This window comes from Streptomyces ziwulingensis (assembly GCF_039542605.1).
In the GTDB taxonomy this organism is placed as follows: Bacteria; Actinomycetota; Actinomycetes; order Streptomycetales; family Streptomycetaceae; genus Streptomyces; species Streptomyces ziwulingensis.
The window spans coordinates 1-57671 of the sequence record NZ_BAABIG010000024.1 but is presented as its reverse complement, the minus strand read 5'-3'; the positions used below and the strand labels follow the sequence as shown (position 1 = coordinate 57671).

45 protein-coding genes and 4 pseudogenes (1 of these 49 running past the window's edge) are annotated in these 57671 nt (G+C 70.9%); 16 read left to right on the top strand and 33 right to left on the bottom strand.

Annotated features, from left to right (window positions below):
* Positions 1-3984, top strand: a pseudogene (locus ABEB00_RS14015) (amino acid adenylation domain-containing protein); it begins 15187 nt to the left of the window's first position.
* 66 nt (positions 3985-4050) lie between these two features.
* On the opposite strand, the gene ABEB00_RS14010 reads toward ABEB00_RS14015, so the two are convergent.
* From ABEB00_RS14010 to ABEB00_RS14000, 3 genes are all read right to left on the bottom strand, one after another.
* A complete protein-coding gene (locus ABEB00_RS14010) occupies positions 4051-5127 on the bottom strand; it encodes an iron-siderophore ABC transporter substrate-binding protein (protein WP_345619875.1) in 1077 nt (358 codons plus the stop codon).
* A gap of 94 nt (positions 5128-5221) precedes the next feature.
* The gene (locus tag ABEB00_RS14005; protein ID WP_345619874.1) at positions 5222-7045 is read right to left on the bottom strand and encodes an ABC transporter ATP-binding protein; all 1824 of its coding nucleotides are present in this window, start codon (positions 7043-7045) and stop codon (positions 5222-5224) included.
* Complete coding sequence (locus ABEB00_RS14000; protein ID WP_345619873.1) at positions 7042-8742, bottom strand: ABC transporter ATP-binding protein; 1701 nt, start codon at positions 8740-8742, stop codon at positions 7042-7044. The genes ABEB00_RS14005 and ABEB00_RS14000 overlap by 4 nt, the downstream gene beginning before the upstream one ends.
* 157 nt (positions 8743-8899) lie before the next feature.
* Here ABEB00_RS14000 and ABEB00_RS13995 point away from each other — a divergent pair, with 157 nt between their 5' ends.
* The 3 genes from ABEB00_RS13995 to ABEB00_RS13985 all read left to right on the top strand — a co-directional run bounded on the left by ABEB00_RS13995 (position 8900) and on the right by ABEB00_RS13985 (position 11344).
* A complete protein-coding gene (locus ABEB00_RS13995) occupies positions 8900-9175 on the top strand; it encodes a hypothetical protein (RefSeq protein WP_345619872.1) in 276 nt (91 codons plus the stop codon).
* Positions 9176-9328: 153 nt separating this feature from the next.
* Positions 9329-9493 carry a 50S ribosomal protein L33 gene (rpmG, locus tag ABEB00_RS13990; protein WP_345619871.1) on the top strand — a complete coding sequence of 55 codons (165 nt, stop codon included), beginning with the start codon at positions 9329-9331 and terminating at the stop codon, positions 9491-9493.
* A 288-nt stretch (positions 9494-9781) separates the two neighbouring features.
* Entirely contained in the window at positions 9782-11344 is a 1563-nt protein-coding gene (locus ABEB00_RS13985) for an APC family permease (protein ID WP_345619870.1), read from the top strand.
* A gap of 137 nt (positions 11345-11481) precedes the next feature.
* Here the strand turns inward: ABEB00_RS13985 and ABEB00_RS13980 are convergent, their stop codons facing one another.
* A complete protein-coding gene (locus tag ABEB00_RS13980; RefSeq protein ID WP_345619869.1) occupies positions 11482-11832 on the bottom strand; it encodes a hypothetical protein in 351 nt (116 codons plus the stop codon).
* A gap of 255 nt (positions 11833-12087) precedes the next feature.
* Between ABEB00_RS13980 and ABEB00_RS13975 the strand changes: the two are divergent.
* A pseudogene (locus ABEB00_RS13975) lies at positions 12088-12275 on the top strand (glutamate--cysteine ligase); the annotation flags it as partial.
* A 136-nt stretch (positions 12276-12411) separates the two neighbouring features.
* Here the strand turns inward: ABEB00_RS13975 and ABEB00_RS13970 are convergent.
* On the bottom strand, positions 12412-12807 hold the full coding sequence (locus ABEB00_RS13970; protein ID WP_425586489.1) for a MerR family transcriptional regulator: 396 nt from the start codon (positions 12805-12807) through the stop codon (positions 12412-12414).
* Positions 12808-13149: 342 nt separating this feature from the next.
* Between ABEB00_RS13970 and ABEB00_RS13965 the strand changes: the two genes are divergently transcribed.
* Entirely contained in the window at positions 13150-14661 is a 1512-nt protein-coding gene (locus ABEB00_RS13965; RefSeq protein ID WP_345619867.1) for a SulP family inorganic anion transporter, read from the top strand.
* A gap of 433 nt (positions 14662-15094) precedes the next feature.
* Here ABEB00_RS13965 and ABEB00_RS13960 read toward each other — a convergent pair whose 3' ends face one another.
* Positions 15095-15703 carry a TetR/AcrR family transcriptional regulator gene (locus tag ABEB00_RS13960; RefSeq protein ID WP_345619866.1) on the bottom strand — a complete coding sequence of 203 codons (609 nt, stop codon included), beginning with the start codon at positions 15701-15703 and terminating at the stop codon, positions 15095-15097.
* Positions 15704-16072: 369 nt separating this feature from the next.
* Entirely contained in the window at positions 16073-16312 is a 240-nt protein-coding gene (locus tag ABEB00_RS13955; protein ID WP_345619865.1) for a hypothetical protein, read from the bottom strand.
* On the opposite strand from ABEB00_RS13955, the gene ABEB00_RS13950 reads away from it, so the two are divergent.
* Positions 16305-16901 (top strand): NADPH-dependent F420 reductase, encoded by a 597-nt coding sequence (locus ABEB00_RS13950; protein WP_345619864.1) that lies wholly within the window; start codon positions 16305-16307, stop codon positions 16899-16901. The genes ABEB00_RS13955 and ABEB00_RS13950 overlap by 8 nt on opposite strands.
* Positions 16902-17113: 212 nt before the next feature.
* Here the strand turns inward: ABEB00_RS13950 and ABEB00_RS13945 are convergent, their stop codons facing one another.
* A complete protein-coding gene (locus tag ABEB00_RS13945) occupies positions 17114-17650 on the bottom strand; it encodes a carboxymuconolactone decarboxylase family protein (RefSeq protein WP_345619863.1) in 537 nt (178 codons plus the stop codon).
* Between the two features lie 94 nt (positions 17651-17744).
* Here ABEB00_RS13945 and ABEB00_RS13940 point away from each other — a divergent pair, with 94 nt between their 5' ends.
* Together ABEB00_RS13940 and ABEB00_RS13935 are read left to right on the top strand one after the other, a co-directional pair.
* Positions 17745-18755 carry a pirin family protein gene (locus tag ABEB00_RS13940; RefSeq protein WP_345619862.1) on the top strand — a complete coding sequence of 337 codons (1011 nt, stop codon included), beginning with the start codon at positions 17745-17747 and terminating at the stop codon, positions 18753-18755.
* Positions 18756-19466: 711 nt separating this feature from the next.
* Positions 19467-19906, top strand: a pseudogene (locus ABEB00_RS13935) (transposase); the annotation flags it as partial.
* Between the two features lie 94 nt (positions 19907-20000).
* Here ABEB00_RS13935 and ABEB00_RS13930 read toward each other — a convergent pair.
* The 6 genes from ABEB00_RS13930 to ABEB00_RS13905 all read right to left on the bottom strand — a co-directional run bounded on the left by ABEB00_RS13930 (position 20001) and on the right by ABEB00_RS13905 (position 26829).
* On the bottom strand, positions 20001-20981 hold the full coding sequence (locus ABEB00_RS13930; RefSeq protein ID WP_345619861.1) for an aldo/keto reductase: 981 nt from the start codon (positions 20979-20981) through the stop codon (positions 20001-20003).
* A 657-nt stretch (positions 20982-21638) separates the two neighbouring features.
* Positions 21639-23012: a metallophosphoesterase gene (locus ABEB00_RS13925; protein WP_345619859.1), complete on the bottom strand. Its 1374-nt coding sequence runs from the start codon at positions 23010-23012 to the stop codon at positions 21639-21641.
* A gap of 102 nt (positions 23013-23114) precedes the next feature.
* Positions 23115-23591, bottom strand: coding sequence for a hypothetical protein (locus ABEB00_RS13920; RefSeq protein WP_345619858.1), 477 nt, complete (start codon positions 23589-23591; stop codon positions 23115-23117).
* Positions 23592-23639: 48 nt separating this feature from the next.
* Positions 23640-24593: an FAD:protein FMN transferase gene (locus tag ABEB00_RS13915; RefSeq protein WP_345619857.1), complete on the bottom strand. Its 954-nt coding sequence runs from the start codon at positions 24591-24593 to the stop codon at positions 23640-23642.
* Between the two features lie 186 nt (positions 24594-24779).
* Entirely contained in the window at positions 24780-25502 is a 723-nt protein-coding gene (locus ABEB00_RS13910) for a flavodoxin (RefSeq protein WP_345619856.1), read from the bottom strand.
* 52 nt (positions 25503-25554) lie between these two features.
* Positions 25555-26829, bottom strand: a complete 1275-nt coding sequence (locus ABEB00_RS13905; RefSeq protein WP_345619854.1) for an FAD-binding oxidoreductase — start codon at positions 26827-26829, stop codon at positions 25555-25557.
* Between the two features lie 406 nt (positions 26830-27235).
* On the opposite strand from ABEB00_RS13905, the gene ABEB00_RS13900 reads away from it, so the two are divergent.
* On the top strand, positions 27236-27361 hold the full coding sequence (locus ABEB00_RS13900) for a hypothetical protein (protein ID WP_345619853.1): 126 nt from the start codon (positions 27236-27238) through the stop codon (positions 27359-27361).
* Here the strand turns inward: ABEB00_RS13900 and ABEB00_RS13895 are convergent.
* Positions 27343-27759 carry a hypothetical protein gene (locus tag ABEB00_RS13895; protein WP_345619852.1) on the bottom strand — a complete coding sequence of 139 codons (417 nt, stop codon included), beginning with the start codon at positions 27757-27759 and terminating at the stop codon, positions 27343-27345. The two genes, ABEB00_RS13900 and ABEB00_RS13895, sit on opposite strands and share 19 nt — an antisense overlap.
* A 425-nt stretch (positions 27760-28184) precedes the next feature.
* Here ABEB00_RS13895 and ABEB00_RS13890 point away from each other — a divergent pair, with 425 nt between their 5' ends.
* Positions 28185-28649, top strand: coding sequence for a hypothetical protein (locus ABEB00_RS13890; RefSeq protein WP_345619851.1), 465 nt, complete (start codon positions 28185-28187; stop codon positions 28647-28649).
* 349 nt (positions 28650-28998) lie between these two features.
* Here ABEB00_RS13890 and ABEB00_RS13885 read toward each other — a convergent pair whose 3' ends face one another.
* Complete coding sequence (locus ABEB00_RS13885; RefSeq protein ID WP_345619850.1) at positions 28999-29406, bottom strand: (R)-mandelonitrile lyase; 408 nt, start codon at positions 29404-29406, stop codon at positions 28999-29001.
* Between the two features lie 257 nt (positions 29407-29663).
* Between ABEB00_RS13885 and ABEB00_RS13880 the strand changes: the two genes are divergently transcribed.
* Positions 29664-30530 carry a helix-turn-helix transcriptional regulator gene (locus ABEB00_RS13880; protein WP_345619849.1) on the top strand — a complete coding sequence of 289 codons (867 nt, stop codon included), beginning with the start codon at positions 29664-29666 and terminating at the stop codon, positions 30528-30530.
* On the opposite strand, the pseudogene ABEB00_RS13875 reads toward ABEB00_RS13880, so the two are convergent.
* The 8 genes and pseudogenes from ABEB00_RS13875 to ABEB00_RS13840 form a co-directional block, all read right to left on the bottom strand.
* Positions 30485-31436, bottom strand: a pseudogene (locus ABEB00_RS13875) (XdhC family protein). The gene ABEB00_RS13880 and the pseudogene ABEB00_RS13875 overlap by 46 nt on opposite strands.
* Positions 31437-31517: 81 nt before the next feature.
* Complete coding sequence (locus ABEB00_RS13870; RefSeq protein WP_345619848.1) at positions 31518-33722, bottom strand: xanthine dehydrogenase family protein molybdopterin-binding subunit; 2205 nt, start codon at positions 33720-33722, stop codon at positions 31518-31520.
* The gene (locus tag ABEB00_RS13865) at positions 33719-34699 is read right to left on the bottom strand and encodes an FAD binding domain-containing protein (protein ID WP_345620045.1); all 981 of its coding nucleotides are present in this window, start codon (positions 34697-34699) and stop codon (positions 33719-33721) included. The genes ABEB00_RS13870 and ABEB00_RS13865 overlap by 4 nt, the downstream gene beginning before the upstream one ends.
* A gap of 6 nt (positions 34700-34705) precedes the next feature.
* Positions 34706-35347 (bottom strand): (2Fe-2S)-binding protein, encoded by a 642-nt coding sequence (locus ABEB00_RS13860; RefSeq protein ID WP_345619847.1) that lies wholly within the window; start codon positions 35345-35347, stop codon positions 34706-34708.
* A 229-nt stretch (positions 35348-35576) separates the two neighbouring features.
* Positions 35577-36203 carry a flavodoxin gene (locus ABEB00_RS13855; protein WP_345619846.1) on the bottom strand — a complete coding sequence of 209 codons (627 nt, stop codon included), beginning with the start codon at positions 36201-36203 and terminating at the stop codon, positions 35577-35579.
* A 92-nt stretch (positions 36204-36295) separates the two neighbouring features.
* Positions 36296-37075, bottom strand: coding sequence for an SDR family oxidoreductase (locus ABEB00_RS13850; RefSeq protein ID WP_345619845.1), 780 nt, complete (start codon positions 37073-37075; stop codon positions 36296-36298).
* A 39-nt stretch (positions 37076-37114) separates the two neighbouring features.
* Positions 37115-37966: an aldo/keto reductase gene (locus ABEB00_RS13845; protein WP_345619844.1), complete on the bottom strand. Its 852-nt coding sequence runs from the start codon at positions 37964-37966 to the stop codon at positions 37115-37117.
* A gap of 10 nt (positions 37967-37976) precedes the next feature.
* Positions 37977-39482, bottom strand: coding sequence for an MFS transporter (locus tag ABEB00_RS13840; RefSeq protein WP_345619843.1), 1506 nt, complete (start codon positions 39480-39482; stop codon positions 37977-37979).
* A 189-nt stretch (positions 39483-39671) separates the two neighbouring features.
* Here ABEB00_RS13840 and ABEB00_RS13835 point away from each other — a divergent pair, with 189 nt between their 5' ends.
* The gene (locus ABEB00_RS13835) at positions 39672-40589 is read left to right on the top strand and encodes a helix-turn-helix transcriptional regulator (RefSeq protein WP_345619841.1); all 918 of its coding nucleotides are present in this window, start codon (positions 39672-39674) and stop codon (positions 40587-40589) included.
* A 57-nt stretch (positions 40590-40646) separates the two neighbouring features.
* Here ABEB00_RS13835 and ABEB00_RS13830 read toward each other — a convergent pair whose 3' ends face one another.
* Positions 40647-41558 (bottom strand): helix-turn-helix transcriptional regulator, encoded by a 912-nt coding sequence (locus tag ABEB00_RS13830; RefSeq protein ID WP_345619839.1) that lies wholly within the window; start codon positions 41556-41558, stop codon positions 40647-40649.
* A 461-nt stretch (positions 41559-42019) separates the two neighbouring features.
* On the opposite strand from ABEB00_RS13830, the gene ABEB00_RS13825 reads away from it, so the two are divergent.
* Positions 42020-42907, top strand: coding sequence for an aldo/keto reductase (locus ABEB00_RS13825; RefSeq protein WP_345619838.1), 888 nt, complete (start codon positions 42020-42022; stop codon positions 42905-42907).
* A gap of 64 nt (positions 42908-42971) precedes the next feature.
* Entirely contained in the window at positions 42972-43802 is an 831-nt protein-coding gene (locus ABEB00_RS13820; RefSeq protein WP_345619837.1) for an oxidoreductase, read from the top strand.
* A 159-nt stretch (positions 43803-43961) separates the two neighbouring features.
* Here the strand turns inward: ABEB00_RS13820 and ABEB00_RS13815 are convergent, their stop codons facing one another.
* The 4 genes from ABEB00_RS13815 to ABEB00_RS13800 all read right to left on the bottom strand — a co-directional run bounded on the left by ABEB00_RS13815 (position 43962) and on the right by ABEB00_RS13800 (position 48044).
* A complete protein-coding gene (locus tag ABEB00_RS13815) occupies positions 43962-44360 on the bottom strand; it encodes a carbohydrate ABC transporter permease (RefSeq protein WP_345620044.1) in 399 nt (132 codons plus the stop codon).
* Positions 44361-44494: 134 nt separating this feature from the next.
* Positions 44495-45724, bottom strand: a complete 1230-nt coding sequence (locus tag ABEB00_RS13810) for a cytochrome P450 (RefSeq protein WP_345619836.1) — start codon at positions 45722-45724, stop codon at positions 44495-44497.
* 3 nt (positions 45725-45727) lie between these two features.
* Positions 45728-47257: an FAD-binding oxidoreductase gene (locus ABEB00_RS13805; protein ID WP_345619835.1), complete on the bottom strand. Its 1530-nt coding sequence runs from the start codon at positions 47255-47257 to the stop codon at positions 45728-45730.
* Between the two features lie 118 nt (positions 47258-47375).
* Complete coding sequence (locus ABEB00_RS13800) at positions 47376-48044, bottom strand: SDR family oxidoreductase (RefSeq protein ID WP_345619834.1); 669 nt, start codon at positions 48042-48044, stop codon at positions 47376-47378.
* Between the two features lie 195 nt (positions 48045-48239).
* On the opposite strand from ABEB00_RS13800, the gene ABEB00_RS13795 reads away from it, so the two are divergent.
* Complete coding sequence (locus ABEB00_RS13795) at positions 48240-48914, top strand: TetR/AcrR family transcriptional regulator (protein ID WP_345619833.1); 675 nt, start codon at positions 48240-48242, stop codon at positions 48912-48914.
* A gap of 67 nt (positions 48915-48981) precedes the next feature.
* Here the strand turns inward: ABEB00_RS13795 and ABEB00_RS13790 are convergent, their stop codons facing one another.
* The 4 genes from ABEB00_RS13790 to ABEB00_RS13775 all read right to left on the bottom strand — a co-directional run.
* Complete coding sequence (locus ABEB00_RS13790) at positions 48982-49338, bottom strand: nuclear transport factor 2 family protein (RefSeq protein ID WP_345619832.1); 357 nt, start codon at positions 49336-49338, stop codon at positions 48982-48984.
* 257 nt (positions 49339-49595) lie between these two features.
* Entirely contained in the window at positions 49596-50846 is a 1251-nt protein-coding gene (locus ABEB00_RS13785) for a cytochrome P450 family protein (protein ID WP_345619831.1), read from the bottom strand.
* The gene (locus tag ABEB00_RS13780) at positions 50840-55069 is read right to left on the bottom strand and encodes a type I polyketide synthase (RefSeq protein WP_345619830.1); all 4230 of its coding nucleotides are present in this window, start codon (positions 55067-55069) and stop codon (positions 50840-50842) included. The genes ABEB00_RS13785 and ABEB00_RS13780 overlap by 7 nt, the downstream gene beginning before the upstream one ends.
* A 27-nt stretch (positions 55070-55096) precedes the next feature.
* Positions 55097-57671, bottom strand: a 2575-nt coding sequence (locus ABEB00_RS13775) for a type I polyketide synthase (protein ID WP_345619828.1), incomplete at its 5' end; no start/stop codon positions are given.

The window sequence follows — 57671 nt, the reverse complement described above, 5'->3', positions numbered from 1 at the left end:
CCCGAGGAACTGGCGCTGCCCGTCGACCGGCCCCGCCCGCTGGAGGCCACCTACCGGGGCGGCGCCGCCGGCCTCCACCTCGACGCCGCCCTCACCACCGCCCTGCACCGCCTCGCCCGCGACCACGGCGTCAGCGTCTTCATGGTGCTCCAGGCCGCCGTCGCCACCCTGCTGACCCGACTGGGTGCCGGGCACGACATCCCCCTCGGCAGCCCCATCTCCGGCCGCACCGACGCCGCCCTGGACGACCTGGTCGGCTTCTTCCTCAACACCCTGGTGCTGCGCACCGACACCTCCGGCGAGCCCACCTTCGGCGAACTGCTCGGCCGGGTGCGCGAGACCGACCTCGCCGCCTTCGACCACCAGGACGTGCCCTTCGAACGGGTCGTGGAGGTGCTCAACCCGGCCCGCTCCCTCGCCCGGCACCCGCTCTTCCAGGTGATGGTGGTCCACCTGAGCGCCGACGACGACGAACCCGGCCTGCCCGGCCTGCGGGTGAGCCGGGACGACGTGGCCACCACCACCGCCAAGTTCGATCTCTCCTTCGACTTCGTGGAACGCGCCGACGGCAGTGGCACCGACGGCGTCCTGGAGTACAGCGCCGACCTGTTCGACCCGGCCACCGCCCAGTCCTTCGCCGACCGGCTGCGCCGCGTCCTGCGGGCCGTCACCGCCGACCCCGGGCTGCGCCTCGGACACATCGACATCCTCGGCCCGGACGAGCGGCGGCACCTGACCGCCGGCTGGCACGCCACCCCCCTCACCGCCGCCCCGACCACGGTGCCGGCGCTCTTCGACGAGCAGGTCCGCGCCTGCCCGGACCGGCCCGCCGCGGCCGGTGACGGCATCGAGCTGACCTTCGCCGCCCTCGACGCGGCGGCCAACCGGCTGGCCCGTCTCCTCGTCGCCCACGGCGCCGGCCCCGAACGGTACGTCGCCCTGTCCCTGCCCCGCACCCCCCGCTTCCTGGTCGCCGTGCTCGCCGTGCACAAGGCCGGCGCCGCCTACCTCCCCCTCGACCCCGAGGCGCCGGCCGACCGCACCGCCGGCATCCTCGCCGACGCCCGCCCCGTCCTCACCCTCACCACCACCGCCCTCACCACCGCCCTGCCGCCCGGCACCCGCACCCTCGTCCTGGACGCCCCGCGGACCGCCGCCGAGGTCGCCGGCCTGGACCCGGGCCCGCTCACCGACGCCGACCGCGACGCCCCGCTGACGCCGCGCCACCCGGCGTACGTCATCTACACCTCCGGCTCGACCGGCCGGCCCAAGGGCGTCGTCGTCACCCACGAGTCCCTCTGCCACCTCTTCCACAGCCACCGCGAGACCCTCTACGCCCCCGCCAAGGAAGCCACCGGCCGACGGCACCTGCGGGCCGGGCACGCCTGGTCGTTCTTCTTCGACGCCTCCTGGCAGCCCCAGCTCTGGCTCCTCGACGGGCACTGCGTGCACGTCGTGGGCGACGAGGTGCGGCGCGACCCCGAACTGCTCGCCGCCGCCGTCGTACGCCACCGCTTCGACTTCCTTGAGGTCACCCCCTCGCTGCTGACGCAGATGGCCGACAGCGGGCTGCCGCTCGGCGAGGACTGCCCCCTCGCCGCCGTCGGCGTCGGCGGCGAGGCCGTACCCCTCGCGCTGTGGCGGCGCCTGGCCGCACTGCCCGCCACCGCGGCGTACAACCTCTACGGGCCCACCGAGTCCACCGTGGACGCGCTGGTGGCACGAGTACCGGACAGTGCGCGCCCGCTCGTGGGACGGCCGGTGGCCGGTACCCGCGCCTACGTCCTGGACGGCCTGCTCCAGCCCGTGCCGCCCGGCGTCACGGGCGAGCTGTACCTGGCCGGCGGCGGCCTCGCCCGCGGCTACCTCGGCGCCCCCGCACTGACCGCCGAACGGTTCGTCGCCGACCCGTTCGGCGCCCCGGGCACCCGCCTGTACCGCACCGGCGACCTGGCCCGCTGGACGGCCGACGGGCGACTGGACTTCCTCGGCCGCGCCGACGACCAGGTCAAGATCCGCGGCTTCCGCGTCGAACCCGCCGAGATCGAGTCCGTGCTCACCCAGCACCCGGCGGTCGCCCAGGCACTGGTGACGGTACGTCAGGAGGGTCCGCGCAAGCTGCTGGTCGCCCACGCCGTCCCCGTCCCCGGTGCCGTCGTCGACCCGGGAGAGCTGCGCGGGCACGTCGCGGCCCACCTCCCGGACCACATGGTCCCCGCGGCCGTCGTCCCGCTGGAGCGGTTCCCGCAGCTCGCCAACGGCAAGCTGGACCGGGCCGCGCTGCCCGCACCCGACTTCTCCGCCCTGTCGAGCGGACGCGCACCCGACACCGAGCAGGAGAAGGCGCTGTGCGCGGTCTTCGCCGCCGTCCTCGGACTCGAACAGGCCGGTGTGGACGACGACTTCTTCGCGCTGGGCGGCGACAGCATCGTGGCCATGCAACTCGTCGGCAAGGCCCGCGCGGCAGGCGTACGGATCACCCCCCGGCTGGTCTTCCGCCACCGCACCCCGGCCGCGCTGGCCGCGGTCGCCGAGCCCGTCGGCGGGGGGCGGCCGCGCCCGCAGGACGACGGCACCGGAACCGTGCCGCTCACCCCGGTCATGCACTGGCTGCGCGAACTGGGCGGCCCGATCGCCACCTACCACCAGTCGGCGCTGGTCCGCACCCCCGCCGCACTGGACCTGCCCGGCCTGACCGCCGTCCTCCAGGCGCTGGCCGACCGCCACGACCTGCTGCGGGCCACCCTGGTACGCCCCGCCCGCGACGCCGTCGAGGACTGGACGCTGCACGTCCCGCCGGCCGGGGCTGTCGACGCCGCCCGCTGGATCGACCGGGTGGACGTCACCGGCCTCGACGCCCCCGCACTCGCCGCGACGGTACGCGCCCACGCCCACACCGCACGGGCCCGGCTGGACCCGGACGCGGGCGCCATGGTCCGGGCCGTGTGGTTCGACGCGGGCGGCGCCCCGGGACGGCTGCTGCTGATGGCCCACCACCTGGTGGTGGACGGCGTCTCCTGGCGGATCCTGCTGCCGGACCTCGCGGCGGCCTGGACCGAACTGCGCGCGGGCCGCCCGGCGCGCCTGGACCCGGTGGAGACCTCGTTCGCCCGCTGGTCCCGGCGGCTCGCCGAACTCGCCGCCGACCCCGCCCGCGAGGCGGAACTGCCGGTGTGGACGGCCGTCCTGGACGGCGGCACCGAACCGTTCCCGCTCACCCGGGACCCCGACCCCGCGCGGGACACGGCCGGCACCCGGCGCGAGGTCGTCCTGCGGCTGCCCGCCGACCGCACCGGACCCCTGCTGTCGACCGTCCCCGCCGCGTTCGGCGCCGGCGTCGACGACGTGCTGCTGGCCGGGCTCGCCCTCGCCTTCGCCGACTGGCGCCGCCGCCGGGGCGGCAGCGACCCCTCCGTCCTGGTCGACCTGGAGGGCCACGGCCGCGCCGAGGAACTGGCCGGCGACGACGCCGACCTGTCCCGGACGGTGGGCTGGTTCACCAGCGTCCACCCGGTCCGTCTCGACGCCGGACCGGCCGACCCCGCCGACGCGTTCGCCGGCGGACCGGCGGCCGCGGCCGCCGTCCGCCGGGTCCGCGAGCAGCTCGCCGCGGCCCCCGCGGGCGGTATCGGTTACGGCCTGCTCCGCCACCTCGGCCCCCGCACCCGCGACGTCCTCGCGGCCCGGGAACCGGCCCGGGTCGAGTTCAACTACCTCGGCAGGTTCGGCATCCCGCAGGACACGGACTGGTCGTACGCGCCGGAGGAGGACGTGGCCGACATCGGCCCGGAGCCGGCCATGCGGGAGGGACACGCCCTGGAGATCAACGTGGTGACCGAGGACCGCGCGGACGGACCGGTGCTCTCCGCCCACTGGTCCTACCTGGAGGGGCTGCTGCGGCGCGAGGACGTCGAGGACCTGGCCGCCACCTGGTTCCGGGCCCTGGACGGACTGCTGACCCGAGCCCAGGACGACACCGCCTAGGACGGCCGGGGATGAGGGTGGGGGACGGCGCCCGTACGGACGCCGCCCCCACCCCCCGGCGCGGCGTCAGGAGGCGGGCTGCTCCACCTTGGTGGCGGTCCTGCCGTCCACGGCCGCCGCGAGCTGCGGCACCAGCCGCTCGATCACGTACGGCAGGCTCAGCGCGGAGACGAAGGAGGTGGCGTTGCCGTAGTCGCCCGACTCGTTCACGAAGACCTCCCGCCCCTCCTTCACCACACCCAGGTCCTTGTACGAGGCGTCCTTGTGCAGCTTGGCGCTGTCCTTGGCGACATCGCCCGCGATCCACACCACGGCGTCCTGGTCGAGCAGGTCGGTGCGCTCCTTGCTGATGTTCGCCCCGAACCGGTCCCCGATCGCCTTGTCCAGACCGGCCGGCAGCTTGAAGCCCAGGTCGGTCAGGATGCGCGAGCGCGCGTCCTGGCTGCCGAAGACGAACATGCCCTCGTACGGTGTGGCCATCACGGCACTGGCACCGGCGAACTCGGGATGCTCCTTCGCCGCGGCGTCGATGGCGTCCTCGGTGGCGCCGACGACCTTCGCGGCCTGCTCCGGCTCGCCCAGCGCCCGGCCGACCGTCTCGGTCAGCTCCTGCCAGGGGACGCCGTAGTCGTTGTACTCCTCGGGCTGGGCGATCACCGGCGCGAACGCGGACAGGGACTCGTACTGCTCCTTGGTGAGCCCGCCGTACACGGCGAGGATCAGGTCCGGCTTGAGGGCGGCGATCCGCTCCACCTGGGGTCCGGTGCCGGTGTCCTTGAGCACGGTCGGCGGCTCGGCGCCGCCCAGCTTGTCCGCGGCCCAGGGGCCGATGGCGCCCTGGTAGCCGCCCAGCCATTCGGTGGTGCCGACCGGGACCTTGCCGAGCGCCAGGACGGCGTCCTGGTCGGTGAGCCCGACCGTGACGATCCGCTTCGGCTCGGACTCGACCGTGGTCGAGCCGTACTTGTGGGCGACGGTGACCGGGAACGCGGAGTTCTCGGAGGCACTCGACTGGGTGCCGGACCCCGAGCCGTCGGAGCCCGAGTCGGAGTCGCCCGAGCCGCAGGCGGTGGCGGCCGTGAGCAGCAGCAGGGCGGAGGTGAGCGTGGCGGCGAGCCGCGGAGCTCTGCGGGAGCGGAACATCGGTGGTCCTTCGCTTCGGTGTCCTGTGGAGCGGGGCGGTGCGGGGGGTGGCGGGACTTGCGGGGGGTTCGGGAGGCGGGACGGGCCCGCCCGGCTAGGCGCGGGGGGGCCGGGTGTCGCGGGTGTCGCGGTTGTCGGACCAGGCGGCCCAGAGCGCCGCGTAGCCGCCCCCGGCGGCGCGGAGTTCGTCGTGCGTGCCGCTCTCCACGATCCGCCCGGCGTCCATGACGACGACGCGGTCGGCGGTCGCGGCCTGGCTCAGGCGGTGGGCGACGATCAGCGCCGTGCGGCCGTCCACGGCCCGGGCGACCGCCTTCTCCAGGGCCCGCGCACCGGCGCTGCCCGCCTCGGCGGTGGCCTCGTCCAGGACCACCACGGGCGGGTCGGCGAGGATCAGCCGGGCCAGCGCCAGCGCCTGCGTCCGGCCCCCGGTGAGCCGGTGGCCGCCGGCGCCGACCACCGTCGCCAGTCCGTCGGGGAGGGCCTCGGCCCAGCCGAGGGCGTCGACCCGGTCGAGGGCCGCGCGCAGCTCGTCGTCGGTGGCGTCGGGCCTGGCCAGCCGCAGGTCGTCGGAGAGCGGGCCCGCGAAGACATGGGTCTCCTGGGTGAGCAGGGCGACCGTGCGGCGGGCGGCGGCCGGGTCCAGCTCCGCCGGGGCGACCCCGCCGACCAGCACGGTGCCCGACGTCGGCGGCTGGATGCCCGCCACCAGCCGGGCCAGGGTCGTCTTGCCGGCCCCGCTGGCGCCGACCAGCGCCACCCGCTCGCCGTGCCGGATCGTCAGATCGACGTCGTGCAGCACCGGGTGACCCGGCCGGTAGGCGTGGCCGAGGCCGCGCACGCTGACCTCGGCCCGTGCCGCGGGCAGCGCAGGCGCCGGCCCCGTCACCGGCTCCAGGTCGGTGACGCCGACCAGCCGGGCCAGGCTCGCCGTCGCCGACTGGGCGTCGTCGAGCAGGGCGAGGGCGGCGTTGACGGGGCCGAACAGGCTGTGGAAGTACAGGGCCGCCGCGGTCGCGGTGCCCACGCTCGCCGAGCCCCGGCCGACCAGCCAGTACCCGGTGACGAGCACGGCGGCGAGCCCCAGGTACTCGGCGACGTGCAGCCGGCCGTAGAAGCCCACGACCAGCCGGACCCCGCGCACGGTCAGCGCCACCAGCGCCCGGGACCGCCCCACGACCCGCTCGGTGTGCTCCTGTTCCAGCCGGAACGCCCGTACGGTCGCGCTGCCGGTGACCGTGTCGAGCAGTTGCTGCTGCTGGGCGCTGCCCGCCACCCGCTGCTCGGCGTAGAGCGGGACGGCACGGGCGATGTACCAGCGCGCGGTGGCCGCCTGCACGGGCACCGCGAGCAGCGCGGCGAGCAGGAACCGCCAGTCCAGCAGGGCCATCGCGGCGAGGGTGAGGACGATGGTGAGCAGCGAACGCGCCAGCTCGGGCAGGGCGTTGCGCACCGCCTCGGCGATGAGCGACACGTCGGCGGTGACCCGCGCGGTCAGGTCCCCGGCGCCGGCCTTCTCGATCCGCTCCAGCGGCAGGGTGAGGGCGCGGGCGACGAACTTCTCCCGCAACCGGGCCAGGGTCGTCTCACCGAGCCGGGAGACCAGCGACAGCCCGAGTCCGGCGGTGACACCCTGCACCGCGGCCACCGCCGCCAGCAGCGCGGCGGTGACGGTGAGGGCGTCCACCGGACCGCGGTCGGCGGCGAGGTCCACGATCCGGCCCAGCAGCGGCTGCACCAGCAGGCCCACGGCGGTCGAACCGACCAGCACCGCGGCCGCGGCGACCAGCAGTGGCCGTTGCGGACGCAGCAGCGCGGCGACGGCGGCACGGGTACGGGCCGGGGTGGCGACGGGCAGCAGCACCGGTCCGGCCGTACCGCCGGTCCCCCTCGCGCTTGCGGAAGGAGGAACGCTCATGCCAGTACCGCCGTCCGGTAGGCCGCGCAGGTCCGGGCCAGTTCCTCGTGGCGGCCGCGCGCGGTGACACGGCCGCCGTCGAGCAGTACCACCCGGTCGGTCACGGCCAGCAGCGCCGGACTCGTGGTCACCAGGAGTGTGGTGCGGCCCCGGCGCAGCTCCCGGGTCCCGGCCGCGATCCGCGCCTCGGTGACCGCGTCGACGGCCGTCGCCGGTTCGTGCAGCACGAGGACGGGGGCGTCGGCGGCAAGCGCCCGGGCCAGGGCGACCCGCTGCCGCTGCCCTCCGGAGAGCGAGTGCCCGCGCGCGGTGACGGCGGTGTCCCCGCCGTCCGGCAGCGTACGCACCACCTCGTCGGTCCCGGAGGCCGTGAGGGCGGCGGCGACCGGGGCGCCGTCCGGGGCGGCGGCGGTGACGTTCTGAAGCACCGTGCCCTCGAACAGCTCCGCGTCGTGCTCGGCGACCAGGAGCGCCGCCCGGGTCCGGGCGAGGGACGGCCCGGTCAGCGCCGTCCCGTCCAGTTCCACCGCCCCCGACGCGGGGTCGGCGCGGCGGGCCAGGCAGCGCAGCAGCGCCGACGCGTCGGCGGGATCGGGGGCGACCACGCCGACCGTCTCGCCGGGAGCGATGTCGAGGTCCACGTCGTGGAGGGACGCGTACGACAGGTGACGCAGCCGCAGCCCGCCGGCGACCGGGCGTGGTACGTCAGCCTCCGGCGACGCCGTCCGCACGGCGGGCGGGGCGTCGAGGACGGCCGCGATCCGGGCGGCCGAGGCGCGTCCCTGTGCCACCTCCGCGTAGACCCAGGAGAACTCGGAGAGCGGGCCGACGAGGAACAGGGCGAGCGCGACGCAGGAGACCAGTTCGCCGAGCCCGATGTCGCCGCGGACCGCCAGCCGCCCGCCGACCAGTGCGATCAGGGCGAGGAACGAGCCCGTGAGCACGGTCACCACCCCGCTCTGCCAGGCTTCGGCGCGCGCCGCGCGCAAGGTGGCGTGCAGGGAGTGGTGGCTGATGTGCCGGTAACGGGCGACGGCCGCGCGCTCGGCGCCGATCCCCTTGAGCACCCGCAACCCGGCCACCAGGTCCGCCGCCACACCCGAGGCGTGCGCCGCGCGCTCCTGCTCGGTTCCGCTGCGCCGCTCCAGGGGCTTGCTCAGCAGATGCCCCAGCCACAGCAGCAGGGGCGTGCCCAGCAGGACGAGCAGACCCAGCGGCAGGGAGATGCTCAGCAGGACGGCGGCGGCGACGGCCAGGCCCGTCGAGGCGGCGACGGCGACGACCACCGCCATCGTCACGGCACCGACCCGGCGGGCGTCCTCGGTGGCGATGTTCGCCAGTTCGCCCGGCAACCGGTCGTCGTCCGCGCCGCCTTCGGGAGCGAGGACCCGGCCGGTCAACTCGGCCCGCAGCCCGTGCGCCGAGCTGAGGGAGGCCCGCTCCCCGGCCAGGGCGCTGAAGCGGAAACTGAGCGAGAGGCCGACGTAGACGGCGGCCAGTGTGGCGAGCCACCGCAGGAGACCGCCGGCATCGCGGTCCACCACGCCCTCCTCGACGGCCAGGCCGATCAGTGCCGGCACGAGCGCCTCGCCCGCCTGGTGTCCCATGCCCAGCACCGCGCCGACGCCGACGTCCCGGCGTTGCCCGGCCACCGCGCGCCGCAGGACGTCCCGTCCCCGCGGGTCCGCTTTCCTCACCTGTTCCTCCGGAGCGGCAGTCACAGTGCCCAGACATCCGACCCACAAACTTAGGTAAGGCTAACCACAAGTGCCATGTTCTGCCAGCCCTTTGGGGGATCGGCACGTGCGGGGCCGGGGCCGGGGCACTGTCAGTGCCGGATGCGAGGGTTGGCGTATGAATGAGGAGGACTTCATGCGCGGTCGGGTCTACGGCGCCGACCACGGCGACCCCGGACCCCGCGCGGGCCGGGACTACGCGCAGTTGGTGGGCGGCCCGTTGGACGGTCTGCTCCTGGACGTCACCGACGCCCGCGCCGACGGCGGCGGGACCGGCACGCGCTCCGGCGTGACCCTGGCCACGGAGATAGGCCGCTACGGCCCCGGAGGCCGCGCGCTCTACACCCCCAGGCCGGACGGCAGGCACTACGACTGGCAGGGCGACATCCCGTGAGAGGGGACAGGGGGGTACGCGGGGGAGCGCTGGGGGAGTGAGGGGAGCGGGTGAGCGGGTGGGCGGGAATGGCCGGACCGGGGGCCGTGTTGTACCGGGCGTGAATGACATGGTCGGGTCAGGTGAGACCCGGACCGTGCGAAAGGAGTCACCGTGGCACGCACCACCGCACGTCCCGTCGTCAAGCTCAGGTCGACAGCGGGAACCGGCGTCACCTACGTGACGCGCAAGAACCGGCTGAACGACCCCGACCGGATGGTCCTGCGCAAGTACGACCCGGTCGCCAGGGAGCACGTCCCGTTCCGCGAAGAGCGCTGAACCGTCGCCGCCGCCCGCCCCGGACCGGGGCGGGCGGCGGTCCGTCCACCGGGGTGTGAGGCAGATCACCAGGGAAAGCCGGAGCCCGGCAATTCGGACAGCGCTGCGGTTACCGAATATCGGACGCCCCGCGTCCAGCCTTTGGAATCCGCGACGCGAAGCGATGCGGAACCTTGGAAGATGAGGGAGACGCGCGTCCAGGCCCGTTGAACAGACGGCACGACGGCGGTGGAAAGGGCGCTTCACTGAAGCGTCGCCACGGAAACCGCAGGACTTAACGTCTCGTTCATGACTCAGCTCGACGTACGGCCCCAGGGGTCCGACAAGGGTGCCGGGTCCTCCGCCGACGACGACATGCGTGCGAAGGGCCTGAACGGCAACTCCATGGGCCTGCTGGGCAGCGCGGTCATCGGTGTCTCGACCGTGGCCCCGGTGTACTGCCTCACCTCCACCCTCGGCTCGACCGCGGGCGAGGTCGGCCCGCAGATGCCGGCCGTCTTCCTGGCCGGTTTCCTGCCGATGCTGCTGGTGGCCTTCGCCTACCGCGAGCTGAACAAGGCGATGCCGGACTGCGGCACCTCGTTCACCTGGACGGTCAAGGCGTTCGGCCCGCGCGTGGGCTGGATGTGCGGCTGGGGCCTGGTGATCGCCACCATCATCGTGCTGTCCAACCTGGCGGGCGTGGCGACCTCGTACTTCTGGCTGCTCGCCGGAGAGGTCACCGGAAGCGACTCGGTGGCGGCGCTCGATGACCACAAGGCCGTCCACATCGTGACCTGCCTGGCCCTGATCGCGATCGCCACGGTCATCAGCTATCGCGGTATGACCGCCACCAAGGGACTGCAGTACGCGCTGGTGGCACTGCAACTGGTGGTCCTCGCGGTCTTCGTGGCGATGGCCTTCGGCAAGGCGGGGAGCGTCGACTTCCCGACCTCGGTGCCGTTCTCCTGGTCCTGGCTGAACCCGTTCGCCGTCCAGTCGTTCGGCACGTTCACCGCGGGCCTGTCACTGTCCATCTTCATGTACTGGGGCTGGGACGCCTGCCTGACGGCGAACGAGGAGACCAGCGGCAGCAGCAGCACACCGGGCCGCGCCGCCCTCGTCGCCATGGTCGTCCTGGTCGGCTCCTACCTGGCCACGGGTGTCGCGGCGCAGATGGTGGCCGGCTCCGGTGACAGCGGACTCGGCCTGGCCAACCCCGACACCTCCGACAACGTGTTCGCCGCGCTGGCCGGTCCGGTGATGGGCCCCGGGCTCGGCATCCTGCTCTTCCTCGCCGTCCTCGCCTCGGCCGCCGCCAGCCTCCAGACGACGTTCATCCCCGTCGCCCGTACGGTCCTGGCCATGTCGACCTACCGGGCGCTGCCCGCCTCCTACGCCGAGGTCCACCCGCGCTTTCGCACCCCCGGCCGCGCCACCGTCACCGCGGGCGTCGCCACCGGCGTGTTCTACACGGCCATGACCCTGGTCAGTGAACACGTCCTGGTCGACACGATCTACGCGCTCGGCCTGATGATCTGCTTCTACTACGCGCTCACCGCCTTCGCCTGCGCCTGGTACTTCCGCGCCGACCTGACGAAGTCCGGCCGCGACCTGATGTTCAAGGGGCTCTTCCCGGTCCTCGGGGGAGTACTGCTCACGGCGGTGTTCGCCAAGACGCTGGTCGACATGTGGGACCCGGCCTACGGCAGCGGGTCCTCCGTCCTCGGCGTCGGCTCGGTCTTCGTGATCGGCGTGGGTCTGCTCGCCCTCGGCGCGGTCCTCATGGAGGTCATGCGCCGGCGCAGCCCGGCCTTCTTCCGCGGCGAGGTGCTCACCAAGTCGACACCGGCCCTGGTCGCCGAGGACTGAGCGGCCGCCGGCGGACCGGACCAGGGCCGGTCGTGCGTGCCGGGCGCCGCGTCCGGGGCGCGATCCGAACGACAGGCTCTGGTCCCCCTGCCACCGGGCGGGAACCCGTGAGGTGACAGGGGGACGAGGCCGGGGGTTCAGGCCGCCGCGGCGAAGGCGGTGCTGATCGCGGTGTCGGTGCGGGCGTGGACCACGAGGCGGGCGCCGCGGGTGTCCGCGTTGTTCTCCAGCATGCGCCGGACGGGCGCGCTGTGGGTGACGACCGACATCAGGATGCCGAGGCGGCTGCAGAGCTGGTGGGCCCGGAGCACGGCACTGACCGCCGCACCGCCGGCTGCCTCGTCGGTGAGTTCGACGACGACAGGGCTGGTGCGGTGGGCGTCCACCACATCCGCGATCCTGTTGGCCAGCTCGGCCCGTCCGTCGATGCCGGGGTCCTGGTCCACCGTGATGACCAGTACCTCGTGCTTCAGGCAGTAAGACAGCATTGCAGCCTCCGATCCCACCGCGTGTGCCCGGTGTCTCCAGCAGTGAGGGTGCCCCGAAGTGAGCATGCGATGCCCCCGTGATCGGCGCGAGGCGGATGCGGGCCGCGTACCGCCCGGCCGCCCAGTCTGGTGGGAGCGCCACGGTGGTGCCACGCTGGTGGCAGCGGGGTCCGAGGTCCTTGGCGTCCGTCCGACGAAATCTCCCTCGCCGCGCGGCGTCCGGCACGCGATCCGACCGAGCCCGGGAGGAAGCCGATGGGACGCGACGTTCCGACTCTGGTCTGCACACGGGAGGACCGCCGCCGGTACCGGATCACGATGCAGGAGTGCCTCGACGTCCTCGCCCTGATGCCGCGCGAGTCGCGGTTCGAGGCGGAGCGGCCCCCCGGGTGGGGCTGGAGATCGAACTCAGCCTGGTCGACGCCGAGGCGGAACCCGCCCTGGGCATGCTGGACCGCGGCGACCTCCCCGAACTGGGCGAGCTGACCCTGCACAACGCCCCGGTCCACACCTGGCCCGTCGACTGACCGGGCGCGGTCACGAGCGCGCGGTCAGGAGGGCGCGGTCAGGAGGGCGCGGTCAGGAGGGCGCGGCCTCGGCCTGCCGGAGGCGGGAGCGGAGCGTGCCCGCGAACTCCTCGGCGCGGGAGAGCCGCACCCGCAGGTCGTCGATCTTCCGGCCGGCGGCCGTCTCGAAGCCGCGCACCCGGTCCAGCAGTACGGCCCGTTCGGCGTCGGACAGGTCACCGTCGCCGTCGAGGCGGTCGGTGGCGTCCAGCAGGTCCCGCATCTCCTCCAGGGTGAAGCCGAGCGGCTTCATCCGGCGGATCACCATCAGCCGGTCCACGTCCCGGTCCGTGTAGAGCCGGAAGCCGCCCTGGGAGCGGGCGGACGGGAGCACCAGGCCGGCCTCCTCGTAGTGGCGGATGGTGCGCAACGACAGCTCCGTACGCGCGGCGACCTCACCGATCTGCATGTGCTGCCTGCCGTCCACGTCCTTCGGCGCCGCCCCCGCGCCCCCTACGCCCGTAGCCCCTACGCCCGCAGCCCCCACGTCCGCAGCCCCCAGGTCCGCAGCCCCCAGATCCGTAGCTTCCGTGCCCTTCGGCACCACGTCCGGCGGCCCCGCGTCCATCGAATCCAAGGCCCGTCCCGTCCCGTTCCGTAGCGTCGCGTGGTGGTGAGCCGCCTGGACGCGACTCCGTCGATCCCTACTCTAACGTTAGGGTAGGGTTGCCCGGCATCCTCACACCCTCCCGTACGCTACGCCCCGGCCCGCCGACGCGGGGGTGTGCCCGAGCACGACAGGTCCTCCTTCTTGTCCTCCTCCGTTCGCGCTGTCTCCCCGGCCGCGCTGCTGCGTGCCCTGAAGCCCGGCTGGCTCCGCGATCCCGAGGTGTGGCGCACCGAGGTGCTCGCCGGCCTGGTGGTGGCGCTCGCGCTGATCCCCGAGGCGATCTCCTTCTCGATCATCGCCGGGGTCGACCCGGCGATCGGGCTGTTCGCCTCGTTCACCATGGCGGTCACGATCTCCGTCGTCGGCGGGCGCCGCGCGATGATCTCCGCCGCCACCGGCGCCGTCGCCCTCGTCATCGCTCCGCTCAACCGCGAGTACGGCCTCGGTCACCTCGTCGCCGCCGTCATCCTCGCCGGTGTCTTCCAGGTGGTGCTCGGCGCCGTCGGCGTCGCCAAGCTGATGCGGTTCGTGCCCCGCTCGGTGATGACCGGTTTCGTCAACGCACTGGCGATCCTGATCTTCATGGCCCAGGTCCCGGAGATGACCGACGTGCCGTGGCCCGTCTACCCGCTGATCATCGGCGGCCTCGCGCTGATGGTCGGCTTCCGCCGGATCACCACCGTCGTCCCGGCCCCACTCGTCGCCATCGTGATCCTCACCGTCATCACCGTGGCGGCCGGGATCGCGGTGCCCACCGTGGGGGACAAGGGCGAGCTGCCCTCCTCCCTGCCGGTCCCCGGCCTGCCGGACGTGCCGTTCACCATGGACACGCTGGCGACCGTCGCCCCCTATGCCTTCGCGATGGCGCTGGTCGGGCTGATGGAGTCGCTGATGACCGCCAAGCTGGTCGACGAGATCACCGACACCCGCTCCAGCAAGACCCGCGAGTCCATCGGCCAGGGCATCGCCAACATCGTCACCGGTTTCCTCGGCGGCATGGGCGGCTGCGCGATGATCGGCCAGACCATGATCAACGTGAAGGTGTCCGGCGCTCGCACCCGCCTGTCGACCTTCCTGGCCGGCGTGTTCCTCATGGTGCTGTGCATCGTCTTCGGACCGGTCGTCTCCGACATCCCGATGGCGGCCCTGGTCGCGGTGATGGTCATGGTCTGCTTCGCGACCTTCGACTGGCACTCGATCGCGCCGAGGACCCTGAAGCGGATGCCCGCCGGTGAGATCACGGTCATGGCGGTCACGGTGGCGTGCGTCGTGGCCACCCACAACCTCGCCATCGGTGTGGTCGTCGGCTCCGTCACGGCGATGGTCGTCTTCGCCCGGCGGGTCGCCCACTTCGCCGAGGTGAGCGCGGTCACCGCCCCCGACGGCGGGAGCGTCGTCTACCGGGTGACCGGCGAACTCTTCTTCGCCTCCGCCAACGACATCGTCGGCCGGTTCGACTACGCCGGCGACCCCGGCACGGTCGTCATCGACCTGTCCGGCACCCATGTGTGGGACGCCTCCTCCGTCGCCGCCCTGGACGCGATCGAGACCAAGTACGCCCGGCGCGGCAAGACGGTGGAGATCCGCGGCCTCAACGAGGCCAGCACCCGGCTCCGCGACCGGCTCGGCGGGCGGGCCCCGGCCGATCACTGACGGCGGACGACCCGGGGTCCTCGGGGGTCGGAGGCTCGGGGTCCGGCGGGAGCTGGCGACGGCCCGGCTGATGGGCCCCTGGCCCGGCTGATGGGCCCCTGGGGAGCACGTCTGCCGCCGTCGGCCCGCAGGGCCCGCCGAAGATCGTGGCGGGCCCCTCGCCTACGGGGCCTCAGACACCGCACCGCAAGGGTGTCAGGCGGGGGAGGCAGGTTCGGCGCGGGAAGAGGCGTCCGGGCGGACCTGCCCGTCCCGTAGCGGCGGCAGGTGGGTGGTACCTCGCGCTCGAATCCCGCTCCCGGTGCGTCCGGGATCACGGCATCCCGTCGTCCTTCGGGCAGCGCGGGCCCCGGCGAGGTCGGGTGCGGCCCGCGTGGCCTGTGGACCAGTGGACCAAGGGACCAGTGGACCAAGGGACCAGTGGGTCAGCGGGTCAGCGGTCGAGTTTGAGTGCGCCGTGGCCGACGTGGGTCGTCTCGGCGACGCTGCGGATCAGGTGCAGCAGGTCCTCGTGCAGGCGGTCGGTCATGCGGCCCTCGGCGACACTGCGTTCGAAGGACCGGTTGATGCCCCTGATCGCCGCACGGCCGGCGGCCTCGAACGGGTCCTCCTGGTCGGTACCGTCGAAGGGGAACTCGGTCCCGGCGGTCCGGCGCGACACCTCGACCTCGGCCAGGGCGACGACGCCGGGATTGGTGAGCGACATCGCGCGGGTCAGCGTCGCCTCCTCGTGGTCGAGGTGGTCACGCAGGTCGCGCCACCACTTGTCGACGAGTTCGACGAAGTCGGCGGACGGATCGGCGTGATAGAGCGCGATGAGCCGCTGCTCGCGTTCGGCCGGCCATTCGGTGACGAAGTCGAGCTTGGAGGGGAAGTAGCCCGTCACCGTTCGCGGGGCGACATCGGCGGCCTCGGCGATGCCGGCGATGGTCGTCCCGTCATAGCCGTGTTCGACGAACAGGCGCAGAGCGGTGTGCAGGATGTGGCGCCGACGGCGCGCCTTGTTCCGTTCCCGCAGCCCGGGACCGTTCCCTGTCGTCACAGTGCCCTCCCTCTCACCGTCCGCCACTACGCGATTTTTACCGTATGTAGCATACACGCCCCACCCAGCATAAATGCCTCCTTGCGCAAACTTGCCTTCGATGGCAAGATTTTTTCGACGGTTCGACGATGTGTCCGAACGGACGGCAACTGCCCGCGGACCGTGTAGAGGAGATGGTCTTGAAAACTGCATACGCCGACGCATCCGGGTTCCCGGTCGGTGATCCGACGCCGATCCTGAGCTGCGGCCCCGTCATCCTCGACGTCCCGGACAGGCCCGTCCGGCTGGAGATCAAGGTCACGGCGCCCGCGACGGGCACCGGGCTCCCGGTGTCGCCGACGAGCACTTCGGTTCGTGGGCCGGGGAGCGCTACCCGTCGCTGCGGTACCCGGAGTTCGCGACGATGACCGGCACCACGCTGGTCGTGGCCGGCGACGAGGACCTGAACCCGAACTTCTCCAGCTTCTCGGCGACCTGTCCTGGAAGACGGCGCTCGACCTGCTCCAGTCCCCGTCGGTACCCGTCGCCACGGTGGAAACCAGGTGAGAACCAGGTCCAGTACGCGACGTCACCCGCACCGAAGGCCGAAGAGGAGCAGTCCGTGAACATCGCCGTCCTCGGAACCGGCAGAGTCGGCTCGACGCTGGGCGCACGCCTGACCTCGCGAGGCCATCGCGTGCTCTACGGATCCCGAACGCCCACGGGTGCCGACCGGCTGGACCACCGCGGTGCCGTCGCCTCCTCCGACCTCGTCGTCACCGCCGTGCCCGGCGGCGACGTGCTCGGCGTCCTGGACGAGATCGGGGACGAGGCGCTGGGCGACAAGATCCTGCTCGACCCCTCGGCGACGATCACGCCGCGGGCCGCCACGGGGCACACCGGCGGCGGGGTGGCCGGCCGGGTCCAGAGACGGTTCCCGCGCACACGCGTGGTGAAGGCCCTCAACACGATGAACTTCGCCATCATGGTCGACCCGCTCGCATCGGTCCCCGCGGCCACCGTCTTCGTCAGCGGTGACGACGTCGCGGCGAAGGGGGTGGTCACCGGCCTGCTCGGCGATCTGGGCTGGCCCGCCACCGGCATCATCGACCTGGGCGGTATCGACACCGCCGCCGCGACCGAACAAGCCGGCGCGCTGTACTTCGCCATAGTGCGAGCACTGGGCGACACGAGATTCAACCTCGCGGTGTCACGGTGACGAGGACGGCACCGCACCGCCGACCCGGTACGAGGGACGGCGTGCCGTGAAACCGCTGGAGAGCCACGGCCGCACCCTTGGCTGATTCGATCGGACGGTCCGTCTCGTGCGGACCGTCCGGAGGGACAACCCGACCCCACCCCACTCCACCCCGTGGGAAGGCCGCCACGATCTGTCTGGCCGGACTCGACACCGTAGGGATCTTGCTGTGGTCAGCCCGATGATTCCAACGAAACGGCCGGGGAGGAGCGGGAGGTGGGGTGCTCCGGGCGGACGGGATGCCGGCTCAGGATGGAGACCCGGTTGAACGCGTTGATGGTGACCGCCACCCAGAGCACCGCCGAGATCTGATCGTCGTCGAACACCTCACGGGCGGCCGCGTAGGCGGTCTCCTGCGCGTGCGTGTCGGCCGGATCGGTGGTCGCCTCCGCCAGCGCGAGCGCCGCACGTTCGGCCGCGGTGAACACCTCGGTGTCCCGCCAGGCGGCCAGCACGCCCAGGCGCTGTGCCGTCTCCCCGGCGCGCACGGCGGCCCGCGTGTGCACATGCAGGCAGTAGGCGCAGCCGTTGATCTGCGACACCCGCAGATTGACCAGTTCCACCAGGCGCCGGTCGAGCCCCGCGTCGGCGGCGACCCCCCGGACCGCCTCGGACGTGCGCACCAGGGCCTGATAGGCGTCGGGACTCTGCTTGTCCAGGTAGACACGAGCGACCTGCCGGTCCGCGGGCTCGGGCACGGGACTGCTCACCTCGGTACTCCTTCGGACTCCGGTCCGGACAGCGCCGCCAGGACGATCACGTCGTTGAACGTGAAAGTAGCATGGGGTGTGGAGGTGGTCCTTGATGAGCAATGCCGAGACGGATCCGGCGCCGACGCGCTGCGGATCGACGCGGGACGAATCGACGCGGGACGAATCGATGCCGGACGACGAGGGAGGACCGGGTGCGGCACGGATCGACGTACTCACCCCGCGTGACGTTCCCCTGGGCGGCCCCCGGGCCATGACGGTACGCCGCACCCTGCCGCAGCGGGCCCGGTCCCTGATCGGCGCGTGGTGCTTCGCCGACCACTACGGCCCCGACGACGTCACCCGCACCGGCGGCATGGACGTCGCCCCCCACCCGCACATCGGCCTGCAGACCGTGAGCTGGCTCTTCAGCGGCGAGATCGAGCACCGCGACAGCCTGGGCAGCCACGCCTACGTCCGCCCCGGCGAACTCAACCTCATGACCGGCGGCCACGGCATCTGCCACTCGGAGGTCTCCACCGCCCGGACCACCGTCCTGCACGGCGTGCAACTGTGGGTGGCCCTGCCGGACGAACACCGCCACACCGCACGCGACTTCCAGCACCACGTGCCACAACCCGTGCGGATGGACGGCGCGGAGATCAGGGTCTTCCTCGGTGAACTGGCCGGCTCCGCCTCACCGGTACGCACCTTCACCCCCTTGCTCGGCGCCGAGATCCTCCTCGATCCCCACGCCTCCCTCACCCTCTCCGTCGACCCGGCCTTCGAACACGGCCTCCTCGTCGACCAGGGCGAGATCCGCCTGTCCGGAACCCCGCTGCACCCCGCCGAACTGGGCTACGCCCGCCCCGGCAACACCACCCTGACCCTCCACAACGACTCCACCACCCCGGCCCGCACCATCCTCCTCGGCGGCCCGCCGTTCGGCGAGGAGATCATCATGTGGTGGAACTTCATCGGGCAGTCGTCACAAGAGATCGCACAGGCGCGCCAGGACTGGATGGAAGGCCGTCGGTTCGGGGTGGTGGAGGGGTACGACGGCGATCCGCTGCCTGCGCCCGCGCTCCCCACAGTCCCCCTGAAACCTCGGAAAGACCGTCCTTGACCAGCAAGTTCGCGTGTTGAGCGGCGGCTGGCGAGGGAAGGCAAACAGAGGGTGCTCGTGACGGGTCCTTCAGCGCTCGATCGTGAGCGAACGGCAAGCGGGGGAGGCTCGTCCCGATGGCCGCCAGTCCGAAGTGTCGTCGTCTGTGAGCGGGTGTGAGCATCCTCTTGCTAACCCAATGCTCACTTTTCTGACGGCCCGTCAGTCCGAGTCGAGGCGCGCTGCACGAAGCACCGGCGCCCGCGCCGAAGTGATCGAGGCGATGTCGACCGGCCCGATCTTGGCTACTTGAAGGTGCGAGATGCCGGCCGAGCGGAGAACGTGGGAGAGGCTGCAGACGGTTGCAGGAAGCCGACAACTGCGAGTGGGCGGGGGGCTTTCCGGGGCTCACGCCCCGCGCCGTTTCGCCAGCGTTGGACATCCGGCTCGGGTGCCTCTCAACGTCGGCTGAACCCTTGACGGTGACACTGCCGAAATCAGACGCCTGATCACCCGACTCACCGACCGCCGCCCCACCCCGGGCGACCACATCCTGCACTGGTCGACATGGCGCCGACGACGGCAATATCAAGCTCCGCTCAGTCACTGCAAGCGCCGTGGACACAGCCCCTGAAAACTGCCCAGCACTCAGAACAAGCACCGTTGCAGTATTAGACCGTGTCCTACGTGGTGAGGCGTCATTGACCTCGGTATGGGGCGGGGTACGTGGAGTTGGATGCGGCCATCATCTACGTACTGGTCAGCGGCTGCGCCTGGCGCCAACTACCGCCTGGCTTCGGCATATCGAAGTCGACCGCTCACCGCCGGTTCCTGATCCGGTCGAGAGCCGGCGTCCGGGGGCGGTTGCACGAGGCCACCGCGGCCGGTACTTCAAGCCCCAGCGCCTCCACGCAGACAAAGCCTACGACCGCGCCGACCTGCGAAAATGGTTACGTGGCAAACGCATCGGAGTACGGATCGCGCGCAAAGGCATCGAGCCAAGCGAACGATTGGGCCGCCGCCGCTGGGCCATCGAGCGGACGGTGTCCTGGCTGTCCGGCTACCGACGCCTGAGCCCTCGCTACGAACGCGATCCCCGCAATTACCTGGCTTTTCTCGGACTGGCAGCCGCCCTGTGCTGCTACAAACGCCTCGTCCGCCTCACCACGTAGGACACGGTCTTATGAGGACGATCACGTCCCGTCGTACGGGAGTTCGGCCGACCAGGGACGTGAACGTCCTATGAGGTTCAGGTTGTGTGGCAGGTCAGCGCGGCGGTGCTTCGACACCTGTCATCGCGAGGGCCTCCGGCGGCAGCCGGTCGCCATGGATGGTGATTTGTGCGACGGCGGCGTTCAGCTCCTGGAGTTCGTCGCGGCTGAACCTGACTTCTTCCGCGCCGATGTTCTCCAGGAGGTGGGGCAGCCTGGTGGTGCTGGGGATCGGCACGATCCACGGCTTCTGGGCCAGCAGCCAGGCGAGGTCGATCTGGGCGGGAGTGGCGCCCTTGCGTACGGCCCAGTCCTGCAGCAGTCGCACCAGCGGCATGTTGGCGGCCAGGTTGTCCCGGCTGTTGCGGGGGAACGCGGTCCGGCGGTCGTCCTGCGCGAACCGGAAGTACGGACTCATCGTGCCGGTGGTGAAGCCCATGCCCAGCGGAGCCCAGCACACGAAGCCGATCCCGAGTTCCTCGCACAGCGGCAGAACCTGCTCCTCCGGTCCGCGCCACAGGGTGGAGTACTCGTTCTGGATGGCGGTGAGCGGCTGGATCGCGTGAGCCCGGCGGACGGTCTGCAGACCTGGCTCGGAAAGGCCCCAGTGCAGCACTTTGCCCTGGTCCATGAGGTCCTTGACCGTGTCCGCGACGTCCTCGATCGGGACCGCGGGATCGACCCGGTGCTGGTAGAGCAGGTCGATGTGGTCCGTCCGCAGGCGCCGCAGCATGCCGTCGACGGCCCGGCGGATGTGTTCTGGGCGGCTGTTCAGGCCGTTGCGTGCTCCGGTGTCCGGGTCGATGTCCCAGCCGAACTTGGACGCGATCACCACGTCGTCGCGGACGGGGCGGAGGGCATCGCCGACGATCCGCTCCGACTCCCACGGCCCGTACGCCTCGGCCGTGTCGAAGAACGTCACGCCCTGGTCGACGGCTGTCCGGATGAGCGCGACCATGTCCTTGCGGCTGGTGACCGGGCCGTAGAGGTTGCCCGGCATGGTCTGTGTGCCGAGACCGATGCCGGAGACCTTCAAGGAACCGAGCCTACGGTGGCCGGTCTGTGTGATGGCCGCGGTCACCTGACCGCGACGGCGGGCAGGAGCACCGGTGGCCGTGGCGGGTGATGCGGAGTGTGCCTGGGCCGGTGCGGCCCCCGACACAGCTATGAGAGAGGTCGCTGCGAGGGCGGCCGCGCCCAGGAAGCCACGACGGCCGCGGTCGGTCGAGTCGGCGTGCGGTGTGCCGTCCTGTTCGTGCATGGGGTACATCCCTTGTGTCGCCTGTTGGGGGAGGGGGAACTCGGGGTGTCGCACCGTCGGTGACGAGGCGTCATGCCCTGTCGTGAGCCGGGCTCTGATCCCGGCTCGGACGCGGCGGGTCGGGGGCTGGACTCGTCGAGCGGCCGAAACGGACCGTGCCCGAGATGAGCACCTGGGCGTCCGGTGGCGCTGGGTCCACGTCCGTAGCTTCGGACGACGCCCATGCTTGTCCGACCATGGGCGTCGTGTGGTTGCGATGATGCCGGTCGGTCAGTCTGATTCAATCAGCGTGCCCACCGGGGTGGGAGGGCGTGTTGTGCCGGGTAATGGCACTACCCCCCTCCGCTTGGCCTGTTCGACGAACGAGGGTGCACGACCCGGCGGTTGGGCGGGTGGCCCCGGGGCCACCGGTACGGCGCGGTCGGCAGGGGACTACGCCTGCCGTGAAGCGAGTTCGACGACGGTGATGTCGGACGGTGCTCCCACGCGTACCGGTGGGCCCCACACGCCGGCGCCCCGGCTCACGTACAACTGGGTGTCTCCGTAGCGCTCCAGCCCGGCGACCGTGGGGTTGGCCAGTCCGGCGAGGAGGCTGCCGGGCCAGAGCTGTCCGCCGTGCGTATGACCGGAGAGCTGGAGGTCGACGCCGTGGCGGACGGCGTCCTCGATGACGACGGGCTGGTGGGCGAGGAGAACGGCGGCGCGGGAACGGTCCCGGTCGCCGAGGGCCTTGCCGAAGTCGGGGCCCTGGCCCTCCTCTTCGCCGCGGAGGTCGTTGACGCCGGCCAGGTCGAAACCGGGCAGCTCTCTGCGGGCGTTCTCCAACGGGCGCAGTCCCAGGTCCCGTACCTTTTCCACCCACTGCTCGGCGCCGGAGATGTACTCGTGGTTGCCCGTGACGAAGTACGCGCCGTGCCGTGCCCGGAGTTGAGCAAGTGGTTCGACGGCCGATGCGAGGTTCTCGACGCTGCCGTCCACCAGGTCGCCCACAACCGCGATCAGGTCCGGCTGTGTCGCGTTGATGGTGTCGACGACCCGCTGGGAGAAGCCCCGGCCCAGGACGGGACCGACGTGGATGTCGCTGACGACGGCGATGCGGAACCCGTGCGCGCTGCGCGGGAGTCTGGCCAGCGGAATGGTGAGGCGCTTGACCTTCGGCCCGCGCAGCACACCGTACGTGCCGTGACCGACAGTCCCGACGGCGACGGCTGCCGCGGCGCCGCCCACGACGCGGGAGACGAAGAGGCGACGCGACGGGACGGCGGAGTTGGTGCCGACTGACGGAGTGGGCTCCGGTGCTTGCGACGGGTCCAGTACGGTAACGCGTCCCGCGGTGCCTCGTTTTGCATCGGAATCGCCGCGGTGCGCCGTTGCCGGCGGCGGCTCGTCGGCCGAGACGAGTTGCTCCGCGCCGGGGCCACCGGCTTGCCCCTCCGCGGACTGTCCCGTCGGCAGAACCCGCTGACGCGGGCCCGTCCCGGCGTCCCGGTGCGCGAGCCACCGCCGGAGCACGGGCCGGACGGCCTCACCGGCCGACACCGCGAGCAGCAGATACACGGACAGCGCCATCCACAGATATCCGGGCCAGGCGAGGGCCCGCTGCAGGAGGAACGGAACAGTTGAGCCCTCCGCCGTCATGGCACCCATCGACAGCAGGGGACCGGTCACGAAGACGACGTTCCCTGCCCGTCTCGGGAACGAACCCTTGGCCGTCGTGTCCCGTACGAGACGGCGCCAGACGTACCAGTGCAGTGCGCCGAACAACGCCAGCACGACGACACTGACAACTGCGAATATGACGACCACGACTCCGCCTAGTCCTTCCTCTGAGGTGTCCCACGGCTCTTCGACCCGCGGGACTGGGATGTCGCCGGGCCGGTTGAGCCCTTACGACTTGTACCGGTCGCGTCACCCGGAAGCGTCGGCCTTGATCTTTTCGAGTGCGTCGTCGAACCCGTCGGGCGTGTGGCTGTTCCCCGCCACACGGTCGAGATCCACGTCGTCGATGTCCTTGCCGACCACGAGTGCCGGGACCTCATCGGCGAAGCGCTTCTGCAGCGTGCGCGAGGTCTCGTCCGTCGCGTGGGGAGCGACATCGACAGCGGTGATCCGGTCTCCCTCGAGTGTGATGGTCACCCCGATGCTCGAGCCCCGTGTTCCGTACTCGCCGTCCACGACGTACTCGCCGTCGTCGTACGAGCCGCTGCGCGAAGGAAAACCGGACGAGGCGGCACCGCTGCTCGAAACGGACCTCGGAGCGGACGGGGAAGTCGGGCTGCCTTCACCCGAGCCCCCATCCGTGCCCGTGGCTGTGCAACCGGCGATCGCGGCCGTGACAGAGACGCCCACCAGCGTCGTGGTGGTCTTCCTTCTCGTAGCTGACATGTCTTCCTTGCCTGTCGACGTCAAAAGTGCGGCCCGGGCGGCATGCCCTCAGGCGAAGAGCTCGCCCGCGAAGTCCGACGAGCGGTCGGCGCGTCCGTCGGCATGCATGCGCACGTACGCGAACTCGAAGGTTTCTGTGAGCTGTGACGCGTCGGCGAAGAACAGCGCCGTCGCCAGGCCGTCGGCGAGCGCGGTCTCATCGGCGACGACCCAGGTGGCGACCACTCCCGCGACCGGGACACCCGTCCTCGCGTCGAGCACGTGGTGCAGCCCGTCCCCCCACGCCCGTCGGGCGACCCCGGATGCACACAGCGCCTGACCCCTCAGGTGAGCCACGCCGATCACCCGTCGCGGATCGAAGGGATGCTCCAGGCCGACCCGGAAGATCCGCTCGCCCGCGTGGAACAGGTCCCCGCTCCCGTCGACGACGAACCGGGTGTGGCTGGCTTCGCGCATGATCGCTGAGAGGAGATCGACCAGGTAGCCCTTGCCGACCGCGCCCACGTCGATCACCAGCGGTCGCTGTGTGACGAGCGTCGTACCCTCCCTGACGACGTCCGCGGCCCAGGTGGCGCGGCCCCGGGCACGCTCAGCCGCCCGCACGTCGTCGGGGGCGGGCGTCAGGGTGTAGGCCGAGTCGTAGCCGAGGAGTTCCAGCTGCCGGCCGACGAGCGGATCGACCGCACCGCCGGTGGCCGTGTACAGGCGGTCGTAGAGAGTGAACAGTTCGATCGCGTCCGTGGGGAACTCGAACCGGCCCCCGGCCGGAGAGGCGGCGATCCGCGACACCAGCGAGTCCGGACGGAACCGCGAATACGTGGCGTCGAACCGCCGGACCCTGTCGAGGATGCGGGCACGCAGGCACGCACCCATCGGCTCGTCCGTGTCGATCCGCCAGTTCGTTCCGATGGCCTCGAAGGCGAACCGGTCGGCTCGCGGCTCCTGCTCCTTCAGGGCAGCCTGTTCTGGGGCTTTTGCCGCGCCGGGCCTGATGTCGTTCACGACTGAGGTCTCCTGTGGGATGTCGTCGTACTTCCACTCTCAGGGCTTCGGCCGCTGTACGGCACACCGGGTTGTACCAGGCAGTGGCATGCCAGAGAACGGCAGTGCCCCTCGCCCGCTTGCCCAGGCGCAATCCCTTGGCCGGCGAGGGAGGATCCCCGGCCTCCGTTCGACGCGTCGCAGGGATCATCCCGCAGCGGCCTTCTGGCCGAGGCTGTCGAGCCAGTCACCCACCTCTGCCTCGGCGTCACCCATGTCGTCCCGCGAGATCGTGAAAGCATTACTGATCACGGTGGAATCAGAAAGTGCCTCGGTGATGGTTTCCACCGTTCCGCTCAAGCGGTTTCCGCCATGGGTGCTGAACAGGATGATGTCCTTGCCGCCGAAGTCATGTTCCTCAAGGAAGGTGTGCATCGGCATCGGCAGGTCGTACCACCAGATCGGATAGCCGATGAACACGGTGTCATAATCTTCGAGGTGGGGAATCAGGGCCTTGAGCTTCGGCCTCGCATCGGCCTCCTGCTGTTCGAGTGCGAGATCCTCGAGTGTGCCGTGATCCAGGGGAAGTTCCTCCGCCGTCTCTATGCGGAACATCTCGGCGCCGGTGCGCTGCTCGATGATCTGCGCAACGTACTGGGTGTTTCCAAGTACTTTTCCGTTGACGACGTGCGTGCTGTTCGCCTCGTCCTCGCTCATGTTGTCGGGATCACTGGTTTCCGGTACCGAGAAGTACGCGATCAATGTGCGCGATTTTTCCAGGGGCCGGTCGATTTTCGTAGGCCCTGAGGCACCGGGGGAGTCGTCACCTCCGATGAGTGAACAGCCTGCGGCACCGACCCCCGCCAGTGTTGCGCCGGCCAGATTCAGGAAACCCCGACGTGTTGTGCTTGCCATTTTCGCGAACTCCATGTCTTCAGCTGTTCTTGTCTGATCTGGATCGGAGTGGATTGCGGCACGCCGTCTACATGGTGAGCCGTTCCTGATGGATGCGCCGTGGGGACACCCCTGTGCGCCACAGCAGGCGCCGGTTCGCCACTACGGCGGGATTCGGGCCCACGATGAAGAAGACGCCCTTCGCGATTGCCTTCGAGGGCAACGCGTCGATCAGATCGCGGCGTCGGAACCGGCCAATACTGACAGCGACATGAAAACGGCCGCCGGACGCCGCCTCGTACTCCTTGAGCACGTCACGGTAATAGGCGTCCTCCGGGCTGCGCACGGCCCACAACAGGTGAATCTCCCGTGTGGTGTGGTGGGCCGCCGCCAGGCTGAGCAGCGGGGCCACACCCGCGCCCATCCCGATGAGGACGAGCGGAGCTTCGGGGGCTCGACCCTGGACGGTGGATTCGAAGCGGCCGAAGGGACCCTCCAGGCGCACACGGGCTCCGACTTCGACGTTGTCGAGGCGACGAGTGAAGTCTCCGTGCTGACGGATCGTGAATGTCAGGGTCTCCCGGTCGTCGTCGGTCACCGAGAAGGGATGCCATTCCCCGCTGACGGAAGAGGACCCCTCGAAGCTGAGGAAGAAGAAGTCGCCCGGGCGCAGGGCCGACGCCTTCGTGTCAAGGTGTACCGACACCCTTCGGGTCGACCCACCGAGCGCGTCGCTGTTGACGACGGTACCGCGCAGATACGTATCGCCGGCGATCCACTTCTTCCACGCATAGACGCCCAGCACCAGCACTGTGTACGCATCGAACAGCATCATGAACCCGAAATACTGGTTCACTCTCACGAGCAGGTGGGCGTGCAGCCAGATCATTGCCACGATCACCAGGTTGAGCCGATGAATCCACACAGAGAACTGGTGGCGGAAGACGGTCTCCAGGAAACCCTTGACTCTGAGAAGCAGCCTCGATCTGTCGACCAGCCACCCGCTCAGAAAGAAAACCGAGAAGCACAGCACCGAAAGAGAGCCGTAGAAACTCCAGTCTCCCAGGTCACGAGCCAGAGCGCTTGGCGAATAGGAGTTGTCCTGATGTATGTACGCGGCGAAGATCGCCAACACGCCGAGCATGCCATGAAGGCCGTATATGGACGGCATGCCCACGAAGCGGTCCAGCCAGGACGGTCGCACGCTGAGCAGGATGGACAGCAGCCACCATGCATAAGCGATGAGCCCGAGGGAAATGTAGAACTTCAGCGGACCGGGCGCGGTGGCCATGGCATCGTAGGTGAGCACCAGCGGGAGCGGAAACACGACCGCGAAGCTCCAGAACAGCAGCTTGCGCACCATGGCTGAAACTCCACCCGGTCTGTCCGATTGACCTCACGCGGCCGTTGCTCGAAACTCATCTTTTTTCCTTCGGCCACGCTCGTCGAATAGTCCCCTAGGGGTCTCGGCTCTCGTATGTGCTGTCGGTTGACATAGGTGAGGGCCGCCATGATCAGGACGCCGACACCGATCAGGACGAACACCTTGTAGCGCGGTTTCATGTGCAAGCCGTTTTCAGGAAGCTGGTACGGGAAATGAGTGCCTGGCCCATGCCGTTCGCCGGCCGGGAGCCCCCAGTGGCGGTCCGGCCCGAACAGGCGGCTTCGCAATGCGTGTGAGGCACACCGCGATGTCCGTGACTCCGGGTCCTCGACCGCGTGGTAGGGCGAGGGTTGTCTCCGGGTGCGCCCCTGGCGGCGGGTCAACTGTGTTCGGACACGACGCGCAGGTGGACGAGGCGACCGCCCTCATCACGAGGTACCGGGCGGACACGGTACGGGCGGGGCGGGACATCAGCGCGGCCCGCAAGCCGGATCAGCAGCGGCAGACCTGAAGTGACACGAGCGAGGGGGCGGCGGAGACTCCCGACGCGAGCTGTGAGGCCGCGTGGTCACCCGGGGGCAGCGCAGTGGACGCGTACCCCCGGACACCGCCGACGGCGGAGCCCCTCGTGTCCGAGTTCGGAGCAGGGCGGTGGCGGTCACGGCCCGCTAGCCAGAAGGCCGGATCGGAGAGGTATCCGGCCTCGCCACAGGCGACGGATTCGTCGACATGGTCGGCGACGTCCGAGCCCATGCCCGGGCTCACGTCCGAGCCCATGGACGATACCAGCGGTGATGCCGAGGTAGGGCCATGGCCGGTGTGCCCGGACGCGCCGGGCATCGTCGCGCCGATGGCCACCAGAAGAGCGGCCAGCGCGAGCACGAACCAGGGGGTGCTGCTGCGTGGCATGCGCCCCTCCTCGCGGCCGTGTCCCGTTCATTCGACTTCTGTCCGGAGGGCCGGAAAGAGCGCGTTCTCGGATCGCGGTGCTCCGAGAGTCGTCGGTGACCGGGCCCGCGCTGGTACCCACCTAACGGGAAAGGCTCACCGCGCGGCAGGCCGTGTTGTGCCAGGGAGCGCTGATCAGGGCATTGACAGGGCCCCCAAGGATCACCCCAAAAGGATCACTCGTCTGCTATGGACGGGTCCACCGCCCCGACCGGCCCGGGAGCCGCTTCTGGCCGGGAGGAAAAGCGTTCAGGGGTCCTGTCACTCCCCTGAACACCGCTCCCCGCTACGGCGCGGTCTGCCACGAGCGCGGGCGGACCCGCACGATGGACGTGAGCGACAGATTCGTGCGACGGGCCGCTCGGCCCATGGAGGCAGGAGAAGACATGCGAGCCCTGAACCGGCTGAACAAGAAAGTCACGGCCGCGGCGCTGGTGGGGGTCTCCGCCGCCGCGGCCCTTGCGGGATGCTCGTCGCCGGACGAGGCGAGCACCACGAGTTCACCCCTGACATCGAGCAGCGCCTCCCCTGAGACCGGGGCGCCTTCCACGGCAGAGGGAGACTACGCCGACGGGAAGTACCGCGCCGACGGCGAGTACGGCACTCAGGACTCCAGCATCGGCGTGTCCCTCACCCTGGACAACGGTGTGATCACTGAGGCCGATATCGAACCCCACGCGACGAACGAGACATCGCGCGACTACCAGGAACGCTTCGCCGAAGCCGCTCCGGACCTCGTTGTCGGCCGTGACGTCGACGACGCGAACCTCGATCGCGTCGCAGGTTCGAGTGGCACTCCGGACGGCTTCAACGACGCCTTGCGGAAGATCAGGGAAGAGGCGTCGCGGTGAGGCCCGGCTCACAGTCGTCCGGCAGAGGATGAGAGGCGGTCTGTGCCGCAGTGGACCCTTATGTCGGGATCACTTGCCATGCGGGGCTCAGACCGAGGACGACGTCGAAGAGCTACCGGTGTCAGGTGACCGGATCCCGGGCGAGTCCAGTTCGTGTTGCTGAACGACGACTCGGACCAGGGGGAGCAGATGTTGTTGGAGCATGGGCAGGCCGATAGCGCGTCCGACCGACAGCGCTGTGACGGACAGAGCCACGAGGTGGCTCCCTTTCGCAGGCGTGCTGCAATGGATCATTGACGTCGGGCACGCGAATGCCCGACGTCAATGATCAGAAGCAGCTGGATTCACTTCATCGGCTGGTTCCCCCGTACTCGGCGTCCGTGACGTGTTCCCCCCACTCGACGTCGGGCACGTCAGGACTGCCGGAACTCTCGGACAGAGCCAGGTGGGTCATGAAGCGGTCGGGTGCGGCGCCGTGCCAGTGCCACTCGCCAGGAGGCGTGTAGACGATGTCCCCCGGGTGCATCGCCTTGGTCTCGGCGCCGCGGGACTGGACCAGGCCGACGCCCTCGGTGACATGTAAGGTCTGGCCGACTGCGTGCCGGTGCCAGATGGTGCGGGCGCAGGGGGCGAAACGCACCACACCCGCGCGAAGCCGCGAGGGCGCCTCGCCCTGCACGATCATGTCCACCCACACGTCGCCGGTGAACCGTTCCACGGGCCCCTTCGTCGTGGGGTTCTTCTTCAGGAATTCCATCTGCCTCGGTGCCCCTGTTCGGCTGCGTCGGTGAAGTGATCTCCGGATACGTTCAGCCTGCATGCCGGCGCCACCTCGTGACAGACCGTGGCGTGCCAGGGAGCGGTGTGCCGGGGAGCCGCGTTCAAGGGTACGGCAGGGCACCTGACAGACGCGGCCGAACGCGGGACAGTGTTTCTTCCGGCTCCGCACCCGCCGACGCGGTCGGTTGATCCCGCCAGGGTCGCACGGGGCCGGTGACTGTCACACTGAGGGGTGTGGCACGCGAGCAGCAGGACAGAAGCAGCGGGACCGAACTGGGACGCTTTCTGCGCGCCCGCCGGGCGGAAGTCGGCCCCGAGGAGGTAGGCATCAAGGTGGGCCCGGGGCTGCGCCGGACGCCGGGGCTGAGGCGGGAGGAACTGGCCACGCTCGCCGGAGTGAGCATCGACTACTACGCCCGCCTGGAGCGGGGCCGCGAGTGCCATCCCAGCCCTGCCGTCCTCGACGCTCTGGCACGCGCGTTGCACCTCGGGGAAACAGAGCACAAGCACCTGCACGACCTCGGTCTCAGTGCTGCCCGCAGACCGTCCGCGGAACAGAGCGTGCCCAGCCGCATCGTGGACCCCGGTACCGACCTGCTGCTCCAGCGACTACGGCCCTTTCCGGCCCGGGTGCTCAGCCGCACGCTGGATCTGCTCGCCTGTAACCAGGGCGGACTGCGGACACTGGCCGGAATCGACCGCTGGCCTGTCGGGCAGCGCAACATCGCGAGGTACGTCTTCCTGCACCCCATGGCTCGTGAGTTGTTCCCGGACCGGGAGGTGGTGACGCGTGGCTGCGTCGCCCGGTTGCGTGCCCTGGCGGGCACTGACCCCGACGCTCCCGACCTCGCCGGCCTCGTCGATGAACTGCTCCTCAAAAGCACGGACTTCGCGCGGCTCTGGGACTCCTACGACGTCAACGGGTTCGTCCAGGGAAGCAAGACTCTGCAGCACCCCGAAGTCGGATTGCTCACACTGCGCTACCAGTCCATGCTGATCGAGGGCACTCCAGGACATCGCCTGGTGACGTATTACGCCCTACCTGACACACCGGACTACGACGCCATGGTCCTCCTCGACCGGGATGCTGTCGTTCGGTGATGGATGGGCCCCGCGCCGCGGGTGAGGGGCGTACCCGAACCCTGATGGGTGTGGGCGACGACCTCCGCCGCGATGGACAGCGCCGTCTCTTCGGGAGTGCGGCGCCGAGGTCGAGACCGATCGGGGAGTGCAGGAGGGCGAGGTGAGCCTCCGTCACGCCGGCTTCCCGCAGTGGTTCCAGGCGGTGTGTGTGGGTGCGGCGTGAACCCATCGCGCCCACGTAGGCGATCGGCAGACCCAGCGCCAGACGCAGCAGCGGCACGTCGAACTTCGCGTCGTGGGTCAGGACGCGGACGACCGTGCGGGCGTCGCACACGGTGACGGGACGGACAGCCTTTCCGGGCAGGTCGCCGCGTCCCCGCCCACCTCAGCGCGCCCTGTACGGCCCGCGCGAAGCAGTGCGAGGGCCTGCGCCGCCACTGTGCCTTCCCGTCGCTCGCGCCCCGCGGCGCCCGCGTGTGCGTAGTCCTCCGAGGTGACGCTCAGAGCGCGGCCGAGGAGTTCCGCCGGCCCGTCGACGATCTGAGCCACGGCGACAGGCCGGCCGGACACCACCCCGCCGAGGGCCGTGGCCGGAGGGGGACGGCCGGCGGGATGGATCCGCTGCACCAGGACGTCGAGTTCGCCGCCGCAGGCCAGGCCGACGGCGAAGGCGTCCTCGTCGGAGTAGCCGAATCGTTCCCGCATAGGAGGTTCACCGGACTTGAGCACCTGTCGGCGCAGCTCGTGGACAGCTCCCTCCACACAGCCTCCGGACACACTGCCGATCACGTTGCCGTCGGCGTCCACGGCCAGAGAGGTACCGGTGGGCAGCGGTGCGCTGCCACTGACCCGGACCACGGTGGCAAGGGCGAAGGGGCGGGCTTCGCGGCATCAGGTGTGCGGCGTGTCCGCGATGTTCAGCAGGGGCGGGGTCTCCAGGAAGGGCGGCGGCCGCACGGGTGGTCCCGGGCTGCGACGCGTGCGCACCGCAGCCCGGGACCAGGCTCAGAGCAGCGACTCGGCGGTGATGGGCAGGTCGCGCACCCGTCGGCCGGTGGCGTGGAAGACGGCGTTGGCGACGGCGGGGGCCACTCCGACCACGACGACCTCGCCCAGGCCCTTCACGCCGAGGGGGTCGGCCTCGTCGTCCCGGCCCTCGACGTAGATCGCCTTCAGATTCGTGACGTCGGCGTTGACCGGGACGAGGTAGTCGGCCAGGTTGGCGTTGACGATGCGTCCGTCGCGGTGGTCGGTGACCGTGTGCTCCAGCAGCGCCATTCCGATGCCGCCGACCATGGCACCGATGGCCTGGCTGTCGGCCAGCTTGGGACTGATGATGCGGCCCGCGTCGAAGACACCGAGCATCCGCCGCACCCGTACCAGACCGAGGCGGGCGTCGACGGCCACCTCCGCGAACACCGCGCCGTAGGCGTACATGGCGGACCTGGACTGGCCCGGCGTCCAGGAGCCCAGGGCTTCGAGATGGGTGCGGTTGTTACGGGCGAGGAGTTGCCGGTACGTCTCACCGCGCGCGGGGTTGTCCTTGAGATGCAGTCGTCCTCCCCGTACGACGATGTCGTCGGCGTTCGCGCCGGACAGGGGTGAGTCCTCGTCCTCGACGGCCAGTCGGATCGCCTGTTGCCGCAGGGTGTCGCAGCCGTTCTGGACGATGGATCCGACGCTGGCCATGGTCAGCGAGCCGCCGTGGAGCGGAGCCGTGGGCATGTCCGTGTCACCGAGCCGGAAGGTCACGTTGCGCACGGCGAGGCCCAGGGCGTCCGCGGCGACCTGGGTCATGGAGGTGTAGGTGCCCGGTCCCATGTCGCTGGTCGAGGACTCGATCGCGGCGGTCCCGTCGGCGTCCAGCCGGACACCGGCCTGACCGGGGGCCCGCAGGGTGTCGTAGACCGCGGTGGCCATGCCGGTGCCGATGAGCCAGTCGCCGTCACGGGTGGAGCGGGGCCGGGGGTTGCGGCGGCTCCAGCCGAACTCGCGGGCGCCGACCGTGTAGCACTCGCGCAGCCGGCGGGTGGAGAACGGCCGCCCGCTGGCCTGGTCGTTCTCGGGCTCGTTGCGCCGGCGCAGCTCGATGGGGTCGATGCCCAGTTCGTGGGCGAGTTCGTCCATCGCGCTCTCGAGGGGGAACGCGGCGGTGGAGTACCCCGGACCCCGCATCGGGGTCGGGGTGTTCACGTCCAGCGCCACCGTCCGGTACATCTGGGAGACGTTGGGCGTGGTGTACAACATCTGTCCGGGAGCGAGGACGCCGCGTTCCGAGAACCGCTCGTAGCGGGAGGTCTCGCCGCGCAGTTCGTGGGTCATCGCGGTCAGCAGCCCGCGCCGGTCGCTGCCGAGGCGCACCTTGTACTCGTACGCCGGCCGGTAACCGACCCCGAAGTACAACTGCCTGCGTGTCAGGACGAGTTTGACCGGGCGACCCGTCTCGCGGGCGGCGAGGGCCGCGACGGTGATGTGCGGCCAGGCCCGGGCGGCGTTGCCGAACGCGCCGCCGACGAAGGGGGAGACGACCCGGACGGACTCCGCGGGGATGCCGAAGTTGGCGGCGAGTTCGGCCCGCGGGCTCTGCACCCACTGGGTCTTGTCCCACACGGTCAGCCGGTCGCCCTCCCACCGGGCGACGGTGGCGTGCAGCTCCATCGCGTTGTGGTGATTGCGGGCGGGCCGGTAGGTCATCTCCAGCCGTACGTCCGCCGACTGCAGGGCGGCCTCCGCGTCGCCGCGCGTGTAGGTGACGGGATCCCCCGTCGCGGGGGTCTCGATCAGGTCGGTCTCGGACGACTCAGCCGCGTAGTCGATCTCCATCAGGCTCGCCGCGTGCTGGGCGGCCTCCAGTGTGGTGGCCACGACGACGGCGACCGGCTGGCCGTGGAAGCGGACCTGGTCGTCCTGGAACACCCGCAGTCGTTCGCCCGGCAGATTCAGGGAGCCCGGGTTGGGCCCGTACGGCAGCGTGGGGGAGTTGCGGTGGTGGATCACCTTCAGCACGCCAGGATGGGCCTCGGCGGCACCGGTATCGACACCAGTGATCCGGCCCCGGCCGATGCGGCTGTCGACCACGACGGCGTGCACCACGCCCTCGGGTCCGCCCGGGTCCTGGTCGGCGGCGTACTTCGCCTGGCCGGTCACCTTCAGGCGTCCGTCCACCCGGGAGAGCGGTGCGCCGACCGCTGCCTGCGGTTGAGGGCTCATTTGCTGTCTCCTACGATGCGCAGCTGGCGTTCGACGGTCCGCTGGAGCAGTTCGACCTTGAAGCGGTTGTGTGTGAGGGGCCGCGCCCCGTCCGCGGCCGACTCCGCGGCCCGGGCCCAGAGCCGGTCCGAGGGGCGTTCACCGACGAGGGCTTCCTCGACGGCGGGCAGCTTCCACGGGACTGTGCCGACCCCGCCGGCGGCGACCTTGGCCTCGCGGATGACGCCGCCCCGGACGTGCAGGGCGACGGCGGCCGAGGTGAGGGCGAACTCGTAGGACTGGCGGTCGCGGACCTTCAGGTAGCCGGACCTCAGCGGGCGCGGATACGCGGGTATCTCCACAGCAGTGATCAATTCGCCCTGCCGCAGCGCCTGTTCGCGGTTCGGTGTGTCTCCGGGGCGGAGCAGAAAGTCGGCGAAGGGCACTGTGCGCTGTCCGTCCGGGCCCAGCAGGTGCACGCGGGCCTCCAGGGCGGCGAAGGCGACGGCCACGTCGGAAGGGTGGGTGGCCACGCAGTCCTGGGAGGTGCCCAGGATCGCGTGGGTGCGGTTGAAGCCCTCCCGGGCCGCGCAACCCGTGCCGGGCTCCCGTTTGTTGCAGGCGGCGGTCACGTCACGGAAGTACGTGCAGCGGGTGCGCTGCATGATGTTGCCGCCGATGGTGGCCATGTTGCGTAGCTGCGCCGACGCGCTCAGCTCCAGGGCCTGTGCGACGACCGGGTAGAGGGTACGCACCTTGCGGTGGACGGCGGCGTCGGTCATCGTCACCAGCGCGCCGATGCGCAGCCCGCCGCGCTCGGTGACCGTGACCTCCCGCAGCGGCAGACGGCTGATGTCGACCAGGCTGTCCGGGCGCTCGACGGTCTCCCGCATCAGGTCGACGAGGGTGGTGCCGCCGGCGATGTAGCGACCGCCGCGCCGGCCGGCCGTGAGGGCCGCACGGGTACTGGGCGCCGTGGTGAAGGAGAAGGGATACACAGCCACTCACTTCCGGCCCGAGGCCTGCTCGACCGCGCGCACGATCTTCACGTAACAGCCGCAACGGCAGATGTTGCCGCTCATCGACTCGCGAATCTCCGCCGCGGAGCCGGTGTGCCCTTCCTGGATGCAGCCGACGCCGGACATGATCTGGCCGGGGGTGCAGTAGCCGCACTGGAAGGCGTCCTGGTCGATGAACGCCTGCTGCAGCGGATGCAGACGCTCACCCCTGGCCAGCCCTTCGACGGTGGTGACCTCGGCTCCGTCCAGGCGCACGGCCAGGGTGAGGCAGGAGTTGACGCGTCGTCCGTCGACCAGGACCGTGCAGGCGCCGCAGGCACCGGCGTTGCAACCCTTCTTCGAGCCGGTCAGATCGAGGTGCTCGCGCAGCAGGTCCAGCAGCGAGGTGCGGTTGTCCACCGTGACGGTGTGCTTCTTGCCGTTGACGGTCAACGAGACGCGGCTGCTGGGCGATGCCTCGGCGGCAGCGGCCTCCTGGGCGCCGAGCAGCGACGGACCGGCGACCAGGCCGCCTGCCGCGATGACACCGCCGGCCGCGGAGGTGGTCGCGATGAAGGTACGCCGTGACGGTGTCGACGGGGTCCGGGTGGGAGGGGACGCGGCTGACTCGGGAGTATCGGTAGACATGCTCACTCTCTCGACACGGGGGAACGTGGGGGACCTGTTGATCGGTGTGAGCCCAGGACAAGGTTCACCGTTGTTCTCACGGCAATCGGCTTCCGCCCAGCTTGGAACCTCAACTGGCTTCGCGACAGGGTGTGTTGTGCCAGGGAACAGCGTGCCAGGCAGTGACAGGGCCCCTTTCCCGCCTGCCTCACGGGTCACGGCGCTGGCAGACTGGTCCGGTTCTGTGGGCTCAGTCCCGGAGCAGGTCGGTACGCCGCAGCCACGCCCGGACCTCGGCGTCGGCCTCCCCGACCTTCTCGCCCTGCACCGCGAGCCCTTCCCCGATGGTCGCGCCGGGGCAGGACCGCGCGTAGTCGCGCTCCGTGGTGCCCAGCCCGCTCATCGCGTACGTGGTGACAGGATGAACCGTCTTGCCGCCGAAGTCGTACTTTTCGGCGAACGTCGACATGATCATGGGTGCCCGAACGTTCCAGACGGGGCTGGCCAGCAGGACCGTGTCGTACCGGTCGATCGATGACGGAAGGTCGGCGACGGCGGGCCGCGCGTCCGCGTTCTGTTCGCGGACGTTGCGCGCGACCGTCTCGTCGTAGTCGTCGGAGTAGGCGTCGACGGCCTCGATGCGGTGAACGTCGCACTCGATACGCTTGCTGATCATGTCTGCGAGGACCTCGGTGTTCCCGGTCCTGAGATTCCTGCGTCCGCCGTAGTAGTAGTTCTCGCCCGGCCGGGAGAAGTAGGCCAACAGGACTCGTCTGCCGGACGAGGCTGTCGCGGCCGGTCGCTCGCTGGACTTCGCCGTCGGTACAGCACCGCCCGACGGCGACGGGGAACAGCCGCTGATCTGGGCACCGGCCATGACAGTAACTCCTCCCACAAGTAGGCCACCGAGGAATGAACGACGTCCTGGCGGCACGGATCCGCGCCGCCAGGCGCCGAGCGCACCGGTTGTCATCCGCCGGTCCCACGAAGGGAACGGACGGCATCCAGATCCGCACGCACCGCCTGCGGCTCGGCCTCCAGGGGAAGGTCGGCCGGATCCAGCACACCGTCCACCGAACCGGACTCGTCGCTCCGCAGGGCACCGAAGAGCTCCGCCCAGTCGGACGGCTCCGCGCCCTCGGCGGCAATGAGCTCGAACGTCTTGCCGAGCGCGGTGTCCGTCAGGAGGCTGCGCACCAGCGTCTCGGCGATCTGATCGCGGGCGATTCCGCCGTCGGCCGTACCACCCTGTTCCAGGACGAGGCGTCGCTGGGTGGGACCGGCGCGGTCGAACCAGCCGGGCCTGACGATCGTGCAGGGCAGGCCACTGGCCCGCAGGAGACGTTCGGAGCGCCGCTTCCACGGAGTGGCGCCGGGGACGTCGCTGCGTGTGGCGTAGACGGAGGTCATCAGCGCCACGCGCGGCCGGGCGCCGTCGAGGACTTGCAGGATGTTGCGTACGCCGCCGTAGTCGACGTGCGCACGGGCATCGGGACGGGGATCGCCACCGGAGCCGTGGGCGAGGACGAGGGCGTCCGCGCCCACGACCGCGCGCCGCAGGGTCACGGGATCCTCGAGGTCGCCCTGAACCAGCTCGACCCCCGGCAGCAGTTGTTCGGCGCGCCGCACGTCGCGCACGAGCGCCCGTGGGCGCAGCCCGTGCCGTTGTGCGGCGGGAACGACGAGCCGTCCGATGCTGCCGGTCGCGCCCACGACGAGTACGTCGGTGATGTTCTGGTGCTGGGACATGTTCAGACCCTGGTCCGTGAGGTGGTGTCTACTGCCGGGTCAGCTGTCCAGGCGCCGCGCGCTGAGCCAGTTGACCATCTTCGGGTCGTGGTGGTCGAAGAACAGCGAGCTGCCGGTGTCCAGGGTGGCGATGGAGGCCAGCTGTTCGTCGGTGAGCTCGAAGTCGAAGACGTCGAGGTTCTCGGCCATCCGGTCGGCGCGGACCGACTTGGGGATGGCGACGACTCCGCGCTGGGTCAGCCAGCGGAGCACGATTTGCGCTACCGACTTGCCGTGCTTCTCGCCGATGCCGCTCAGGACCGGGTTGCTGAAGAGGTCGTTCTTGCCCTCGGCGAAGCCGCCCCACGACTCGATCTGGACCCCGTGCTCTCGCATGAGTTCCTGGTAGTCGGCGCGCTGGAAGAACGGATGGGTCTCGATCTGGTTGACCGCCGGGGTGACTTCGTTGTTGATGATGAGGTCGAGGAGCCGGTCCGGGTAGAAGTTGGAGACACCGATTGCCTTGCTTCGGCCCGCGCGGTGCAGGTCCTCCATGGCACGCCACTGGCCGTACACGTCCCCGTAGGGCTGGTGCATCAGGTACAGGTCGACGTAGTCCAGGCTGAGCTTGTCCAGCGACGTCTCGAAGGCGCGCTTGGTGTTCTCCTCCGCGGGAGCGTCCTGGACGTACAGCTTGGTGGTGACGAACAGGTCCGCGCGCGGAATGCCGCTGTTCTTGATCGCGCGGCCGACGGCCTCCTCGTTCTGGTAGGACGACGCGGTGTCGAGCATCCGGTAGCCGGCGGCAAGGGCCTCGGTGACGGCCCGCTCGGTGTCCTCCGCGGGGATCTGGAACACGCCGAAACCGAGGATCGGCATCTCGACGCCGTTGTTGAGGGTGACGGTCTGCATGGAGTCTTCCTTACTGGTTGGTACGGCTGCGGGTACTGGGTGGAACGGATGTGGCGCTGGCCGGTCGGTGTCCGCCCGCTCGGAGGCTCACATCGGTAGTGGTGGTGGTCGGCTTCTCACGAGGGATCTGTATATGCAGCAGCAGGCTGGCCACGACGCTCACCGCCACGATCCCCGCGGCGATCAGCAGACTGGTGTGCAGGCCGGAGACGAACCCGGCCCGGCCTGCGACCAGCGCGCCGAAGACGGCCACGGCCAGGGCACCACCGAGCTGGCGGGATGCATTCAGCACACCACTGGCGACGCCGGCCCGCTCGGCGGGCACCTTCTCCAGCAGCAACGCCGTCAGTGCGGTCACGGCCATCGCACCGCCCGAGCCGATGGGCACCATCAGCACCACCGACAGCCACACCGGCGCGCCGGTGGGCACTGCCACCATCGCCAGTAGACCCACGACCATCAGGCACTGGCCGATGACCACCGGAACCCGCGCACCGAACCGTACGGTCAGGCGTGCGGCGACAGGACCCATGAACGAGGTCAGCACCGTCATCGGCAGAAATCCCACACCGGTGGCGAGCGCGCTCATCCCGTGCACCTGCTGGAGATACAGGCCCAGCAGGAAGATCATCCCGTAGAAGCCGACGTTCAGGGCGAACCCGATGGCAGCCGAGAGCGACATCGTGCGGGAGCGCAGCAGGGGCAGCGGCGTCATCGGGTGGCGGCCACGGGCCTGCGCCACCAGGTAGACGACGGCCGCTACGACCGACAGGGCGAAAGCCCCCGGCGCCTGCGCGGCGCCGAACCCCTCCGCACCGGCTTCGATGACCGCGTACGTCAGCGAGCCCATGGCGACGACGGCGGCCACCTGACCGGTCCAGTCGAAGGGAACCTTCCTTCGAGGGGAGCGCTGGGCACGCCTGAGGAGCAGCAGGGCCACCGCACCGACGGGCAGGTTCACGAAGAAGATCATCCGCCAGTCGATGACCGTGAGCAGTCCGCCTGCCACGGGCCCGGCGGCCGCGCCGACCGAGCCGCCCACGCCCCACAGGGCGATCGCCCTCGCGCGGACCGCCGGGTCGGGAAAGGTCTCCCGCAGCAGGGCGAGGGAGGACGGGACGACGAGAGCCGCCCCGCCACCCTGCGCCAGCCGCGCCGCCACCAGCACGCCCAGATTCGGCGCCGTCGCGCAGACCGCCGACGCCGCCACGAACAGGCCGAGACCGCAGGCGAAAGCCTGACGGGCCCCGACGCGGTCACTGATCGCGCCCGCGGACAACAGGAACGCGGCGAAGGCCAGGGTGTAGCCGTCGACCACCCACTGCAGCCCGGTCATGCCACTGTCGAAGCCGCGTCCGATGGAGGGCAGGGCCACATTCACGATCATCGCGTCGACCATGATGGTGAAGAACCCGAGCAGCACGGCGGCCAGCGCGGCACGGGCGCCGGGCCTGCTCTGCTGCGACGGGCCGGCCACACCGACGGAGGGTGACGCGGGCGAGACGGACGTGGACAAGGGACGATCTCCTGAACTGGGAAAGCCTGGTGCTGACAGATCCGGAAAGCCTGGTGCCGACAGATACCGAGCCTCGCGCCTTTTCCGCCCGGGTGGCAGGCCGAGTCGTGCCGGGGAGCGGCGTTCAGGGGTGTGACAGGGCCCCCCTCTCACCTGCCACGCAGGTCAGCGCGGTGTGAGACTGGCGATATGGCATCCGAGCAGAGCACCAGCAGGAGCGCCGACATGGAACTGGGCCGGTTCCTGCGCGCGCGCCGCACCCAGACCAGCCCTGAGCAGGTGGGTCTCACCGTGGGCACCGGCCTGCGCCGCACCCCCGGGCTGCGCCGCGAGGAACTCGCCACGCTGTCCGGCATCAGCATCGACTACTACGTGCGCCTGGAGCGTGGCAAGGAGACCCGTCCCAGTCCCGCCGTGCTGGACGCTCTCGCCCGCGCCCTGCAACTCGACGAGGCCGAGCACCAGCACCTGCGCGAGCTCGCCGCTCTGGCCGCACGCTACGCCGCAGAACCGACGCCGCCGCCCAGCCGTACCGTGCGCCCGCACCTGAAGCTGCTCCTGGAGACGATGCGGCCCAATCCGGCCTACATCGTCAGCCGCAGCATGGACCTGCTCGCCTGGAACCCCGGCGGACTCGCCCTGTACGCGGGCCTCACCGACTGGCCCGCCACCCAGCGCAACCTTGCCCGCTACCTCTTTCTCCACCCCACCGCGCGCACCCTCTTCCCCGACTGGGACTACCAGGTCCGTGGCTGCGTCGCCCGGCTGCGTGCCCTGGCCGGCACCGACCCGGACGCCGCCGACCTCACTGGCCTGGTGGGCGAGCTCCTGCTCAAGAGCCCTGACTTCGCCACGCTGTGGGAGCGCTACGAGGTGGCCGGACGCAAGAAGATCCACAAGACTTTCCATCACCCCCAGGTCGGTGTCCTCACCCTCAGCGGCCTCGGCATGCACCTCGAAGACACCCCTGGCCAACGCTTCGGCGTCTACGCGGCCGACCCCGGCACCCCCGACCACGACGCCATGCTCCTGCTCGACATGACATCGCCACGGCCTGCGGAGCAGCCTGCTCCGCAGGCCGGACGGCAAGAGCGTCGGCAGCCCTGACGAATTCTCTGCGTGACGTGACCGGCACCCTCGTCGTGGAGGGGGTGCCGCATGGGCTCAAGGGCTGGACGATGTGGGTTCGGCCTGCGACGAGGTCGGCGCGTGCGGGGTCGGCTGGGAGCCGAGCAGGTCGAGCAGGACGAGGGCGTCGTGGTCAGGGGTGCCCGGCTCGGCGTAGTAGGTGATGAGCCGGTGGCCCGGCGTGCCCTCCACCTCCATGGACTGGTAGCCAAGGGCGAGGTCCCCGACCTGGGAATGGCGAAAAGTCTTACGGCCGTGGGTAGGGGCCTTGATGTCGTAGCGCTCCCACAGGTGGGCGAACTCCGGACTCTTGAGCAGGAGTTCCCCCGCCAGGTGGGCCAGGTCGGGGGCGTCCGGGTCGGTACCGGCCAGGGCACGCAGCCGGGCGACGCAACCGCGGACCTGAGCGGCCCAGTCGGGGAAGAGGGTGCGCGCGGCCGGATGGAGGAACAGGTAACGGGCCAGGTTGCGCTGCCGGGCCGGCCACTCCTCGATCCCGGTCAGCAGTCTCAGCCCGCCGGGGTTCCAGGCGAGCAGGTCGTCGGTACGGCTGACGACGTGAGCGGGATTCGGTCGCAGGCTTTCCAGCAGCAGCTTCACACCCGACCGGACGGTCCTGCTGGGCGCCGCCGGAGGCTCCGGCGCAGCGCGCGAGGCGAGGACGGCCAGACCGCGCAGGTGCTCGTGCTCGTCCTCCTCCAGAAGCAGAGCCCGGGCCAGTGCATCGACGACGGACGTACTGGGCCTGGTCTCCTTGCCGCGCTCCAGACGGGTGTAGTAGTCGATGCTGATCCCGGCAAGGGTGGCCAGTTCCTCACGGCGCAGCCCCGGCGTGCGACGCAGGCCCGGACCGGCCGTGAGACCGGCCTCGACCGGGGTGATTCGAGCCCGACGAGCGCGCAGGAAGCGTCCCAGCTCGGTGCCCCCACTGAGCTGCTCAGGTGTCATGCTTTTGAGTGTGCGGGCGCGGATGACCTGCCGGTAGGTGCGTGAGGGGCCCTGTCATACCCCGGAACGCGGTTCCCCTGCACAGCGCGGTCTGGCACGTGACACGCGGGCGGGGGACCGTTGACGACAGCGGGATCTCCCTGTGTCGGCCCGGTACGCCAAGTGGCCGAACCGTAGGAGCGCGACCGTACGACTTCAGGACATCGTGGCGTACGGAGCCGCAGCCCGGCAGCTTCTGCCCTCGTGCCCCCGACACGTAGGGAAGATCCGACCGACCGATGTAGTTCTTCCCGAACGCGACGAGAGCTGACAGGAAGCGGGCGGAGTCCATGCGCTCGACGACCCTCGCCGTGGGTCTGGACGAGGTCCCCGACGGCTGTCGCGCGATGGCCGACCGCGAGGCGCTGAAGGTTCTCGTACAGCCCTGACCCGCTCTTCCCACCCTCCCCCAAGGAAGAATCATGACTGGCAAGACTCCTCTCCTTTATCTGAACAACGGCGTCGAGATGCCTGCTCTGGGCATCGGCGTCTACCAGAGCGCACCCGAGGAGACCGCCGCCGCGGTGGAGACCGCCCTTCGGGGCGGCTACCGCCTGATCGACACCGCCGCCGCGTACGGCAACGAGGAACAGGTCGGCGAGGGCATCAGGCGTTCCGGTGTGCACCGCGGCGAGGTGTTCGTGACGACGAAGCTGTGGCTGAGCGACTACGGTTACATCTCCGCGCTGAAGGCCTGCGAGACGAGCCTTGACAAGCTGGGTCTTGAGTACCTCGACCTGTATCTGCTGCACCAGCCGGCACCGCTGGAGCCCGAACCCTGGATCGCCGCCTACAAGGCGGCCGAGAAGCTGCTTGCCGACGGCCGGGTCCGGGCCATCGGCGTCTCCAACCACACTGCCGGCATCCTGAACACCCTCATGGAGCAGACCGACATCGTCCCGGCGGTCAACCAGGTCGAGCTGCACCCGTACTTCGTCCAGAATCAACTGCGCGAGGTACACCAGAAGTTCGGGATCACCACTCAGGCATGGTCGCCGATCGGCGGCATCACCCGCTACTGGGCCCAGGCGCCCAACGGTGGCCGCAGCGCCCTGGAAGAGCCGGCCGTCCTCGAACTCGCCGAGAAGTACGGGAAGACGGCGGCCCAGGTCGTTCTGCGCTGGCATCTCGAACGTGGCGTGTGCGCGATCCCCAAGTCCGTCAAGGCACACCGGATCGCGGAGAACTTCGACGTCTTCGACTTCACCCTCACGCCCGACGAGGTCGCCGCCATCGACGCCCTCGACACCGGACTGCGCAGCGGTCCCGACCCCGAGGTCATCAAGCTGGACACCTTCGGCACCCGCTGACGGTCTCCGTCCCGCACTGAACGTCTGCTCTGCAGGTCTCACACGGAAGAAGGCGGACAGCACCATGTCCACTTGGCTGATCACAGGATGCTCGACCGGACTCGGTCGCGCTCTCGCACTCGCGGTACTCGAACGGGGGTGGAACGCCGTCGTCACCGCACGGAGCGTCTCATCGGTCGAGGACCTCCAGGCGCAGTACCCGCACACCGCGCTCGCGCTCCCGCTCGACGTGTCCGACCCCACGCAGGTCGCCGAGACCGTCCGCGCGGCCGAGACCCGGTTCAACGGTGTGGACGTGCTGGTCAACAACGCCGGGCACGGCTACCGGGCCGCTGTCGAGGAGGGTGTGGAGGAGGATGTCGCAGAGCTGTTCGCGACCAACTTCTTCGGCGCGGTCGCTCTGATCAAGGCGGTGCTGCCGGGTATGCGGGAGCGCCGCCGTGGAGCGATCGTGAACGTCTCCTCCATCGGTGGCCGGCTGGCCATGCCCGGCTCGGGCTACTACTCAGCCACCAAGTTCGCCCTCGGCGGTCTGTCCGACGCGTTGCGCAAGGAGGTGGCGCCGCTCGGGATCAAGGTGGTTCTCGTCGAGCCGGGGGCCTTCCGGACGGACTTCGCGGGGCGCTCGCTTCAGCAGTCGAGCACCGTCATCGCGGACTACGACGGCACCGCCGGCCTGCGGCGCAAGGAGAACGACACCACCCACGGCCGCCAGCCCGGGGACCCCGCCCGCGCCGCCCAGGCCGTCATCAGGGCCGTGGACGCCGAGGATGCACCGTTCCGCCTGCTGTTGGGCAGCGACGCCGTCGAGATCGTCGGCAACGAATTGCGGGCTCAGATCGAGGAACTGGAGGCAGGGAGAGAGTCGAGCTTCAGCACCGATTTCCCTGAGTGAGCCCAGGCGCTACCTGAACGCACCAACGAAGCCGTGGGCCTCGCAGTCACCTCTGCGAGGCCCACGGCCGTACGACGTCGAGGCGGCCGCCGGAGCGGGCGGGTTCGAGGAACGGGCGGACCGGACGACGACGCCGTGTGGGGGGTGGGGCGGCCGCGGCTACTGGCCCGCCAGCGAGCCGCCGATGCCACCGATGCTGAAGTAGCGGTTGAGAGCGGCGAAGACGAGGATCGGCGGCAGCATCATGATTACGGCAAGGGCCATGACAGGGCCCCAGTCGACGGAGTTCTGCTGGAAGAAGGTCTGCAGGCCGAGGGGAAGGGTGTACCGGTCGCTGCTGCGCAGGAAGACGAGGGCGACGAGGTAGTCGTTCCAGGAGAGCAGGAAGGTGAAGATGGCGGTGGAAAGGATGCCGGGCAGCGAGTTGCGCAGCACGATCCTGACGAACCCACCGGCCAGCGAACAGCCGTCGATCCAGGCCGCCTCTTCCAGAGAGACGGGGATGGAGTCGATGTAGGCGGCCATCATCCAGCAGGCCACGGTCATGGTGGCCGCGATGTAGACGATGACCTGTCAGTGCTGGCTCAGACCCGACGCGCCCGCTTCCGCGGTGACGACATCCAGGGTTTCCAGGTCCTGCCCCGCCGCCGGGGTCGTCGAAAGGCGTGGGCGGGCCCGGCCGGCCGGGCAGGTCACCAGGTCAGCTTCAGCTCGGCGATGCCGAAGAACAGGCCCTGGTTCATCGGCACCTCGTCCGCGGGGACGGCCAGCCGCAGGGTGGGCACGCGCGGGAACAGCGTGCGCAGGGCGGTGTCCATCTCCACGCGCGCGAGATTCTGGCCTATGCACTGGTGCATGCCGTAGCCGAAGGCGATGTGATTGCGTGCCGAGCGGTGGACGTCCAGCTCCTCGGGGCGCTCGAACTGTGTCGCGTCGTGGTTGGCGGCTCCGCCCGCGACGAGTACGCCGTCGCCGGCCCGGATGTGCCGGCCGCCGATCTCGATGTCCTCGGTGGCGACCCGGGCCAGGCTGCCGATGATGGAGAGGTAGCGCAGCAGTTCCTCGACCGCACCGGGGAACAGCTCCGGGTCTGTGCGCAGCGCCGCGAGCTGCCGGGGGTGCTCCAACAGGGTCAGGACGCTCAGCGCGATCATGTTGGCGGAGGTGTCGTGCCCCGCGAGGAGCAGTGACATGGCGTAGCGGACGAGCTCCGTCCGCTCCAGCCGTCCGGGCAGCACCTGCTCGATGACCAGATCGTCGAGCAGACCGTCGCCCGGCGACCGCTCCTTGTCCCGGATCAGAAGGTCGAGGTAGTCGGCGAGGGCGGTGAAGGCGTTGACGACCTGCCCTGGGAGGAACCTGCGCCGGGCCTGCTCCTCGAAGAAGGCGTGGTCGGCGTAGGGCACGCCGAGCAGTTCGCAGATCGTGCCCGAGGCCACCGGAAGGGCGAAGGAGGTGACGAGGTCGGTCGGAGGCCCCTGCGCCAGCATCGCGTCCAGCCGCTCGTCGACGAGACGCTGGATGTTCGCGCCCAGCGCGGCGCACCGGCGGACGGTGAAGCTGGACATCAGCATCCGCCGCTGCCGGGTGTGCTCGGGCGGGTCGGTCCTGACCAGCGCGCCCACCAGGAGGCCGATGTCCTTGTCCTTGAGCGCCGCCATGGCGGGCTGAACCAGGGGGAAGTTCGGCCGGTGGTGATCCGACGACAGCGCGGGGTCGGCGAGCAGTCGCCGGGCTTCGGCGTGGCCGGTCACCGCCCAGGCGGTGCGCCCGCCCGGCAGCCGTACCTCGGTGACCGGCCCGCGGGCCCGCAGCTCGTCGTATCCGGACGGGGGACGGTAGGGGCACCGTCTGGTCAGCGGGAACTCGGGAAGGGCGGGTGCCGTCTCGTCCTCGTGCCCGGTGGGAGCGCCGTTCGTCATCCGTCACACCCCCGTGCCACTGATCGCCTGCGGGAAGCGGAAGAACCGCTCGGGATCGTACTGCCCGCGCACCTCGGTCAGCCGCGGGTGGTTCTCGCCGTAGTAGGCGTGCCACCAGTCGGACAGCAGCGGATCCGGCATGTTCTGGTAGGTCTCGCCGTTCGAGTACTTGTCGACGGCCTCGAACTGGGCCGTGACCCACGCCTGCGCGGCGGCCCGCTCGTCGGCTTCCGGGCTGCCGTCGGACATGGTGTCGGCGAACATGAGGGCGAACTCGGTGTCCCGGTGGACGTACGCGGTGTCGGTCCGCGCGGGTTGGTTGGCCCGGCCGCCGAGCGAGACGCCGGTGACGGACCGGCCGTGTCCCGCCCTGCGGGCGGCGTCGAAGGCGGTCAGCAGGTCCTTGTTCCCGGCGCTCGGCAGGGGCCTGGTGAACATGCGGTTGCGCAGGCGCAGGAAGTCGCCCCGGCGCAGCAGCGCCTCGGGGGTGTAGCCGATGCGGTGGCACTGTTCGACGGTCTTGTCGGAGCAGCCGTACCAGCGCATCATCGCGTCCCGGTAGGGCAGCGTCTCCACGGCCCGGGTGGCCGGGGGCGCGCCGACACGGGCGGCGAGGCCGTCCAGGGCACCCTCCAGGGCCTGCGCGGAGCCGGTCCACGCCCCGGTGACGGTGACGACGGGGAGCTTGCCGGGCGCGGCGTCGGGGAGGGCGATGCCCAGGATGGTGCCCAGCTCGGCGGGGCCTTCCGTGACCCACCCCTGCCAGCCCTCCAGGACCCCGGCGGCACTCTCCCACGGCCAGGACAGCGTGAAGTTGACCAGGTGGGGGATCGATACGGGAACGCTCTCGAGGCGGGTGACGATGCCGAAGTTGCCGCCACCGCCGCCACGCAGCGCCCAGAACAGGTCCGGCTCGCTCTCACGGGAACACGTCACGATCCTGCCGTCGGCGAGCACGACCTCGGCCGACACCAGACGGTCGCAGGCCATGCCCTCGCTCCGGGTCAGCAGTCCGTAGCCGCCGCCGAGCAGATAGCCCGCGACGCCGACGGTGGGGCAGGTGCCGCCCACGAGGGCGAGGCCGTGCGGGGAGAGGGCGGCGAGCACGTCGATCTGCTGGGCGCCGGCGCCGACGGCGACCGTCTGCGCCCGCACGTCGACGGCCGCCAGCCGGGTCATGTCGATGACCAGGCCCGGCGTGGTGGAGTAGCCGGTCTGGCTGTGTCCTCCACCCCGCGGCACGGCGGGCAGATCGTGGTCCTGCGCGAACCGCAGGCAGGTGCGTACGTCACGCACCGTGGCGCAGTAGGCGACCCCGCGGGGGCCGACGTCGTCGAACTGGCTGAAGTAGGTCTGCCGTGCTTGGGCGTAACCCTGGTCCGTGGGCAGCACGAGCGCGCCGTCGAGGTGGCGTCGCAAGGTCTCCCAGCGTGTCGTGCCGCTGCCGGGGGCCATGCCCGTCGTGGTGAGCAGGGTGGCGCCCAGCGCCGCTCCGGCCCCCAGGCGCAGGGTGGTTCTGCGGTCGATCGACATGCGTTCGTGCACCGTCCTCTGTCTCTGGCCCGCTGTCGTCGGCCCGTTCCGCTCGGCATCCGGGGCCGGGAGATGTGCCGGGTCTCCCGGTCCCGGGGTGCTCGCCGGTGCTGCCGCGTCAGGAGGTCTGGAAGATCAGCTCCGCCTCGTCGCGCTTGGTGTACGCCTCCCAGTACAACTGCGCGATGGTGTCGGCCTCCGTGCCCGGCTCGGTGTTGATGTACGCGTTGACCGAAACGTGGGCCACGTGCACGCCCTTGTCCGCCACGGCACTGTGCAGCGTCCGCGCGTAGTAACGGACGGCCGAGCCGGCGATGCCGAAGTTCGCCACGAAGGCGAGGGGCTCCACCGCCGCGTACGCCGTGGTGAAGAGCACGGTCCCGCTGCCGCGCTCGAGCATCTCCGGCAGGACCTGACGGACCGTCCTGATCGCGCCGTGCAACTGCACGTCGAGCTGCGCCTGGGTGTTCTCCACCGTCATGGCCTCGGGTCCGACGATGTCGACGCCGACGTTGGGCGTCTTGGTCACGGGGGCGAACGAGACCACGTCCACGGCCCCGAAGTGCTCCCGAACGCGGGTGAAGGCCGACTCCAGGGACGCGGAGTCGGTGACGTCACCGGCGAATCCCTTCGCCTCGACGCCCAGCTCGGCGAGCTCGGCAGCCAGCTTGTCGACGTTCTCCTGGGTGCGGGAGACGAGGGCGACCTTGAAGCCCTTGCTGCCGAAGATCTTCCCGGCGGACAGGCCGAGGATCGGACCGGCCCCGACGATCGCGATGGTGGGCATAGCTGTTCCTTGTCGTTGACGTGACGGACACGGCGCCTGCGACAGCGCCCGGTGTGGTGCCTGCGAGGTGGTGCGTGTGACGTGCGGCGGATGCGTACGGCTTCCCCCTGAAAGTCGAGGCCCCCCTCATGTAAGCGACTCTAGCACAAGTCGAGGGGTGCCTCGATATAAGTCGGAGTCGACTACAGTGATGTCATGACCGCCGAACGGACCGCGACCACGGAGACCGGGCGTCCCCTGCGCCGCGACGCCCAGCGCAATCGGGAGACGATCCTCGCCGCGGCGCGGATCGCGTTCGCCGAGCAGGGGATCAACGCGTCCCTGGAGGGCATCGCCCGCCGGGCCGGCGTGGCCATCGGCACCCTCTACCGGCACTTTCCGCGCCGTCTCGACCTGATGCAGGCGATATTCGACGACAAGCTCGAGGCCTGCGTCCGGGCCGGCGAGCGGGCGCTCACCGTGCCGGACGCCTGGGTGGCGTTCACCGGCTTCCTGGAGCGGATCTTCGAACTCCAGGCCCAGGACCGGGGTCTCAACGACCTGCTGTCGATGACCTTCCGCTGCGACTGGACGACCCACGCCCACGAGCGGCTGTGGGAGGTGTTCGCCAAGGTCGTCGCACGGGCGCACCAGGACGGCCGGCTGCGCCCCGACATCACGGCCGAGGACCTCGCCCTGGTGGTCTGGTCCCACACGCGGGTCATCGAGGCGACCCGCGCCTCGGCGCCGCACGCCTGGCGCCGCCACCTCGCCCTGACCCTCGACGGTTTCCGGTCCGACCGGGCGCGTCCGCTGCCGGAGCCGCCGATGACCGCTGCCCAGGTGCGGGATGCGATGGCGGCCCTGGGGGAGTCCGTGGTCTGGCGCTGAGGCTGCCCGCAGGCCGCGCCGGATCGCGTACGGCCCGCGTACGGCCCGCGTACGGCCCGCGTCGCGGTCAGGCCTTGCGGAAGACATCCTTCACCGCGATCTTCCCCTCGCGCAGCGTGAAGATGTCCACTCCCCGGTCGACGACGGTGCCGTTCGGGGCTTCCAGCGTGTACTCCAGGACCACCTTGTCCGCGGCCTCCACCTGCTCCCCGTAGATGATCCGCACGCCCTGGCTCTCCAGTTCCTTGCGCTTGCGGATCATGTCGGAGAGCAGTACGGGGATCTCTGCCCGCCGGTGGGTGGTGCCCGGCTCGAGTCCGTCCCAGGTGATCCACACACCGTCGTCGGCGAAGCACGCCACGGCTGCGGGCACGTCGTCCGCCTCACCCGCAGCGAAGAACCTGCTCACCACGTTGTCGGCCATGTTCCGATCCCTCTCTTCCCGGCTCGCGCCGTCGTCTTCGCCGGCCTCTGTCGCCTGCGTCGGCTTCCGCCTCCGCGCCGGCATAAGGAAATCTGTGGGGTTTCGCCTCCGCGTCGGCTTCCTGCGTCCGTCGGCTGTCGCGTTCGTGCCGTGCGGGTCCGGCAGGCACGTCGCCGTCCGACCCCCCCCGGCTCGCGGCAGCGGCGGCTTCCCGCCGGCTCGCCGCCTCCCGCCGGCCCGCACCGCACGCGTGCGCCTCAACTGAGCCGTACCGGGAGCCGGTCGAGCCCCCGGAACTGCATGCTGTACCTCCAGCGCAGACTCGTCTCCGGCACCGCGAGCTCCCAGGAGGTGAAGCGCTCCAGCAGCTTGCGGAAGACGACCTCCCCTTCCAGCCTGGCGAGCGGCGCGCCGAGGCAGTGATGGATGCCGTGCCCGAAGGCGAGATGTCCGGAGGCCGGGCGCTCGATGTCGAAGCGGTCGGGGTCGGCGAACCGGCCGGAGTCCCGGTCGGCGGAGAGCAGCGACACGAAGACGATCGCGTTCCGCGGGATGAGGACGCCACCGGCCTGTACCGGCTCCGTGGTGAAACGGATCGTCGCCAGATTCAGCGGGCCCTCGAAGCGCAGGAACTCCTCGATCGCCGCGGGGACCAGTTCGGGCGAACGTCGCAGACGTTCCCTCGCCTCCGGGTGACGCAGCAGCGTCCGCACGCCACTGCTGATCATGTTCGCCGTCGTCTCGTAGCCCGCGTTCATGACCAGGAAGATCGTCGACAGCAGTTCGCCCTCGTCGAGCCGGGTGCCGTCGTCCTGGGCCTCCAGCAGGGCGGTCACCATGTCCTCGCCGGGCTGGTCCCGCTTGCTGCGGATGAGTCCGCCCATGTAGCCGTACATCCGTGCGAGGGCCGCCTGCTTCTCCTCGCCGCTCGTGTCGACGTTGGTCAGCACGGCGTTCCAGCGTCTGATGTCGGCGAAGCGGTCCTCCGCCACCCCGAGCAGGTTGCCGATGACGTAGATCGGCAGGGCGAGGGCCAGGTCCCCCACCAGGTCGAACTCGCGGCCGGGGACGACGGCGTCCAGCAGTTTGTCGGTGGTGTCCTCGATCCACGGCCGCATCTTCTCCACCCGGCGCATGGTGAAGGCCTTGCCGATCAGCCGACGCAGCCGGGTGTGGTCGGGGGGATCGCTGAACAGCATGTTGCGCGGGTTCGGCGGAGCGGCCCCGGGTGCGGCCCCGGACTTCGCCGCGCCCGTGCCGTCGTCCACGAAGTTGGCGGCGATGACCTCGGGCAGGCGCCACGCGTCCTTGGACAGACGGGGGTCGGCCAGCAGCGTCCGCGCCTCCTCGTAGCCGGTGACCACCCAGGCGTCCATCTCGGCGGCGAACGTCTTGACCACGCGCCGGTGGACGGTGCCTTCGTCCCGCAGTCGCCGGTACACGGCGTGCGGGTCCTGGAAGAAGTCCGGGGCCAGGAGTGACCGGTGGTCCGGCGGTGGCTCTAACACGGCATCGTCCCTTCGCTGTGTCCCTGTAGCCGACCGCGCGGCCCCCGCGTCGGGGCGAGCTGCGTGGTCAGCCAGTTCTCCACGGCACCGGCTGTCGCGTCGGCGTGGGTGTCGATCATGCTGAGGTGGTCGCCGGGGACGTCCACCGGGGTGTGCGGGAGGGGCCACACGGCGCACCGCGGCCCCGGCGTCCCGGACAGGCCGTCCGTCGCCCGGACGTGCAGCACCGGGCAGCGGATCGCCCCGGGCGGCCACGGCCGGAACATCCGGAGGTACCACCCCATCGCCGCGAGTTTCCCGTCGTCGACGAGGTCGGTGACCAGGTCGCGGGCGGCGAGGCGGCTGAAGAGGCCGTTCTGGAGGGCGCCCAGCTCGGGGCTGTCGGGAGGGGAGGAGTCGAGCAGGACGAGACCGGCCGGCCCGGCGGGCTCGTCACCGCCGCGGTGACCGTCCTGTTCGAGCCGCTCGGCCAGGGCGTGTGCGAGCCACCCGCCGGAGGAGTAGCCGACGAGCACGTACGAAGCGCCCTCGGCGCACTGCCGGACCGCCTCGGCCTGGCGGCCGACCAGCTCGTCCAGGGTCGGGAGCAGGGGTTCACCATGCCGGTAACCCGGCGGGGCGATCACCGCCACGTCCCGTATGTCCCGGAAGGCGGCGGCGAGCCGGGCGTACTGGTACTCACTGGCCGGGGCGGCGAAGCTGGGCAGGCAGATCAGGGCCGGTGCTGAGGGCCCCTTCGCGAACCGCGCGATCCTGTGGCCGGTCCGGTCCGGGGCGGTGGGACCCGAGAAGCTGAGCGCCTGCGCCGCCGTGGCCAGCAGGTCGAGCCCCTCGGCGGTGCGGCCGCGGGCACACGCCTGCTGGAAGAGCGCCGCGAGGGGGGTGCGCTGGGAGACCGCGCCCGTACCGGAGAGTCCGCCCGCGCCGCCCGCGCCGCCCGCGCCGTCCGGGCCGGCCGACTGGGCCGCGACATCAGCGGTATACGTAGTGTCCGTGGTGCTTGTCTTGGTCGTCGTGAGGGTGGTTCCTGCGCCTGTGGTTCCTGTGGTCCCTGTGGTGCTTGTGGCATCTGTGGCCGCCGGGTCGGTCGTGTTCGCGGTGGCGAGGGACTCGGCCAGGTGGGCGGCGAGGTTCTCGGGCGTCGGGTGGTCGAAGACGGCCGACACCTCCAGCGGCATGCCGGTGGCCGAGGCGAGGTGGTTGCGCAGTTCCACGGCGGTCAGGGAGGTGACGCCCAACTCGGTGAAGGGGCGCGCGGGCTGTATCTCCTCCAGGGGGTATCCGAGCGTCCGGGCGGTCTGGGCACGGACCAGTTCCAGCAGCGCTCCCGCCCTGTCCGCCGCCGCCAGGGCGGCGAGGGGCGCACGCGCGGCCGGGGCGTCCTCCGTCGGGTTTCCGGCCGGCGCCACCCCGGCCGTGGCCGGCCAGTAGCGCTTCCGTTGGAAGGCATAGGCCGGCAGGTCGACGCGACGGGCCCCGGTACCGGCGTAGAACGACGACCAGTCGACCCGGGCGCCGCGCACGTGAGCCCGGGCCAGCGCCGTCACCGCCGAGCGGGCCTCGGGGCGGTCGCGGCGCAGCACGGGGACGGCGGCCACGGCGGACGGATCGGCGGCGCATTCGACGACGAGTGCCGACAGAACGCCGTCCGGGCCGAGCTCCAGGAACGTCCGCGTGCCGTCGTCCTCCATGGTGCGTACGACGTCGAGGAAGCGCACGGGACGGCTCACCTGGCCGACCCAGTAGTCCGCGGAGGCGATCTCGCTCGTCACCGGCTTGCCGGTGGTCGCGGACACAAGGGCCGTGGCCGGGGCGGAGAAGGTGAGGGAGCTGATGGCGGCGCGGAACGCGTCGAGCACGGGGGCCATCAGGGGCGAGTGAAAGGCGTGGCTGACCTTCAGCCGCCTGGTGCGCCGGCCGAGCCGGGTGAAGTGCTCCCGGACGCGCTCGACCTCGGGCTCGGCACCGGAGACGACGACGGCGCGGGGACCGTTGACCGCGGCGATGCCCACACGGCCCTCGCGGCCGGTCAGCAGAGGCAGCACCTCGTCCTCGGCCGCCTGCACGGACACCATGGCCCCGCCGGACGGCAGTGCCTGCATCAGCCGGCCCCGAGCCGCCACCAGGCGCGCGGCGTCCGCGAGTGAGAACACGCCCGCCGCGTGCGCGGCCGCGATCTCCCCCACCGAGTGGCCCGCCAGCACGTCGAACCGGATGCCCCACGACCGCACCAGCCGGTGCAGTGCCACTTCCACGGCGAACAGCGCCGGCTGGGTGAGCCCCGTCTCGTCGAGCCGTTCACCCGACCACATCGCCGCACGCAACGACCCGCCCAGCAAGGGGTCCAGCTCGGCGCACACCTCGTCGAGGGCCGTGGCGAACACCGGGAAGGCCGCGTACAGCTCGCGGCCCATTCCGGCCCGCTGCGCACCCTGACCGGTGAAGACGCCGCCCAGCCGCCCGGTCACCACCGACCCGGTCACCACCGACCCGGTCACCACACCGGGGCCGTCGGCGCTGTCGCCGGGCTCGACCGCGCCGAGGCCGTCGACGAGCTGCTCACGCGTCTCACCGAGCACCACGGCCCGGTGCTCGAATGCCGCCCGGGACGACACCAGTGACCACCCGATGTCGAGAGCCGGCGCGTCACCGTGCGCCCGGACGTACGCGTGCAGCCGCTCGGCCTGCGCCCCCAACGCCTGAGCGGAACGGCCCGAGACCACCCACGGGAGCACCGCCGGGCGTCGGCCGACGCGCTGTTCCTCGCCCTCCTCGCCCTCCTCGTCTTCCTTGCCTGTCTCGTCTTCCTTGCCTGTCTCGTCGGCGCTGTCGCCGGGTGCCTGTTCCAGCACGACGTGCGCGTTGGTCCCGCTGATCCCGAAGGAGGAGACACCGGCCCGGCGCGGGCGCCCGGTCTCCGGCCATGCGCACGCGTCCCGCAACAGTTCCACCGCGCCGGCGGACCACTCGATGAACGGGGACGGCTCGTCCGCGTGCAGCGTGCGCGGCAGCACGCCCTCCCGCATCGCCATCACCATCTTGATCACACCGGCGACACCCGCCGCGGCCTGCGTGTGGCCGATGTTGGACTTCACCGAGCCCAGCCACAGCGGGCGGTCGGCGGCGCGCTCCCGCCCGTACGTGGCGAGCAGCGCCTCGGCCTCGATCGGGTCGCCCAGTTTCGTCCCCGTGCCGTGTGCCTCCACAGCGTCGACGTCCGCCGCCGAAAGACCCGCGTTCGCGAGCGCCTGACGGATCACCCGTTGCTGCGAGGGACCGTGGGGCGCCGTCAGACCGTTCGACGCGCCGTCCTGGTTCACCGCCGAGCCCCGCACCACGGCCAGCACCCGGTGCCCGTGCCGCCGGGCGTCCGACAGCCGCTCCAGCAGCAGCATGCCCACGCCCTCGCCCCAGCCGACCCCGTCCGCTCCCGCGGCGAAGGGCTTGCACCGGCCGTCGGGGGCCAGGCCGCGCTGGCGGCTGAACTCCACGAAGCTGGTCGGGGTGCACATCACCGAGACGGCGCCGGCGAGGGCCATCGAACATTCGCCCGACCGCAGGGCCTGCCCGGCGAGATGCAGCGCTACCAGCGACGACGAGCACGCCGTGTCGAGGGACACGGCGGGCCCCGCCAGACCGAGCTGGTAGGAGATGCGCCCCGAGGACACGCTGGCCGCGTTGCCCGTCAGCAGGAAGCCCTCGGTCTCCCGCGGGTCTTGCACCAGGAGGAACGGGTAGTCCTGACCGTTGCCCCCGGTGAAGACACCGACCGGGGCGCCTCGTACGGTCTCGGGGTCGATGCCGGCGTGTTCGAAGGTCTCCCAGGCGGTCTCCAGCAGCAGGCGCTGCTGCGGGTCCATGGCGAGCGCCTCACGCGGGGAGATGCCGAAGAAAGCGGCGTCGAACTCTCCCGCCTCGTAGAGGAATCCGCCCTCCCGGGCATACGACGTCCCGGACCGCCCCGGGTCGGGGTCGTACAGGCCGTCGAGGTCCCAGCCGCGGTCGGACGGCAGGTGCGAGACCGTGTCGACGCCCTCGACGACCAGCCGCCACAGGTCCTGCGGCGACCCCACCCCGCCGGGAAAGCGGCACGCCATACCGACGATGGCGATCGGCTCCGACGCCGCGGCGACGAGTTGCCGGTTCTGCTTCCGTAGCCGTTCGTTCTCCTTCAGGGAGGACCGCAGGGCCTCGACGAACTTCTCCGTGGAATGAGCCACCATGTTCTCCGCCGCCAGGTCGTCGGTCGGTCAGTCGGACAGGTTTGCGGCGGCCAGCCGCAGCAGGTCCTCGGCGTCCATCGTGTCGATCGTCTCCACCGGTTCCGTCGTCCCCTCGTAGTCGGCCGCGGCGAGGTTCAGCAGGGTTTCCATGACTCCCGCCTGCCGGAACCGGCTCAGCGGGATCGTGGTGAGGAGGCGACGGATCTCGGCCTCCTCGGCGTCGGCCTCGCCCGGCCCGGTCGCGCCCTCCCGCGGGAAGAGGACCGAGTGCAGATAGGAGGCCACGGCCACCGCGGTGGGGTGGTCGAAGACGAGGGCGGCGGGCAGGCGCAGGCCGGTGGCGGCGCCGAGCCGGTTGCGCAGCTCGACGGCGGTGAGCGAGTCGAAGCCGAGCTCCTTGAACGCCCGGTCCGGCCCGACGGCCTGCCGGTCCGTGTGACCCAGTACCGCAGAGGTTTCGGCGCGTACGAGATCCACCAGCGCGCCGCGGCGTTCGGCTCCGGTCAGTGCGCTGAGCCGCCGTACGAGGCCGGACGGGCCGCTGTCGCCGTCGGCGCCGCCCGCTGTGCCGCCGTGTGCTGCGCCGCGCCGGACGGTCACCCGTACCAGGTCACGCAGGAGTGCCGGCATGCTCTCGCCCTGTTCACGGAGGGCCGCCGTGTCCCAGCGGACCGGGGCGAGAACAGCCCGGTCGAGGTGGACGGCACAGTCCAGGAGCCGCAGGGCCTCCGCATCGCTCAGGGGGGCCAGGCCGCCCCGGGCGAGACGGCGCCGGTCGTCCTCACCGAGGTGGCCCGTCATGCCGTCGGCGTCCCCCCACAGTCCCCAGGCCAGCGAGACGGCGGGAACGCCCTGGCGCCGGGCGTGGTGGGCGAGCGCGTCGAGGAACGTGTTCGCGGCGGCGTAGTTGGCCTGGCCGGCGCCGCCGAGCAGGCCCGCGGCGGAGGAGTACAGGACGAAGGCGGACAGTCCTAGGTCCTTGGTCTGCGTGTAGAGGTTCCAGGCCGCGTCCACCTTGGGGCGCAGTACCGTGGCCAGTTGGTCCGGTGTCATCGAGGAGACCACCCCGTCGGCCAGGGCTCCGGCCGCGTGCACGACGGCGGTCAGCGGGCTGTCCTCCGCCACACCGGCGAGGAGTCCCGCCACCTGTGCGCGATCGGCGACGTCGCACGCGGCGATCGTGACCCGCGCGCCCAGGGCCCGCAGCTCCGCCGCCAGCTCGCAGGCCCCCTCGGCCTGCCGGCCGCGGCGGCTCACCAGCAGCAGGTTCCGCGCCCCGTGCCCGGTCACCAGATGGCGGGCGAGCCGGGCGCCCAGAGCGCCGGTGGCGCCCGTGAGCAGCACCGTCCCGTCGGAACCCAGCGGGGGCGGGAGGGCCGCGGCGGTGTGCACGGCCGCCGCGGGAACCCTGGTGAGGCGGGGGACGAAGACCCGGTCACCGCGCAGCAGCAGTTGCGGTTCCCCGGTGGCGAGCGCGCCGGCCAGCCGTCCGGACCCCACTGCCTCCCCGCCGGTGTCGACGAGCACGAAACGGCCGGGGTTCTCCGTCTGGGCGCTGCGCAGCAGGCCCCAGACACCGGAGTGCGCCAGGTCGCGGAGGTCCTCATCATCACGGGGGACGGCTCCGCGCGTGACGACGAGCAGCCGGGAGGAGGCGAGACGTTCCTCGGACAGCCAGGCCCCGACCAGTGCCAGCGCCCGGGCGGTGGCCGCGTGCGCCCGCTCGGCGGCCTCCTCCTCGGCATGCGGTGCCGGTTCGAAAGGGGCTACGACGACCGAGGGAACGTCCTCCCCGTCGTCCAGGGCACGGATCAGGGCGCCGAGGTCGTCGTGCGTCCGCGTGTCGGCGGCTCGGCCGGGGTCGCCGAGGAACACCCACGCATCCGGCGCGGGCTCGTCGGTGACCGCGGTGAGCGGTACACCCCGCCACTCGATCTGGAACAGCGACTCCTGGGCCGGGCCCCGCCCCGCCCTGTGCAGCTCCTCGGCCGGCACCGCCCGCACGGTCACCGCGTCCACGGTGACCACGCTCTGACCGGCCTCGTCGGTGGCCGTCAGGGACACCGCGCCGGAGCCGACCCCCGACCAATGGACCCGCAGCGCGGTGGCGCCGGTGGCGTGGACGCGGAGGCCCGACCAGGAGGAGGGCAGCGGCACACCGCCGTCGCGGCCGCCGGCCACGTCGCACAGCATCGGCTGGAAGGCCGCGTCGAGGAGGGCGGGGTGGAGGGTGAAACCCGCAGCGTCGGAGCGCTGTTGTTCCGGCAGCTCGACCTCGGCGAAGATCTCGTCGCCTCGGTGCCAGGCTCGCTTCAACCCTTGGAAGACGGGGCCATAGCCGAAGCCTGACGCGGACAGGGACTCGTAGACGCGGTCGACCTCGACCTCGTGGGCATCGGCCGGAGGTGGCCAGTCGCCTGTCGGAGCGGGCGGTCGAGTGGTGTTGTCCACCGTGAGCAGGCCGGTGGCGTGGCATGTCCAGGGTGGTTCGGTGTTCGTGGCGGTGGCGGGGTCGGGGTCGGGCCGGGAGTGGATGCTCACCTTCCGGTGGCCGGAGTTGTTCTCGGCTCCGACGACGACTTGGAGGCGGACGGAGCCGTGT

Excerpts from the sequence above, each read along its gene's own strand:
- ABEB00_RS13985 (WP_345619870.1), top strand. The coding sequence starts at position 9,782 with ATGACTCAGCTCGACGTACGGCCCCAGGGGTCCGACAAGGGTGCCGGG.
- ABEB00_RS13905 (WP_345619854.1), bottom strand. The coding sequence starts at position 26,829 with ATGGTGCGCAAGCTGCTGTTCTGGAGCTTCGCGGTCGTGTTTCCGCTC.
- ABEB00_RS13890 (WP_345619851.1), top strand. The coding sequence starts at position 28,185 with ATGCGAGCCCTGAACCGGCTGAACAAGAAAGTCACGGCCGCGGCGCTG.
- ABEB00_RS13910 (WP_345619856.1), bottom strand. The coding sequence starts at position 25,502 with ATGGAGTTCGCGAAAATGGCAAGCACAACACGTCGGGGTTTCCTGAAT.
- ABEB00_RS13860 (WP_345619847.1), bottom strand. The coding sequence starts at position 35,347 with ATGTCTACCGATACTCCCGAGTCAGCCGCGTCCCCTCCCACCCGGACC.
- ABEB00_RS13995 (WP_345619872.1), top strand. The coding sequence starts at position 8,900 with ATGAATGAGGAGGACTTCATGCGCGGTCGGGTCTACGGCGCCGACCAC.
- ABEB00_RS14010 (WP_345619875.1), bottom strand. The coding sequence starts at position 5,127 with ATGTTCCGCTCCCGCAGAGCTCCGCGGCTCGCCGCCACGCTCACCTCC.
- ABEB00_RS13970 (WP_425586489.1), bottom strand. The coding sequence starts at position 12,807 with ATGCAGATCGGTGAGGTCGCCGCGCGTACGGAGCTGTCGTTGCGCACC.
- ABEB00_RS13940 (WP_345619862.1), top strand. The coding sequence starts at position 17,745 with ATGAGCAATGCCGAGACGGATCCGGCGCCGACGCGCTGCGGATCGACG.
- ABEB00_RS14005 (WP_345619874.1), bottom strand. The coding sequence starts at position 7,045 with ATGAGCGTTCCTCCTTCCGCAAGCGCGAGGGGGACCGGCGGTACGGCC.
- ABEB00_RS13810 (WP_345619836.1), bottom strand. The coding sequence starts at position 45,724 with ATGACGAACGGCGCTCCCACCGGGCACGAGGACGAGACGGCACCCGCC.
- ABEB00_RS13980 (WP_345619869.1), bottom strand. The coding sequence starts at position 11,832 with ATGCTGTCTTACTGCCTGAAGCACGAGGTACTGGTCATCACGGTGGAC.
- ABEB00_RS13870 (WP_345619848.1), bottom strand. The coding sequence starts at position 33,722 with ATGAGCCCTCAACCGCAGGCAGCGGTCGGCGCACCGCTCTCCCGGGTG.
- ABEB00_RS13835 (WP_345619841.1), top strand. The coding sequence starts at position 39,672 with ATGGCATCCGAGCAGAGCACCAGCAGGAGCGCCGACATGGAACTGGGC.
- ABEB00_RS13920 (WP_345619858.1), bottom strand. The coding sequence starts at position 23,591 with ATGTCAGCTACGAGAAGGAAGACCACCACGACGCTGGTGGGCGTCTCT.
- ABEB00_RS13885 (WP_345619850.1), bottom strand. The coding sequence starts at position 29,406 with ATGGAATTCCTGAAGAAGAACCCCACGACGAAGGGGCCCGTGGAACGG.
- ABEB00_RS13955 (WP_345619865.1), bottom strand. The coding sequence starts at position 16,312 with ATGTTCACGGACTGCTCCTCTTCGGCCTTCGGTGCGGGTGACGTCGCG.
- ABEB00_RS13820 (WP_345619837.1), top strand. The coding sequence starts at position 42,972 with ATGTCCACTTGGCTGATCACAGGATGCTCGACCGGACTCGGTCGCGCT.
- ABEB00_RS13825 (WP_345619838.1), top strand. The coding sequence starts at position 42,020 with ATGACTGGCAAGACTCCTCTCCTTTATCTGAACAACGGCGTCGAGATG.
- ABEB00_RS13845 (WP_345619844.1), bottom strand. The coding sequence starts at position 37,966 with ATGCAGACCGTCACCCTCAACAACGGCGTCGAGATGCCGATCCTCGGT.
- ABEB00_RS13855 (WP_345619846.1), bottom strand. The coding sequence starts at position 36,203 with ATGGCCGGTGCCCAGATCAGCGGCTGTTCCCCGTCGCCGTCGGGCGGT.
- ABEB00_RS13795 (WP_345619833.1), top strand. The coding sequence starts at position 48,240 with ATGACCGCCGAACGGACCGCGACCACGGAGACCGGGCGTCCCCTGCGC.
- ABEB00_RS13805 (WP_345619835.1), bottom strand. The coding sequence starts at position 47,257 with ATGTCGATCGACCGCAGAACCACCCTGCGCCTGGGGGCCGGAGCGGCG.
- ABEB00_RS13780 (WP_345619830.1), bottom strand. The coding sequence starts at position 55,069 with ATGGTGGCTCATTCCACGGAGAAGTTCGTCGAGGCCCTGCGGTCCTCC.
- ABEB00_RS13830 (WP_345619839.1), bottom strand. The coding sequence starts at position 41,558 with ATGACACCTGAGCAGCTCAGTGGGGGCACCGAGCTGGGACGCTTCCTG.
- ABEB00_RS13790 (WP_345619832.1), bottom strand. The coding sequence starts at position 49,338 with ATGGCCGACAACGTGGTGAGCAGGTTCTTCGCTGCGGGTGAGGCGGAC.
- ABEB00_RS13850 (WP_345619845.1), bottom strand. The coding sequence starts at position 37,075 with ATGTCCCAGCACCAGAACATCACCGACGTACTCGTCGTGGGCGCGACC.
- ABEB00_RS13895 (WP_345619852.1), bottom strand. The coding sequence starts at position 27,759 with ATGCCACGCAGCAGCACCCCCTGGTTCGTGCTCGCGCTGGCCGCTCTT.
- ABEB00_RS13800 (WP_345619834.1), bottom strand. The coding sequence starts at position 48,044 with ATGCCCACCATCGCGATCGTCGGGGCCGGTCCGATCCTCGGCCTGTCC.